Origin of the sequence: Paraburkholderia sp. MM6662-R1, from assembly GCF_050436245.1 — a bacterium.
Taxonomy (GTDB): domain Bacteria; phylum Pseudomonadota; class Gammaproteobacteria; order Burkholderiales; family Burkholderiaceae; genus Paraburkholderia; species Paraburkholderia tuberum.
In genome coordinates, this window is the sequence record NZ_JBNDLV010000001.1 from 1,429,575 (window position 1) to 1,484,811 (window position 55,237).

56 protein-coding genes, 1 tRNA gene and 3 pseudogenes (2 of these 60 only partly in view) are annotated in these 55,237 nt (G+C 63.6%); 38 read left to right on the forward strand and 22 right to left on the reverse strand.

What is annotated here, in order from left to right:
- Positions 1-810, reverse strand: partial view of a lactonase family protein gene (locus OKW39_RS06775; RefSeq protein ID WP_262419841.1) — the 5' portion only. The gene continues 582 nt to the left of window position 1, outside the view; 810 of the gene's 1,392 nt are visible here — the first part of the coding sequence; its start codon is at positions 808-810; the stop codon falls past the left edge of the window.
- Between the two features lie 267 nt (positions 811-1,077).
- On the opposite strand from OKW39_RS06775, the gene OKW39_RS06780 reads away from it, so the two are divergent.
- Positions 1,078-1,230 (forward strand): DUF3096 domain-containing protein, encoded by a 153-nt coding sequence (locus tag OKW39_RS06780; RefSeq protein ID WP_013088853.1) that lies wholly within the window; start codon positions 1,078-1,080, stop codon positions 1,228-1,230.
- Positions 1,231-1,547: 317 nt separating this feature from the next.
- Here the strand turns inward: OKW39_RS06780 and OKW39_RS06785 are convergent, their stop codons facing one another.
- Entirely contained in the window at positions 1,548-1,793 is a 246-nt protein-coding gene (locus tag OKW39_RS06785) for a hypothetical protein (RefSeq protein WP_090803648.1), read from the reverse strand.
- A gap of 244 nt (positions 1,794-2,037) precedes the next feature.
- On the opposite strand from OKW39_RS06785, the gene OKW39_RS06790 reads away from it, so the two are divergent.
- Positions 2,038-3,915, forward strand: a complete 1,878-nt coding sequence (locus tag OKW39_RS06790; protein ID WP_429562312.1) for a glycoside hydrolase family 15 protein — start codon at positions 2,038-2,040, stop codon at positions 3,913-3,915.
- 179 nt (positions 3,916-4,094) lie between these two features.
- Positions 4,095-5,372 carry a polyhydroxyalkanoate depolymerase gene (locus tag OKW39_RS06795; protein ID WP_090803645.1) on the forward strand — a complete coding sequence of 426 codons (1,278 nt, stop codon included), beginning with the start codon at positions 4,095-4,097 and terminating at the stop codon, positions 5,370-5,372.
- 123 nt (positions 5,373-5,495) lie between these two features.
- On the opposite strand, the gene OKW39_RS06800 is transcribed toward OKW39_RS06795, so the two are convergent.
- Positions 5,496-6,128: a TetR family transcriptional regulator gene (locus OKW39_RS06800; protein ID WP_013088849.1), complete on the reverse strand. Its 633-nt coding sequence runs from the start codon at positions 6,126-6,128 to the stop codon at positions 5,496-5,498.
- Positions 6,129-6,368: 240 nt separating this feature from the next.
- Between OKW39_RS06800 and rsxB the strand changes: the two genes are divergently transcribed.
- From rsxB to OKW39_RS06815, 3 genes are all read left to right on the forward strand, one after another.
- Positions 6,369-7,274 (forward strand): electron transport complex subunit RsxB, encoded by a 906-nt coding sequence (gene rsxB / locus OKW39_RS06805; protein WP_429562313.1) that lies wholly within the window; start codon positions 6,369-6,371, stop codon positions 7,272-7,274.
- Positions 7,275-7,317: 43 nt separating this feature from the next.
- Positions 7,318-7,962: an endonuclease III gene (gene nth / locus OKW39_RS06810; protein ID WP_187611024.1), complete on the forward strand. Its 645-nt coding sequence runs from the start codon at positions 7,318-7,320 to the stop codon at positions 7,960-7,962.
- 143 nt (positions 7,963-8,105) lie between these two features.
- Positions 8,106-8,540, forward strand: coding sequence for a DUF1841 family protein (locus tag OKW39_RS06815; RefSeq protein WP_429362008.1), 435 nt, complete (start codon positions 8,106-8,108; stop codon positions 8,538-8,540).
- A gap of 126 nt (positions 8,541-8,666) precedes the next feature.
- On the opposite strand, the gene OKW39_RS06820 is transcribed toward OKW39_RS06815, so the two are convergent.
- Together OKW39_RS06820 and OKW39_RS06825 are read right to left on the reverse strand one after the other, a co-directional pair.
- Entirely contained in the window at positions 8,667-9,047 is a 381-nt protein-coding gene (locus OKW39_RS06820; RefSeq protein ID WP_429335989.1) for a c-type cytochrome, read from the reverse strand.
- A gap of 46 nt (positions 9,048-9,093) precedes the next feature.
- Positions 9,094-9,462 carry a c-type cytochrome gene (locus tag OKW39_RS06825; RefSeq protein WP_090803639.1) on the reverse strand — a complete coding sequence of 123 codons (369 nt, stop codon included), beginning with the start codon at positions 9,460-9,462 and terminating at the stop codon, positions 9,094-9,096.
- Between the two features lie 316 nt (positions 9,463-9,778).
- Here OKW39_RS06825 and OKW39_RS06830 point away from each other — a divergent pair, with 316 nt between their 5' ends.
- The 5 genes from OKW39_RS06830 (at position 9,779) to OKW39_RS06850 (ending at position 14,964) form a co-directional block, all read left to right on the forward strand.
- On the forward strand, positions 9,779-10,621 hold the full coding sequence (locus tag OKW39_RS06830; RefSeq protein WP_090803635.1) for an AAA family ATPase: 843 nt from the start codon (positions 9,779-9,781) through the stop codon (positions 10,619-10,621).
- A 28-nt stretch (positions 10,622-10,649) separates the two neighbouring features.
- The gene (locus OKW39_RS06835) at positions 10,650-11,825 is read left to right on the forward strand and encodes a vWA domain-containing protein (RefSeq protein WP_429562314.1); all 1,176 of its coding nucleotides are present in this window, start codon (positions 10,650-10,652) and stop codon (positions 11,823-11,825) included.
- 76 nt (positions 11,826-11,901) lie between these two features.
- Positions 11,902-13,122: a benzoate/H(+) symporter BenE family transporter gene (locus OKW39_RS06840; RefSeq protein WP_429562315.1), complete on the forward strand. Its 1,221-nt coding sequence runs from the start codon at positions 11,902-11,904 to the stop codon at positions 13,120-13,122.
- Positions 13,123-13,336: 214 nt separating this feature from the next.
- Entirely contained in the window at positions 13,337-14,290 is a 954-nt protein-coding gene (tal, locus tag OKW39_RS06845; protein ID WP_429562316.1) for a transaldolase, read from the forward strand.
- A 254-nt stretch (positions 14,291-14,544) separates the two neighbouring features.
- Positions 14,545-14,964, forward strand: coding sequence for a VOC family protein (locus OKW39_RS06850; RefSeq protein ID WP_090805641.1), 420 nt, complete (start codon positions 14,545-14,547; stop codon positions 14,962-14,964).
- Positions 14,965-14,991: 27 nt separating this feature from the next.
- Here the strand turns inward: OKW39_RS06850 and OKW39_RS06855 are convergent, their stop codons facing one another.
- From OKW39_RS06855 to OKW39_RS06875, 5 genes are all read right to left on the reverse strand, one after another.
- The gene (locus OKW39_RS06855; protein ID WP_184059459.1) at positions 14,992-16,116 is read right to left on the reverse strand and encodes an FUSC family protein; all 1,125 of its coding nucleotides are present in this window, start codon (positions 16,114-16,116) and stop codon (positions 14,992-14,994) included.
- A gap of 128 nt (positions 16,117-16,244) precedes the next feature.
- On the reverse strand, positions 16,245-17,795 hold the full coding sequence (gene mctP / locus OKW39_RS06860) for a monocarboxylate uptake permease MctP (RefSeq protein WP_429335987.1): 1,551 nt from the start codon (positions 17,793-17,795) through the stop codon (positions 16,245-16,247).
- The gene (locus tag OKW39_RS06865; RefSeq protein ID WP_429335986.1) at positions 17,795-18,034 is read right to left on the reverse strand and encodes a DUF3311 domain-containing protein; all 240 of its coding nucleotides are present in this window, start codon (positions 18,032-18,034) and stop codon (positions 17,795-17,797) included. The genes mctP and OKW39_RS06865 overlap by 1 nt, the downstream gene beginning before the upstream one ends.
- A 297-nt stretch (positions 18,035-18,331) precedes the next feature.
- Positions 18,332-19,282, reverse strand: coding sequence for a spermidine synthase (locus OKW39_RS06870; protein WP_429362015.1), 951 nt, complete (start codon positions 19,280-19,282; stop codon positions 18,332-18,334).
- A 72-nt stretch (positions 19,283-19,354) separates the two neighbouring features.
- Complete coding sequence (locus OKW39_RS06875; protein WP_429335984.1) at positions 19,355-19,501, reverse strand: hypothetical protein; 147 nt, start codon at positions 19,499-19,501, stop codon at positions 19,355-19,357.
- Positions 19,502-19,626: 125 nt separating this feature from the next.
- Between OKW39_RS06875 and OKW39_RS06880 the strand changes: the two are divergent.
- Positions 19,627-19,920: pseudogene (locus tag OKW39_RS06880) on the forward strand (OmpA/MotB family protein); the annotation flags it as partial.
- A gap of 90 nt (positions 19,921-20,010) precedes the next feature.
- Here the strand turns inward: OKW39_RS06880 and OKW39_RS06885 are convergent.
- Positions 20,011-22,251, reverse strand: coding sequence for an NADP-dependent isocitrate dehydrogenase (locus OKW39_RS06885; protein WP_187611030.1), 2,241 nt, complete (start codon positions 22,249-22,251; stop codon positions 20,011-20,013).
- Positions 22,252-22,506: 255 nt separating this feature from the next.
- Between OKW39_RS06885 and OKW39_RS06890 the strand changes: the two are divergent.
- The 7 genes and pseudogenes from OKW39_RS06890 to OKW39_RS06920 form a co-directional block, all read left to right on the forward strand.
- Positions 22,507-22,938: pseudogene (locus OKW39_RS06890) on the forward strand (SIR2 family NAD-dependent protein deacylase); the annotation flags it as partial.
- 105 nt (positions 22,939-23,043) lie between these two features.
- Entirely contained in the window at positions 23,044-23,877 is an 834-nt protein-coding gene (locus OKW39_RS06895; protein ID WP_429562317.1) for an RNase A-like domain-containing protein, read from the forward strand.
- Positions 23,878-23,886: 9 nt separating this feature from the next.
- Positions 23,887-24,180 (forward strand): contact-dependent growth inhibition system immunity protein, encoded by a 294-nt coding sequence (locus OKW39_RS06900; protein WP_429356823.1) that lies wholly within the window; start codon positions 23,887-23,889, stop codon positions 24,178-24,180.
- A gap of 216 nt (positions 24,181-24,396) precedes the next feature.
- Positions 24,397-24,573: a contact-dependent growth inhibition system immunity protein gene (locus OKW39_RS06905; protein ID WP_429562318.1), complete on the forward strand. Its 177-nt coding sequence runs from the start codon at positions 24,397-24,399 to the stop codon at positions 24,571-24,573.
- 142 nt (positions 24,574-24,715) lie between these two features.
- Positions 24,716-25,543 (forward strand): AraC family transcriptional regulator, encoded by an 828-nt coding sequence (locus OKW39_RS06910; RefSeq protein ID WP_429562319.1) that lies wholly within the window; start codon positions 24,716-24,718, stop codon positions 25,541-25,543.
- Positions 25,544-25,624: 81 nt separating this feature from the next.
- Positions 25,625-26,026 carry a cupin domain-containing protein gene (locus OKW39_RS06915; RefSeq protein ID WP_184009588.1) on the forward strand — a complete coding sequence of 134 codons (402 nt, stop codon included), beginning with the start codon at positions 25,625-25,627 and terminating at the stop codon, positions 26,024-26,026.
- Complete coding sequence (locus OKW39_RS06920; protein ID WP_429562320.1) at positions 26,017-26,511, forward strand: GNAT family N-acetyltransferase; 495 nt, start codon at positions 26,017-26,019, stop codon at positions 26,509-26,511. The genes OKW39_RS06915 and OKW39_RS06920 overlap by 10 nt, the downstream gene beginning before the upstream one ends.
- A gap of 25 nt (positions 26,512-26,536) precedes the next feature.
- Here the strand turns inward: OKW39_RS06920 and OKW39_RS06925 are convergent, their stop codons facing one another.
- From OKW39_RS06925 to OKW39_RS06940, 4 genes are all read right to left on the reverse strand, one after another.
- The gene (locus OKW39_RS06925) at positions 26,537-27,028 is read right to left on the reverse strand and encodes a DNA-deoxyinosine glycosylase (protein WP_429562321.1); all 492 of its coding nucleotides are present in this window, start codon (positions 27,026-27,028) and stop codon (positions 26,537-26,539) included.
- Positions 27,028-27,744, reverse strand: a complete 717-nt coding sequence (locus OKW39_RS06930; protein ID WP_429562322.1) for a chorismate--pyruvate lyase family protein — start codon at positions 27,742-27,744, stop codon at positions 27,028-27,030. Before OKW39_RS06930 ends, OKW39_RS06925 begins: the two co-directional genes overlap by 1 nt.
- Before the next feature lie 188 nt (positions 27,745-27,932).
- A complete protein-coding gene (gene htpG, locus OKW39_RS06935; RefSeq protein WP_429562323.1) occupies positions 27,933-29,831 on the reverse strand; it encodes a molecular chaperone HtpG in 1,899 nt (632 codons plus the stop codon).
- A 135-nt stretch (positions 29,832-29,966) separates the two neighbouring features.
- Positions 29,967-31,424 (reverse strand): PLP-dependent aminotransferase family protein, encoded by a 1,458-nt coding sequence (locus tag OKW39_RS06940; RefSeq protein WP_184059480.1) that lies wholly within the window; start codon positions 31,422-31,424, stop codon positions 29,967-29,969.
- Between the two features lie 231 nt (positions 31,425-31,655).
- On the opposite strand from OKW39_RS06940, the gene OKW39_RS06945 reads away from it, so the two are divergent.
- The 6 genes from OKW39_RS06945 to OKW39_RS06970 all read left to right on the forward strand — a co-directional run bounded on the left by OKW39_RS06945 (position 31,656) and on the right by OKW39_RS06970 (position 39,403).
- The gene (locus tag OKW39_RS06945; RefSeq protein WP_429563466.1) at positions 31,656-32,348 is read left to right on the forward strand and encodes a VOC family protein; all 693 of its coding nucleotides are present in this window, start codon (positions 31,656-31,658) and stop codon (positions 32,346-32,348) included.
- A 115-nt stretch (positions 32,349-32,463) separates the two neighbouring features.
- Complete coding sequence (locus tag OKW39_RS06950) at positions 32,464-33,660, forward strand: PLP-dependent aminotransferase family protein (RefSeq protein ID WP_090803607.1); 1,197 nt, start codon at positions 32,464-32,466, stop codon at positions 33,658-33,660.
- Positions 33,661-33,763: 103 nt separating this feature from the next.
- Positions 33,764-34,228 carry a RidA family protein gene (locus tag OKW39_RS06955; RefSeq protein WP_090803605.1) on the forward strand — a complete coding sequence of 155 codons (465 nt, stop codon included), beginning with the start codon at positions 33,764-33,766 and terminating at the stop codon, positions 34,226-34,228.
- A 195-nt stretch (positions 34,229-34,423) separates the two neighbouring features.
- The gene (locus OKW39_RS06960) at positions 34,424-35,323 is read left to right on the forward strand and encodes a PhzF family phenazine biosynthesis protein (RefSeq protein WP_429562324.1); all 900 of its coding nucleotides are present in this window, start codon (positions 34,424-34,426) and stop codon (positions 35,321-35,323) included.
- Positions 35,324-35,795: 472 nt separating this feature from the next.
- The gene (locus tag OKW39_RS06965; RefSeq protein WP_090803602.1) at positions 35,796-38,156 is read left to right on the forward strand and encodes a bifunctional diguanylate cyclase/phosphodiesterase; all 2,361 of its coding nucleotides are present in this window, start codon (positions 35,796-35,798) and stop codon (positions 38,154-38,156) included.
- A 38-nt stretch (positions 38,157-38,194) separates the two neighbouring features.
- Positions 38,195-39,403, forward strand: coding sequence for a chromate transporter (locus OKW39_RS06970; RefSeq protein ID WP_429562325.1), 1,209 nt, complete (start codon positions 38,195-38,197; stop codon positions 39,401-39,403).
- A gap of 64 nt (positions 39,404-39,467) precedes the next feature.
- Here OKW39_RS06970 and OKW39_RS06975 read toward each other — a convergent pair whose 3' ends face one another.
- The 5 genes and pseudogenes from OKW39_RS06975 to OKW39_RS06995 all read right to left on the reverse strand — a co-directional run bounded on the left by OKW39_RS06975 (position 39,468) and on the right by OKW39_RS06995 (position 47,512).
- Positions 39,468-39,926, reverse strand: coding sequence for a CopD family protein (locus OKW39_RS06975; RefSeq protein ID WP_429562326.1), 459 nt, complete (start codon positions 39,924-39,926; stop codon positions 39,468-39,470).
- Between the two features lie 289 nt (positions 39,927-40,215).
- A pseudogene (gene parC / locus OKW39_RS06980) lies at positions 40,216-42,538 on the reverse strand (DNA topoisomerase IV subunit A).
- Between the two features lie 60 nt (positions 42,539-42,598).
- A complete protein-coding gene (locus OKW39_RS06985; RefSeq protein WP_090805631.1) occupies positions 42,599-44,584 on the reverse strand; it encodes a DNA topoisomerase IV subunit B in 1,986 nt (661 codons plus the stop codon).
- 435 nt (positions 44,585-45,019) lie between these two features.
- Positions 45,020-46,954 carry an ATP-binding cassette domain-containing protein gene (locus OKW39_RS06990; RefSeq protein WP_429336617.1) on the reverse strand — a complete coding sequence of 645 codons (1,935 nt, stop codon included), beginning with the start codon at positions 46,952-46,954 and terminating at the stop codon, positions 45,020-45,022.
- Positions 46,955-47,110: 156 nt separating this feature from the next.
- Positions 47,111-47,512 carry a DUF4399 domain-containing protein gene (locus tag OKW39_RS06995; RefSeq protein ID WP_187611043.1) on the reverse strand — a complete coding sequence of 134 codons (402 nt, stop codon included), beginning with the start codon at positions 47,510-47,512 and terminating at the stop codon, positions 47,111-47,113.
- A gap of 307 nt (positions 47,513-47,819) precedes the next feature.
- Here OKW39_RS06995 and OKW39_RS07000 point away from each other — a divergent pair, with 307 nt between their 5' ends.
- From OKW39_RS07000 to OKW39_RS07035, 8 genes are all read left to right on the forward strand, one after another.
- On the forward strand, positions 47,820-48,011 hold the full coding sequence (locus tag OKW39_RS07000) for a rubredoxin (RefSeq protein WP_090803595.1): 192 nt from the start codon (positions 47,820-47,822) through the stop codon (positions 48,009-48,011).
- Positions 48,012-48,215: 204 nt separating this feature from the next.
- A tRNA-Arg gene (locus tag OKW39_RS07005) sits at positions 48,216-48,290 on the forward strand.
- A 164-nt stretch (positions 48,291-48,454) separates the two neighbouring features.
- On the forward strand, positions 48,455-49,675 hold the full coding sequence (locus tag OKW39_RS07010; RefSeq protein ID WP_429335968.1) for a tyrosine-type recombinase/integrase: 1,221 nt from the start codon (positions 48,455-48,457) through the stop codon (positions 49,673-49,675).
- A 213-nt stretch (positions 49,676-49,888) separates the two neighbouring features.
- Complete coding sequence (locus OKW39_RS07015) at positions 49,889-50,914, forward strand: hypothetical protein (protein WP_429362031.1); 1,026 nt, start codon at positions 49,889-49,891, stop codon at positions 50,912-50,914.
- A 209-nt stretch (positions 50,915-51,123) separates the two neighbouring features.
- On the forward strand, positions 51,124-51,381 hold the full coding sequence (locus OKW39_RS07020) for a helix-turn-helix transcriptional regulator (RefSeq protein WP_429362032.1): 258 nt from the start codon (positions 51,124-51,126) through the stop codon (positions 51,379-51,381).
- Positions 51,382-51,383: 2 nt separating this feature from the next.
- Complete coding sequence (locus OKW39_RS07025) at positions 51,384-52,097, forward strand: KilA-N domain-containing protein (protein ID WP_429362033.1); 714 nt, start codon at positions 51,384-51,386, stop codon at positions 52,095-52,097.
- The gene (locus OKW39_RS07030) at positions 52,097-52,327 is read left to right on the forward strand and encodes a helix-turn-helix domain-containing protein (protein ID WP_429362034.1); all 231 of its coding nucleotides are present in this window, start codon (positions 52,097-52,099) and stop codon (positions 52,325-52,327) included. The genes OKW39_RS07025 and OKW39_RS07030 overlap by 1 nt, the downstream gene beginning before the upstream one ends.
- Before the next feature lie 140 nt (positions 52,328-52,467).
- Positions 52,468-52,767 (forward strand): XRE family transcriptional regulator, encoded by a 300-nt coding sequence (locus OKW39_RS07035; RefSeq protein WP_429362035.1) that lies wholly within the window; start codon positions 52,468-52,470, stop codon positions 52,765-52,767.
- A 343-nt stretch (positions 52,768-53,110) separates the two neighbouring features.
- On the opposite strand, the gene OKW39_RS07040 is transcribed toward OKW39_RS07035, so the two are convergent.
- Together OKW39_RS07040 and OKW39_RS07045 are read right to left on the reverse strand one after the other, a co-directional pair.
- Positions 53,111-53,335, reverse strand: coding sequence for a BrnA antitoxin family protein (locus tag OKW39_RS07040; RefSeq protein WP_429362036.1), 225 nt, complete (start codon positions 53,333-53,335; stop codon positions 53,111-53,113).
- 19 nt (positions 53,336-53,354) lie between these two features.
- Entirely contained in the window at positions 53,355-53,627 is a 273-nt protein-coding gene (locus OKW39_RS07045) for a BrnT family toxin (RefSeq protein ID WP_429362038.1), read from the reverse strand.
- Positions 53,628-53,966: 339 nt separating this feature from the next.
- On the opposite strand from OKW39_RS07045, the gene OKW39_RS07050 reads away from it, so the two are divergent.
- The 5 genes in view from OKW39_RS07050 to OKW39_RS07070 are tightly spaced (at most 28 nt apart) and all read left to right on the forward strand, a layout consistent with a single transcriptional unit that may run on beyond the window.
- The gene (locus OKW39_RS07050; RefSeq protein ID WP_429562327.1) at positions 53,967-54,200 is read left to right on the forward strand and encodes a hypothetical protein; all 234 of its coding nucleotides are present in this window, start codon (positions 53,967-53,969) and stop codon (positions 54,198-54,200) included.
- A complete protein-coding gene (locus OKW39_RS07055; RefSeq protein WP_429362039.1) occupies positions 54,193-54,414 on the forward strand; it encodes a hypothetical protein in 222 nt (73 codons plus the stop codon). The genes OKW39_RS07050 and OKW39_RS07055 overlap by 8 nt, the downstream gene beginning before the upstream one ends.
- Positions 54,415-54,442: 28 nt before the next feature.
- Positions 54,443-54,640 carry a hypothetical protein gene (locus OKW39_RS07060; protein ID WP_429562328.1) on the forward strand — a complete coding sequence of 66 codons (198 nt, stop codon included), beginning with the start codon at positions 54,443-54,445 and terminating at the stop codon, positions 54,638-54,640.
- Positions 54,633-54,896 (forward strand): hypothetical protein, encoded by a 264-nt coding sequence (locus tag OKW39_RS07065; RefSeq protein WP_429362042.1) that lies wholly within the window; start codon positions 54,633-54,635, stop codon positions 54,894-54,896. The genes OKW39_RS07060 and OKW39_RS07065 overlap by 8 nt, the downstream gene beginning before the upstream one ends.
- Positions 54,889-55,237: the 5' portion of a hypothetical protein gene (locus OKW39_RS07070; RefSeq protein ID WP_429562329.1), read on the forward strand. It continues 113 nt past the right edge of the window; 349 of the gene's 462 nt are visible here — the first part of the coding sequence; it begins with the start codon at positions 54,889-54,891; the stop codon falls past the right edge of the window. Before OKW39_RS07065 ends, OKW39_RS07070 begins: the two co-directional genes overlap by 8 nt.

The window sequence follows — 55,237 nt, forward strand, 5'->3', positions numbered from 1 at the left end:
GTCCTGCGCGAACAGATAGCGGCCGTCAGGCGAGAACACGGTCGAATGCACGTGCGAGTTGTCCTGCCGCCCTTTCACCGGACCGCCGCCCTCGTGATGCACGGTCTGCACCGAGGTGCCGACCTGGCCGTTCGCCTGCAGCGGAAACACCGCGAAACTGCCGCCCGGATCGGGCGCGACCGAATAGTTCGCGCCCAGCAGATACTTGCCGTCCGCCGAGATGCTCAGATAGCACGGATCATTGCCGTCCGACGACACCTTGTTCAGAAACGTCAGTTGCCCGCGCGCGGCATCGAAGCCGAACGCGCTGATCCCGCCGCGCTGCGTGGCCGGGCCGTTGTCACCGGGCAATTCGTTGACCGAATAGACGAAGCGGCGGTCGCGGCTCACGACCAGAAACGACGGATTGACCGTCTGCGCGACCGACACCTGGGTCGCCGCGCCGGTCTTCGTATCGAAGCGAAAGACGTAGATGCCCTCGCTCCTGCCGCTGGTGTAAGTACCGACCAGCATCGTATAAACGCCGTCCGCGGGGACCGGGCCAGAATCTTGCGCATACGCGTGCGAAGCAACAATCGAAACCATGAGCGCGAAACCTCTTATTATCGAACGGGCGGCCCGCAACGGCGTTGGCCGCGTTGCGCGCCGGGCGGTGCTTTCCGCCGTGCAATCCACGGCAGATGGAGCGGCGCGGTCAGCGCCACGCGGACGGGAACCCTGAAAGGCAACACTGGCAAGAACAGAAGTAAAAACGGAAGTCGGAACTGGGCGCACGGCAATACGCCCGACGGCACGGCGACTGTGAAGCATGAGACCTCCTCGACATCGGTTGTCTGGTACGGGCTCGCGTATGAGCCGGGGTACGAGCGGTTGTAACGGTGTCTGGTCTGCCGCGCCGCGAATCGAGCGTCGTTCCACGTTGTTGTTGTCGAAGTCAGTATAAGAGCGTCAGGTCGGATCATGCAGTGAATCCATCGCTGCGGCACGGTCTGCGCCAGCGGCTTGGGTCCCGCGCGGCGGGACGTTTTTCAATCGTTTCCTCAATCGCGCATCACGCGTCTCAACCACGGAGTCTCCATGAACGTCACTCTCAGCCTGGGCCCGCTCGTTTCGCTGATCGCCGGCATCCTGATCCTGATCATGCCGCGCCTGTTGAACTACATCGTCGCGCTTTACCTGATCATCATCGGCATCATCGGGATCTTCGGCGTGGGCTCGTCGCATCTGTGAGCGACAGGTGCCACGACGCCGGGCGCGAGATTTGCGTCCGGTATCGAGGTGGTTTCGCACGAAGGGAAGGTTCGCTGGGTGCCAGCGCCACTCGCCCGTGTGAGAGCGCGGCAAATGTCACGCCGTGACATATGCGGGAAGCGGGTATCGCGCGCAAGATTGACGCGCGCGATACCCGCGCCACGCGAACGATCGACCTGACGCGACGCGGCGTGAAGATACGGATAGGAAATGGGAAGGCGCGGTACGAAGGGATGCGGCGAATGGCCGGCGCGGATACGCCAGGAACCTGCGCTACGAACGCTCGGCCCTACCGCTCAACCGTTCGCCAGCTGTTCGAGCCGCAGGCGCCCCTGCAACGACAGCGCGCCGACCGCATAATGATCGGCATCCTGCTGATAGCGCCGGAAGCAGGCCCGCTCGACCAGGAAGGAGGCGGCAGCCAGCATGCCGTTGCGGCTCAGGCCGAGCCGGCCATGATCGAGTGGCAACATGGAGTCGCCGGCAAGCTGGCTGGCGGCCGAGAGAATTGTGATGCAATCGGATTTCGAAGGGTTCAGCATGGCTTTCGTCCTCGGAAACGGCGTCTGCAACCGCCATGAGCAAGGCCGATTCGCAGTCCGGCAGGTCGCCGAACATCGGCATGAAATTTAATTGTATGCATGGATTTGACAATTTTCCAACCCGCGTTTTGCCGCACTGTGCGGTGAACCAAACACTGCCGATCGTGGTCCGGTAATAACGCCCACTCGAAGCGCGGCTGCTGTGGCCGTCCGTAATAACGACTCGTTTTCCGACACGCTTCCCATGCCTGCACACATCGAAGACTACGCACTCATCGGCGATGGCCATACCGCCGCGCTCATCTCCCGCGAGGGTTCCGTCGACTGGCTCTGCTGGCCGCGCTTCGACTCGGGCGCCTGCTTCGCCGCGCTGCTCGGCTCGCCCGACAACGGCCGTTGGCTGATCGCCCCCGCCACCGAGGGCGAGCACGGCGCGCCGACCATCACGCGGCGCTATCGCGGCGAAACGCTGATCCTCGAAACCGACTTCGAAACGCCCGAGGGCGCCGTCACGCTGATCGATTTCATGCCGCCCGGCAACGGCTGGTCGGAGCTGATCCGCATCGTCGTCGGCAAACGCGGCACCGTGCGCATGAAGATGGAACTCGTGCTGCGCTTCGACTACGGCTTCTCGATTCCGTGGGTCGACAAGCTCAAGCACGACAGCGGCATCAAGGCGATCGTCGGCCCCGACAACGCGGTGCTGCGCACGCCGGTCGAACTGCACGGCGAAGACATGAAGACCATCGCGGAATTCACGGTAACCGAGGGCGAGCGCGTGCCGTTCTCGCTCGCGTACGCGGCGTCGCATCTGCGCATTCCGCCCGCGCGCGATCCGCACACGTCGCTCGCGCGCACCGAGAACCACTGGCTCGAATGGGCGGCGCGCGGCACCGTCGAAGGACGCTGGGCCGGGCCGATCCGCCGCTCGCTGATCACGCTGCGCGCGCTCGCCTACGAGCCGACCGGCGGCATCGTCGCGGCGCCCACCACGTCGCTGCCCGAGCGGCTCGGCGGCACGCGCAACTGGGACTACCGCTACTGCTGGCTGCGCGACGCGACCATCACGTTGCTTGCGATGATGCGCGGCGGCTACTACGACGAAGCGCGCGCCTGGCGCAGCTGGCTCGGCCGCGTGATGGCGGGCGCGCCGGACCAGTTGCAGATCATGTACGGCATCGGCGGCGAGCGGCGCCTGCCCGAATCCGAAATCGACTGGCTGCCCGGCTACGAGGGCGCGAAACCGGTGCGCATCGGCAACAATGCGGTCGGGCAGCGTCAGCTCGACGTCTACGGCGAGGTGATGAACGCGCTGCATCTGGCGCGCGTCGGCGGCCTGCAGGCGGACGTCACCGCGTGGAGCGTGCAGCGCGCGCTGCTCGAGCACCTGAGCACGATCTGGCGCGAACCCGACGAAGGCATCTGGGAGACGCGCGGCGGCCCCGAGCATTTCACGTTCTCGAAGGTGATGGCGTGGGTCGCGTTCGACCGCGCGATCCGCTCGGCCGAAATGTTCAAGCTCGACGGCCCCCTCGACGAATGGCGCGCGACGCGTGACACGATCCACGCCGAGGTCTGCGAGAAGGCGTGGAATCCGCAGCTCAACGCGTTCTCGCAGTACTACGGCAGCGATCAGCTCGACGCGAGCGTGCTGCTGATGCCGCTGGTCGCCTTCCTGCCGCCGCAGGATCCACGCATCAAGGGCACGGTCGAGGCGATCGAGCGGAACTTGATGCACGGCGGCTTCGTGCTGCGCTACCGCACCACGGAATACGACGACGGCTTGCCACCGGGAGAAGGCACCTTTCTTGCGTGTTCGTTCTGGATGGTGGATAACCTTGCGCTGCAGGGACGCGTGCAGGAAGCAACCGAGATGTACGAGCGGCTGCTCGCGCTGTGCAACGACGTCGGCCTGCTGTCCGAGGAGTACGACCCGGTCGATAAACGTCTCGTCGGCAATTTTCCGCAGGCGTTCTCCCACGTTGCGCTCGTGAACACCGGACTGAACCTGATGAAGCACGAGCAGGAGATGGCGCAGGCGACCGGCCATCCGGCGCGCGCGATGGAGCTTGAGGTTCAGGCAAGCCCTGATAGCGGCGGAGCAGCATCGCCATTAGCATGACGCAGTGACAATTTGCGTACACTGAATGCGAATATTGTTGCATTGCACAAATTTGCCTTATTCGATATTATCGATCAGACTGTCGGCCGACAATAATGTGCCTACAACCACAATGGCCCGCCGCAACGCCTCACGCGTGTTTGCGAAGCCCCATGCGAACCGCTTAAAACGGAGCAAACATGCTCTATCAATTTCATGAATTCCAGCGGGCGATGTTGAGCCCCCTCACCGCCTGGGCTCAGGCCGCATCGAAATCATTTGCGAATCCGGCCAGTCCGCTAGCCTATGTTCCGGGCGCCACGCGCCTTTCCGCCGGCTACGAACTGCTTTACCGGCTCGGCAAGGACTACGAAAAGCCCGAGTTCAACATTCACCAGATTGTCAAAGACGGCCATAACATTCCGATCGTCGAGCAGACGTTCATCGAAAAGCCGTTCTGCCGTCTGATGCGCTTCAAGCGCTTCGCGGACGACAGCGAAGCTGTCAGTCAATTGAAAGACGAACCGGTCGTGCTCGTCTGCGCACCGTTGTCAGGACACCACGCCACACTGCTACGCGATACCGTGCGCACGTTGCTGCAAGACCACAAGGTCTACATCACCGACTGGCTCGACGCGCGCATGGTGCCGCTAGAAGCCGGCTGGTTCGGTCTGAACGACTACATCGCGTATATCCAGGAATTCATTCGCCATATCGGCGCGAAGAATCTGCACGTGATCTCGGTGTGCCAGCCGACCGTGCCGGTGCTCGCCGCCATTTCGCTGATGGCGAGCCGCGGCGAGGACACGCCGCGCACGATGACGATGATGGGTGGCCCGATCGACGCACGAAAGAGCCCGACCTCGGTCAATTCGCTAGCCACGCAGCACTCGTACGAGTGGTTCGAGAACAACGTGATCTTCACGGTGCCGCCGAACTATCCCGGCGCGGGCCGCAAGGTCTATCCCGGCTTCCTGCAGCACACCGGTTTCGTCGCGATGAATCCGGAGCGTCACGCGGCGTCGCACTGGGATTTCTACCAGAGCCTGCTGCGCGGCGACGAGGACGACGCCGAAGCGCACCGCCGCTTCTACGACGAGTACAACGCGGTGCTCGACATGGATGCCGATTATTACCTCGACACGATCCGCGTCGTGTTCCAGGAGTTCCGTCTTGCCGAGGGCACGTGGGTCGTCAACGGCGAACCGGTGCGGCCGCAGGACATCACGACGACCGCGCTGTTTACGATCGAAGGTGAACTCGACGACATTTCCGGCGACGGCCAGACTTACGCGGCGCACGACTTGTGCAGCGGCATTCCGGCGAAGAACAAGCGTCACTTCACTGCGGAGAAATGCGGCCACTACGGCATTTTCTCGGGCCGCCGCTGGCGCACGATCATTTACCCGCAATTGCGCGACTTCATTCTCGAGCACAACAAGGCAGCAAAAACGGCGAAAGAAAAAGTCGAAGCCTGAGCATCAAACTTGCACTAGCATATAAAAAGCCAACGGTCCCGTTCGAGGCCGTTGGCTTTTTTATCGCGCTTTGTTCGTGATACTGATTTTTTGCCACGGCCACGATCACCGCGGCACTGCCCGTTACTTTCTCAACAGATACGCGAGCAGCAGTTCGGTATTCATCTGAATCACCTCGCTGCGTTCGGCGGCGCTGCTGAAATCGCGGCCGAGCGTCGCCTCGAGCGTGAAACGGTTCGACACGATGTAGTAGCCCATGCCCGAGAGCGTCACGTAAAAGCGCAGCGGGTCGATGTTCGTGCGAAACAGCCCCGCGCGCTGCCCACGTTCGAGAATGCCGCCGAGCGTGGCGACGATCGGCGAGATCATTTCGCGTATGCGCGTGGACTTCTGCATATAGCGTGCTTCATGCAGATTCTCGTTGTTGATGAGCCTCAACAACTCGGGATGATCGCGGTAGTAGTCCCACACGAAATGCGCGAGACGCGTAACCGCCTCGACCGGCGCGATTCCGTTGAGTTCGAGCGTGCGTTCCGCTTCGTTGAGCGCGCTGAACGCGTGCTCGAGTACCGCGGTGAATAGCTGCTCCTTGCTACCGAAGTAGTAATAGAGCATTCGTTCATTGGTTTCCGCGCGGCGAGCGATCTGATCGACCCGCGCGCCGAACAGCCCTCCATTTGCAAACTCTTCCGCCGCCGCGAGCAAGATGCGGCGCCTCGTGCCTTCAGGATCTCTTTTGATTTTCGGCTGATTCATGGTGGCATCGTCTTCGTGAGCCGCGTTCTCCGGATCGCGCCGCCGGCCTCTCCTCGAGCCTTTTTGTGGCGGCGTTTAGCGGGCGCGTCATGGTTGGGAAACACACCCTTTTCTGCGGTCTTTCGAATGAAGCGCTTCGATTATGGCACATGGATTGCGAATGGCAATCCGGGAAATCGGCGATAATGTGCTATTTAGTTCAGGTCGTGCGATCGCACGGCAAACCCCCGCGCCGCAACCGTGACAGACGTCAAAACACTCGCGGATCGCATCGAAGATCTGCTGCCCCAAACGCAATGCACGAAGTGCGGTTATCCCGCATGCCGTCCGTATGCCGAAGCCGTCGCCAATGGCGAGGCGAACTATAACCAGTGCCCGCCCGGCGGCGCCGAGGGCATCGCGCGCCTCGCCGCGCTGCTCGGCAAACCGGTGATTCCGCTCAATTCGGCCAATGGCGTCGAACGTCCGCGTCCGTTGGCGGTTATCGACGAACAGGTGTGCATCGGCTGCACGCTGTGCATGCAGGCGTGTCCGGTCGACGCGATAGTTGGCGCACCGAAACAGATGCACACCGTGGTCGCCGAGCTATGCACCGGCTGCGACCTGTGCGTGCCGCCCTGCCCGGTCGACTGCATCACGATGCTCCCCGTGACCGGCGAGGCCACCGGCTGGGATGCATGGAGCCAAAGCCACGCGGACGCGGCGCGGGCGCGTCATAGCCGCCACGAGACCCGTCTCGCGCGCGAGCGCGACGCCGCCGAAGCGCGCGCTGCGGCGCGGCGAGCTGCAAGCGCGCCGCCGGCTGCGCCGGACGCGGTTGCTGCAAGCGGCGCGACAGTGCCGTCCGAGGCTCCCGCCGCCCCGATTGCGGACGACGCGGAAGCGAAGAAACGCGCGATCATCCAGGCCGCGCTCGAACGCGCGCGCAAGAAGAAGGAAGACTTGGCCGCGAAAGGCGAGGGACCGCTGAACACCGAGAACGTCAGCGCCGACGTGCAGGCACAGATCGACGCCGCCGAAGCGCGCCGCCGCCGTCTCGGTCTTGCCAGCGGTGGCGACACGCCCGGCTCGGAACAGCAGTCCGACGAGTCAAAGGAGTCAAACGAGTCCAATCCACCGTCCAACTCACCGCCAACCGCGCGCTGACCACGCCGACGCAACCAGGCCCACTCACACGGACCCGCTCCGCATGAACGCGAACAAACGCCGCGCGATCTACGAAACGCTTCAGAGCCTCAATCCGCATCCGACCACCGAACTCGAGTACACGACGCCGTTCGAACTGCTGATCGCGGTGCTGTTGTCGGCGCAGGCGACCGACGTGTCGGTCAACAAGGCGATGCGCAGGATGTTTCCGGTCGCGAACACGCCGCAGAAGGTGTTCGACCTCGGCGAGGAAGGTGTCGCGAGCTATATCAAGACGATCGGTCTGTATCGCACGAAGGCGAAGAACGTGATCGCGACCTGCCGCATTCTGCTCGACCGGTATGGCGGCGAGGTGCCGGAGGATCGCGAGGCACTCGAAGGGCTGCCCGGTGTCGGCCGCAAAACGGCCAACGTGATCCTGAACACCGCATTCGGCCATCCGACCATCGCGGTCGACACGCACATTTTCCGCGTCGCCAACCGCACCGGCCTCGCGCCCGGCAAGGACGTGCGCGCGGTCGAAGCGGCACTCGAAAAATTCACGCCCGCCGAATTCAGGCAGGATGCGCACCACTGGCTGATCCTGCATGGACGCTACGTGTGCAAGGCGCGCCGCCCCGAATGCTGGCATTGCGCGATCGAGCCGCTGTGCGAGTTCCGGCCGAAGACCCCGCCACCCGATCTATAAGGCCGGCCCAGCTCGAAACCCGAGGCCGTGCAGCGCGCCTGCAGCCCACGCGGCCGCCGCGTAAAATAGTGCCTTACGCGCAGCGCGCACTGCGGACCCGCACCGTCGCGCTCCGCGCCCCACTCCCACGCACCGGTTCCACGATGTTCAATCCCAGCCGCGACGAAGTTCGCCTCTTTTTCACCGACACCTGGCGCAAACAGCGCCAGGGCGAGATTTTGACGCCGCTCGAGGCGATCGCCGCCGACTGGATCGTCGAGCATCCCGAATATCACGCCGATCTCGCCGATGGTCCCGCCGCCCAGGCGCAGGACTATTCGCCGGAGCGCGGCCTGACCAATCCGTTCCTGCACCTGTCGATGCACCTGGCGATCTCCGAGCAGTTGTCGATCGATCAGCCGCCCGGCATTCGAGCCGCGCATGAGCGGCTCGCCGCGCGCCTCGGCTCGACGCACGAGGCGCAGCACGCGATCATGGACTGCCTCGGCGAAACCATCTGGGAAGCGCAGCGCACCGGCACGCCGCCGGACACGGACGCGTATCTGCAGCGCATCGAACGGCGCGCGACGCGCGACTGAGGCGACTGGAAACGCCGGCGCGGCACGACGCCAGCATGTCGAGGTACGACGCCCTCAAAGCAAAACACCCCGCCAAGGCGGGGTGTTTTCCTTTTGAAGCTTCGGCGCGAAACCGGCGCCCGACGCTTACTTTTTCTGCACGAGGTCGCCTTTTAGCGATTCGATGTAAGCGGCGATGTCCTTCATGTCACTTAGCGAGAGGCTCTGCACCTGTGCCTGCATGATCGCGTTGTTGCGGCCGAGGTGTGGATTGGCAGTACCCATCTGGTACTGACGCAGCGCCCAGAAGACATAGTCGGCGTACTGACCGGCCAGCTTCGGATACTCCGGGCTCACCGGCTTGTTCAGGTTGGGACCGTGGCAGGCCGCGCAGTTGTGGCTGGCGGCGAGCACCTTACCGTTGCCGGCGTCGGCAGCGTGTGCTGCGTTCGCTGCGGCCAGACCGATGACCGCCGCCGCGCCGACCGCCTTGAATACCGTGTGGAGTGCCTGTTGGGGCTTGATCATGAAATCTCCTATCCCGCGAATTGGATGTGCTGGTGACCGACGCCGATCACTTGTCGGGATTGTTTTTCGAAGCGGCAGTTTGCGCTGCGTAGTACGCGGCGACATCGGCAATGTCCTGATCCGACAGCGTCACCGCGATCGCATGCATCGTGGCGAAATGGCGGTCGCCCTTCTTGTAGGCGCGCAGCGCGTTTTCGAGGTACGCCTGATTCTGGCCACCAAGCTTCGGCACGCGGAAAACCTCTGGATAAGCCGTGCGGTATTCGGGGATGCCGTGGCAGCCGCTACACATCGCGACCTTGTCCTGGCCCGCCTTGGCATTGCCTACGACATCCGCTGCCTGCGCATTGGCCGCATACCCCGCGAGCACCGACAGCGCTGCGATCACGACGTGTTTGCCGACGAATTTATTCATAGATGTAACCTGGCTTGAGGGGAAACGGGTGCCCACAAAGGCAGCGGTCCGCGCCGTTCTTCTTGTAGGGTAGCCACGCAGGCCAAAAAAATCGGGCTCATTGTACCGCGCCGCCGCGCCGAACGTCCACCAGACACGGGGGCCGCGCAACGCCCGCCGGGACGCGCGCCACGCCATGACCGCGGCGGCTTCGCAACGACGCCACAGCGGCACCGCCGCCGCGTCACTGCGCGGCTGACACCATACGTGAGCCGGTTTCAGGCCAACAGGCCTTCTGACTTATACTGGGTTTTTTCCCGCACAAGAGCATCTCGTCATGCGTTTCGAAGGCTCATCGCAGTACGTCGCCACCGACGACCTCAAGCTCGCGGTCAACGCCGCGATGACGCTCAAGCGTCCGCTGCTGATCAAGGGCGAACCCGGCACCGGCAAGACCATGCTCGCCGAGGAAGTCGCCGCCGCGCTCGGCATGCCGCTCTTGCAATGGCACATCAAGTCGACCACCAAGGCACAGCAGGGGCTGTACGAATACGACGCGGTGTCGCGTCTGCGCGATTCGCAGCTCGGCGACGAGCGCGTGAAGGACATCCGCAACTACATCGTCAAGGGCGTGCTGTGGCAGGCGTTCGAATCGGACGAGCAGAGCGTGCTGCTGATCGACGAGATCGACAAGGCCGACATCGAATTCCCGAACGACCTGCTGCGCGAACTCGACCGCATGGAGTTCTACGTGTACGAGACGCGCGAGCTGGTGCGCGCCAGACATCGCCCGCTCGTGATCATTACGTCGAACAACGAGAAGGAGTTGCCCGACGCGTTCCTGCGCCGCTGCTTCTTCCACTACATCAGGTTTCCGGATGCGACGACGATGCAGCAGATCGTCGACGTGCATTACCCCGGCATCAAGAAGGATCTGCTCGCCGCGGCGCTGCAGAGCTTCTTCGAGCTGCGCAACGTCGCGGGGCTGAAGAAGAAGCCGTCCACCTCCGAACTGCTCGACTGGCTCAAGCTGCTGCTCGCCGAAGACATTCCGCCCGAAGCACTGCGCTCGGCCGATCAGAAGCAGATCGTGCCGCCCCTGCACGGCGCGCTGCTGAAGAACGAACAGGACGTGAGCCTGTTCGAGCGGCTGCTGTTCATGAACCGCAACAACCGTTGAGCGGGCGCCGCGCCGCAGGACATCCAGCATGCTGATCGACTTTTTCTACTCGCTGCGCGCCGCCCGCCTGCCGGTCTCGGTGAAGGAATACCTGACGCTGCTCGAAGCGCTGAAGGCCAACGTGATCGCGCCGTCGCTCGACGAGTTCTACTACCTCTCGCGCATCACGCTCGTGAAGGACGAGCAGTACTTCGACAAGTTCGACCAGGCGTTCGGCGCCTTTTTCAACGGTGTCGCGGCGACCTCGGAGCTCGCGTTCGAGATTCCGCCCGACTGGCTGAAGAAGAAGCTGCAACGCGATCTATCGCCCGAGGAAAAGGCGCAGATCGAGGCGATGGGCGGCATCGACAAGCTGATGGAGCGCCTGAAGGAACTGTTCGACGAGCAGAAAGAGCGCCACGAGGGCGGCAACAAGTGGATCGGGACGGGCGGCACGTCGCCGTTCGGTCACGGCGGCTATAACCCCGAAGGCGTGCGCATCGGCGGCGACGCGGCCGGCAATCGCACGGCCGTCAAGATATGGGAAGCGCGCGCGTATCGCGACTACGACGACCAGGTCGAAATCGGCACGCGCAACATCAAGGTCGCGCTGCGACGGTTGCGCCGGTTCGCCCGCGAAGGCGCCGCGGAAGAACTCGACCTGCCCGACACGATCCGCAGCACCGCCGCGAACGCCGGCTGGCTCGATCTGAAGATGGTGCCCGAGCGGCACAACAACGTGAAGGTGCTGATGCTGCTCGACGTCGGCGGCTCGATGGACGATCACGTGAAGCGCACCGAGGAGCTGTTCTCCGCCGCGAAGGCCGAGTTCAAGCACCTCGAGTTCTACTACTTCCACAACTGCGTGTACGACTTCCTGTGGAAGCACAACCGCCGCCGCCACGCCGAGCGCACACCGACGTGGGACGTGCTGCACAAGTTCACGCCCGACTACAAGCTGATCTTCGTCGGCGACGCGACGATGAGCCCGTACGAAGTGTTGCAGCCCGGCGGCTCGGTCGAGTACAACAACGCCGAGGCCGGCGCGGTGTGGTTGCGCCGGCTCGCCGATCACTTCCCGCACTTCGCGTGGCTGAACCCGGAGCCGGAAGCGCTGTGGCCGTACCGGCAGTCGGTCAGCGCGATCCGCGAAGTGCTGGGCCACCGCATGTATCCGCTGACGCTCGCGGGCCTCGAGACGGCCATGCGGGTGCTGAGCAAGTAACGCCCGCCCAAGTAACGCCCGCCATTCCAGAATCCACGTCCCGACGCTTCAACTTCCACAACAAGAAAGCCTTCGCATGAGTTCGTCCCCGTCGCCCCAACTGTCCCCCGCCGCCACGTTGCCCAGGCGCTTCAATCCGCTCGCCGATACGTCGCTGTCGACGATCGTCGCGGGCTTCGTCGCGGCGATGACCGGTTACACGAGCTCGCTCGTGCTGATGTTTCAGGCGGGCCAGGCCGCGCATCTGAGCGACGCGCAGATTTCGTCGTGGATCTGGGCGCTGTCGATCGGCATGGGCCTGTGCACGATCGGCCTGTCGCTGCGCTTTCGTGCGCCGATCGTGATCGCGTGGTCGACGCCGGGCGCGGCGCTGCTGGTGTCGTCGCTGCCGCATGTCGAGTATGCGCAGGCGATCGGCGCATTCATCTTCTGCGCGGCGCTGCTGACGCTGGTCGGCGTCACCGGCTGGTTCGACGCGCTGATGAAGCGGATTCCGTCCGGCCTTGCGGCAGCGCTGCTCGCGGGCATCCTGTTCGAGATCGGCATCGAGATTTTCCGTGCCGCGCAGTACCAGACCGCGCTCGTGCTGACGATGTTCTTTACCTACCTGATCGTCAAACGGTTCGTGCCGCGTTATGCGATTCCGACCACGCTCGTGGCAGGCACCGCAGCCGCCGGCGGCCTCGGGCTGCTCGACTTCAGCCACTTTCACGTCGCGCTCGCGCACCCGGCGCTGACGATCCCGTCGTTTTCGGTGGCGGCTTGCGTGAGCATCGGCATTCCGCTGTTCGTGGTCGCGGTGGCCTCGCAGAACGTGCCGGGCATCGCGGTGCTGCGCGCCGACGGCTATACCACCCCGTCCGCGCCGCTGATCGCGACGACCGGCGTCGCGTCGCTGCTACTCGCGCCGTTCGGTTCTCACGGCATCAATCTTGCCGCGATCACGGCGGCGATCTGCACCGGCCCCGAAGCGCACGAAAACTCCGCCAGGCGCTACACAGCGGCCGTATGGGGCGGCATTTTCTATCTGCTCGCGGGCGTGTTCGGCGCGACGATCGCCGCGCTGTTCGCGGCGTTCCCGAAGGAGTTGGTCGTGTCGGTCGCGGCCCTCGCGCTGTTCGGCTCGATCATGAGCGGGCTCGCCAACGCGATGCAGGATACGAGGCAGCGCGAGGCGGCGCTCGTCACGTTCATGGTGACCGCCTCGGGACTCACGCTGCTGTCGATCGGCTCGGCGTTCTGGGGGCTCGTCGCGGGCGTGGTGACGCAAGTCGTGCTGAACGCGCGCCGCGTGTGAACGGATCGCCACGCCCGGCTGTCCATACGCGGTGTTCATACCGTCCTCGGCGATCCGCCATAGAATAGATGTATCCGGCAGCGTTTCCCAAGCCATCGTGGGACGCGCTGCGGCTTGACCCGCGGCCGCCGGCGCCGGCTGATTCCTCCTGCCGGCGCGGCGGCGTCCTCATTTCTCCTGAACCATGGCGCACACGCGCCCTGAAGGCCCGAACATGACAACCGCACTCGACCAACTCAAGCAATACACCACCGTGGTGGCCGACACCGGCGACTTCCAGCAGCTCGCGCAGTACAAGCCGCGCGATGCGACCACCAATCCGTCGCTGATTCTGAAGGCCGTGCAGAAAGACGACTACCGGCCGCTGCTCGAAAAGACCGTGAAGGCGCATGCGTCGAAGCCGCCCGGCGCGATCATCGACCAGTTGCTGATCGCCTTCGGCACCGAAATCCTGAAGATCATCCCGGGGCGGGTGTCGACCGAAGTCGACGCGCGCCTGTCGTTCGACGTCGAAGGCTCGATCGCGAAAGGCCGCGAGCTGATCGCGCTGTACAAGGAACACGGCATCGAGCGCGACCGCGTGCTGATCAAGCTCGCGTCGACGTGGGAAGGCGTGCGCGCGGCCGAGGTGCTGCAGAAGGAAGGCATCCACTGCAACATGACGCTGCTGTTCTCGCTCGTGCAGGCCGCCGCCGCCGCGGAAGCTGGCGCGCAGCTGATCTCGCCGTTCGTCGGCCGCATCTACGACTGGTACAAGAAGAACGCCGGCAGCGCGTGGAACGAAGCGAAAGACGGCGGCGCCAACGATCCGGGCGTCAAGTCGGTGCGCCACATCTACGCGTACTACAAGAAGTTCGGCTACAAGACCGAGGTGATGGGCGCGAGCTTTCGCGCGACCTCGCAGATTCTGGAACTGGCCGGCTGCGATCTGTTGACGATCAGCCCCGACCTGCTGCAGAAACTGCACGAGAGCACCGACAAGGTCGAACGCAAGCTGTCGCCGGAGACATCGCACGACGCGGACATCGAGCGCGTGCCGGTCGACGAGAAGTCGTTCCGCTTCCTCCTCAACGACGAAGCGATGGCGACCGAGAAGCTCTCCGAAGGCATCCGCACGTTCGCCGCGGACGCGGTGAAGCTGGAAAAGCTGATCGACACGATGCGCTGAGGCGCCGGAGGCGGCGGGCGTGGCTGGCTGAGTGGCGCTCACGCTCGCCGCGCGGCTCCGCGCGAGTCCCATCCATGACAGGCGGCGCTGGACCTCACGGTTCAGCGCCGCTTCTCGTTTACGCTGCGTCGCCACCGGCGACATAGCGTCACGATCGACGCGCCGCCACCGACTACAATCGACTCCACGCCCCTCCCCGCCGCCGCTGGCGAGGAACGACGGCGCCCGCCCAACGCCTGACCATGGAGACGATCATGTACGTTCAGCCCTATGTGTTCTTCAACGGCCGTTGCCAGGAAGCGCTCGATTACTACACCGACAAGCTCGGCGCCCAGGTGACCTTCAAGATGCTGTTCAAGGAAGCGCCGCCGGACGCGCACAATCCGCCACGCCCCGAACTCGCCGACAAGATCATGCACGCGAGCGTGCAGTTGGGCTCGAGCACGTGGATGGCTTCCGACGGCAACTGCGATCCGGCGGCCGGCCCGTTCAATGGCTTCAGTCTGTCGCTGACCGTCGATGACGGCGCGTCGGCGGAAAAATGCTTCAACGCGCTCGCCGATGGCGGCCAGGTCGTGATGCCGTTCCAGCAAACGTTCTGGAGCAAGGGCTTCGGAATGGTGGTGGACCGCTTCGGCATGATGTGGATGGTCACGCTGCCGCCGCAGGTTTGAGGCTTAGGGGCAGGCCAGCGCTAGCACCTACCTGCCACGCGTCGCCCGCTCGTGCCGCTCGATGTTCCAGTTCGGCTCGGTCTCCAGCAATAGCGCGCGCAACCGGTCTACCTGCTCCGCGAGCCGCTGACCGAGCCAGTACGGCCCTTGCCAGTCGGGCGGCAACGCGGTGGCCACGTCGCCGTGCCCCTTCGCGAGCGGCGCCGCGGCCGGAATGCCAAAGCGCGACGGACGGCCAAAACGCAGCCCGCGCGCGGTGGACAACAGGATCGCCCGCACGGCGCGCACCTCGGCGCCGCAATGCGCTGCGTAGGCGGTGCGCGCGGCGGCATCGGCGTTCATCAGCGGCCCCGTGGCAAGCAGTTCCAGCGAGCTGAGCACCGAGCGATGCAGCCGCTGGATCTCCTCGAGCCTCGACTGCGGCACGTCGATTTCCTTCGCGACCGACGGCATCAGCGAGCGCAGTTGCACGAGCCGCTTGTTGATCCGCAGGAAGCGCTTGATCTGCTCCTCCTCGGTGATCGTTTCGCCGTCGAGCAGCCGCGCGTAGATGCCCGCGCATTCGCGCAGATTGGCGGCGAGGCCGTAGCGCCACGAATACGTCGCGTGCAGCGGAAACGCGAACGAAAACGCCAGCGCGATGACGATACCGATCAGCACGTTCAGCGTGCGCCACAGGCCGACGTCGATCAGATTGTCGCCGTGGCCCGCGACGATGCACATCGTGATGGCGGTCAGGAGCCCGATATAGCCGGACGAGCCAATCGCGAACCACGCGCAGATCGACGCGATGATCGCCTCCAGCACATAGGTGAGCGGCAGCGAACCGATGAAGTGCTGTTGCACGATCAACAGGAGCCCGATCGATGCCCCGAGCAGCGTGCCGGCCGCGCGTTCGGCCGCTTTCTTGCGGATATTGCCGTGATGCTGCAAGCCGCCGATCACGACCAGCAGCGTTACCGACGACCAGATGCCGTGCGGAATATCGATGCCGGTCGTCGCGAGAATCGACACCAGCATCGCGAGGCCGACGCGCAGGCTATGCAGCACCTTGGCGTGCCGGTAGCGGTAGTACGGCGACGTGACCGCGCGCACCATCCGGCTGAGCGCCGCGCGGCGGGAAATCAAAGTGGGAGTATCGGCAGCAGCCATGGCGGCGCGCGGCGAACGCGTGAAAGGACGGTTCCGCTATCCTGCCCTGGAGTGCCCCGCAAACACAAACGCCCGCCAACTTCCGTCGGCGGGCGTTGCGTGTTTCAGAACGTGATTTGCAGCTGGAATCAGCCTTCGACGATGTCCAGGTAGTCCTCCGGACGCGTACGGTCCTCGGCGCGCTGCATGCCCACCGCGCGCACGACCAGGCTCACGACGACCGACACCACGAGGTTCACGACCAGCGACCACACGGCCGCATAGCCCGGAATCGCCATGCCGAACAGATGGATCGTGAAGATCGAGCTCGCGAGGTTCAACGAAATCGCCATCCACGTGCCGGTCGCGATACCTGCCGCCCAGCCGAGCAACAGACCCCGGTAGTCGAGCACGCGCGTGTAGAGACCCAGCACGATCGCCGGCAGCGTCTGGATGATCCAGATCCCGCCGAGCAGTTGCAACTGGATCGCGTACGTGAGCGGCAGACCGAGAATGAACGCCACCGCGCCGACCTTGACGATCAGCGACACCAGCTTCGCGACGTTGGTCTCCTGCTCGTGCGTCATGTTGCGGTTGACGAACTCCTTGTGCACGTTGCGCGTGTACAGATTCGCCGCCGCGATCGACATGATCGCCGCCGGCACCAGCGCGCCGATACCGATCGCCGCGAACGCGACGCCGACGAACCACGACGGGAAGAAGTGCAGGAACAGCGCCGGCACCGCGAAGTTCGGGCCGAAGGCCTTGAAGTACGGCGCGAACTCCGGCATGTCCTTCACGCCGGCCGCGAGCGCCATGAAGCCGAGCAGCGCGAGCAGGCCGAGCACCAGCGAATACGCCGGCAGCAACGCCATGTTGCGGCGGATCGTGTTGCCCGACTTCGACGACAGCACCGCGGTGATCGAGTGCGGATACAGGAACAGCGCGAGCGCCGAACCCACCGCGAGCGTCGCGTACGCGCTATAGCCGTTCAGGCTCGACACGTCCGGCGACTTCAGCAGCAGCTTGGCCGGCGGGACCGCGCCGAAGATATGGCCGAAGCCGCCCAGCTGCGGCGGAATCACGATGATCGCGGCGAAGATCGTCACGTAGATCAGGATGTCCTTGACGACCGCGATCATGGCCGGCGCGCGCAGGCCCGACGTGTACGTGTAGGCCGCGAGGATCGCGAATGCGATGATCAGCGGCAGATCGCCGACGAAGCCGGTCGTGTCGAAACCGAGCGCGCCGATCACCACTTCGATACCGACCAGTTGCAGCGCGATGTACGGCATCGTCGCGACGATGCCGGTCACCGCGACGGCGAGCGCGAGCATGCGGCTGCCGTAGCGGGCCGACACGAAGTCCGCCGAGGTCACGTAGCCGTGCCGCTTCGCGACGCTCCACAGCTTCGGGAACACGACGAACGCGAACGGATAGATCAGGATCGTGTACGGCAGCGCGAAGAAGCCCGTTGCGCCCGCACCGAACACGAGCGCCGGCACCGCGATGAACGTGTAGGCGGTGTACAGGTCGCCGCCAAGCAGGAACCACGTGACGATCGTGCCGAAGCGCCGGCCGCCCAGACCCCACTCTTCGATATGCGCGAGATCGCCGCGCCGCCAGTGGGCCGCGACGAAGCCGAGAATCGTGACGCCGATGAAAAACAGAACGAAGACGAAAGTTGCAATGGGGTTCATTATTGCGCGCCCCCGTTCGTGCGACCCGTATAGCGGGACCTGGTCTTCGAATAGACGAACGCGGTGATGACCGCGCTGATCAGCACCCACAGCAGCTGATACCAGTAGAAGAACGGGAAATCGAACAGCTGCGGCTCGATCCGGTTGTAGGACGGCACCCAGATCATCGCGATCCACGGTAGCAGCAATAGCCAGAGCCAGTGCTTGCTGGCTTTCTTCACGTCGGGGTCGTGAGCCATGACGTCTCCTGTTTCCTATTTAGAATTTATCTGCCCGCGGTCGACGGGAGGTGGGACTCTGCGGGTGGTCGTCCCGCGCTCAGCCACGGGCTCCCCGAAAGCTTCGAAAGAGTATAGGAGTGGCGAACTCCCGGTCAAGCAGGGACGACCCGAGGCGCGTCGGCGTCCAACAACGCGACGAAGCGCCAACGATGCAGTCTGGATGACGTTGCGGCGTAGACGTGAAAAAAATACCGGAAGCAAAGCGGCCGTGCCGACCGCTACGCCGGTACGGCCGCTTCATTCTCCGTGCGCTGATCAGATCGCAAACGATGCGCCCGTCTGCCCCGTCGATTCGCGCAGGCCCTTGATCCATTTGCGCGCCGGCAAGCCGAGCTCGGCTTCGATCAGCTTCGCGCGCGCCTCTAGCGCGGTGAACGGCACGTCGAGCGCGGGGCCCGAGAAGGCGATCGCGATACGGTTGCCGTCGTGCACTTCGGGCAGCGCGACGACGCGACCGTCGAAGGCTTCGTTCAGACGCTTCATGTTGCGCACGAAGCTCGGATGATCGCCGAACAGATTCACCGTGACGATGCCCGCGTCGGTCAGACACGCACGTGCCGCACGGTAAAAGCCGACGCTGTCGAGTACTGGGCCGCGCGCGGTCGCGTCGTAGACGTCGATCTGCAGCGCGCCGATGGTGCCGTGGTTCGCGCTCTCGTTGACGAAGTCCCACGCGTCGCTTTCATGCACGCTCAGACGCGCGTCGTCGGGCGGCAGTTCGAACATCGTGCGCGCGGCCACGACGACCGCCGGATTCAGTTCGACGGCCTCGACCTTCGCGCTCTTCAGGAAGCGGTGCGCGAACTTGGTCAGCGACGCGGCGCCGAGCCCGAGCTGCACGATGCGCTTCGGCGTTTCGAGGAATAGCAGCCAGGCCATCATCTGCTGCGCGTATTCGAGTTCGATGTGATCGGGCTTGCGCAGACGCATCGCGCCTTGCACCCATTCCGTGCCGAAATGCAGGTAGCGCACGCCGCCCTCTTCGGAGAACGTCACCGGTGCGAAGCGCGGCTTGCGCGGCGCTTCGATTTGCGGCGCTTCGATTTGCGGCGCGTCGTGTGCGTCGTGCTCGACGGTGCCGCCCGCGTTGCGCGTGGATTTGGGCGCCTTTTTGTGGGCCATTTGCTGTTTACCGCCGATGGCTTGGGCGTCGCGGTTACGGAAAGCGCGCGCCTCGGCCGAAGCGCGCTTGATCAGATTCGTCATGTAGGGATGTCGCGCGACAGGCGCAATATTTTTGGTCGAACGAGAGCATAGCATTCGCTGCGGTTCGCTCATTCAAATCAACCGCTCACAAACGGCTTTCAACGAACTCACTTTTGCGGCCGCTGGGTCGCGACCAACCTGCGCCATTACGCCACGCGCAAACGATTCACGTGGCGCTTTATCGCCGTTTTCCGTCACCAGCCGCAGCTTGCAGCGCATTTCCTCCTGGTGCAGCGCCCGGCGAGATCATCTATTCCGAGGGCTACTCGGGTGAGCCCGTGGTCTTTCTGATCACGGAAGGCAAGGTCGAACTTTCCACTCGCTGCGACGACATGAAGGTCGTCGATTCGTTCGATGTACTCAACCCGATCGCGCAGGGACTGCAAAAGGATGCGACGGGGAATGTGCTCGTCGAGGGGCATACCGACAGTGTGCCGATTTCGACCGCGAAGTATGCGTCCAACTGGGAGCTGTCGTCGGCTCGCGCGGGCGCCGTGGTCAGGTATCTGGTCGAGCGCGGGATCGAGCCGCATCGGCTGGCCGCGATCGGACGGGCGGACAATTTTCCGCTGGTCGCCGGCAATGACGCGGCGGCAAGAGCGGCCAACCGGCGGGTCGCGATCGTCGTGCAGTATTGAACGCGTTCGCCGGTAGCATTGGCCGCCCTTCCCTGCTACGAGCCGCCCGCCGGCGGCTCGTCTTCACATCACCTCACTTCACGCATCACGTCATTCGACGCGTACCGCCCCGAGCGCCTCGTTCAGCGTGCGGCTCGGCCGCATCACCTCTTCGAGCTTGTTGAAGTCCGGCTTGTAATAGCCGCCGATGTCCGCCGGCGCGCCCTGCACCGACGCGAGCTCCGCCACGATCACCTGCTCGTTGGCGGTCAGCTGCGTCGCGAGCGGCGCGAACTGCGCGGCGAGCGCGGCGTCGTCCGTTTGCGCGGCCAGCTCCTGCGCCCAGTACATCGCCAGATAGAACTGGCTGCCGCGATTGTCGAGCTCGCCCGTCTTCGGGCTCGGGCTGCGATTGTTGTCGAGCAGCTTGCCGGTTGCGGTGTCGAGCGTCTTCGCGAGGATCTTCGCCCGGTTGTTGCCGGTCTTGATGCCCAGTTCTTCGAGCGACGCCGCGAGCGCGAGGAACTCGCCGAGCGAGTCCCAACGCAGATGGTTCTCTTCGACGAGCTGCTTCACATGCTTCGGCGCCGAACCACCCGCGCCGGTCTCGTACATGCCGCCGCCCGCCATCAACGGCACGATCGACAGCATCTTCGCGCTCGTGCCCAGCTCCATGATCGGGAACAGGTCGGTCAGATAATCGCGCAGGATGTTGCCGGTGACCGAGATCGTATCGAGCCCGCGCACGACGCGCTCGAGCGTGTAACGCATCGCGCGCACCTGCGACATGATCTGGATGTCGAGGCCGGTGGTGTCGTAATCCTTCAGGTAGGCCTCGACCTTCCTGATCAGCTCCGCTTCGTGCGGGCGATACGGGTCGAGCCAGAACACCGCGGGCATGCCGGAATTGCGCACGCGCGTGACCGCGAGCTTGACCCAATCGCGGATCGCCGCGTCCTTCACCTCGCACATGCGCCAGATGTCGCCCTGCTCGACGTTCTGCGTGAGCAGCACCTCGCCGCTGGCTAGATCGACGATGCGCGCCTCGCCGTCTTCCGGCACTTCGAAGGTCTTGTCGTGCGAGCCGTATTCTTCCGCCTTCTGCGCCATCAGGCCGACGTTGGGCACGGTGCCCATCGTGACCGGATCGAACGCGCCGTTGGTCTTGCAGAAGTTGATGATCTCCTGGTAGATGCGCGCGAACGTGCTCTCCGGGATCACCGCCTTGGTGTCTTTCGGACGGCCGTCGGCGCCCCACATCTTGCCGCCGAGGCGAATCATCGCCGGCATCGACGCATCGACGATCACGTCGTTCGGCGCGTGCAGGTTCGAGATGCCCTTCGCCGAATCGACCATCGCCAGTTCCGGACGATGTTCGTGGCATGCGTGCAGGTCGCGGATCACCTCCTCGCGCTGCGATTCCGGCAGCGTCTCGAGCTTCTCGTACAGATTGACGAGGCCGTTGTTGACGTTCACGCCAAGTTCCTCGAACAGCTTGCCGTGCTTCGCGAACGCGTCCTTGTAGAACACCTTCACCGCGTGGCCGAAGACGATCGGGTGCGAGATCTTCATCATCGTCGCCTTCACGTGCAGCGACAGCATCATGCCGGTCTTGCGCGCATCTTCCATCTGGTCTTCATAGAACGCTAGCAGCGCCTTCCTGCTCATGAACATGCTGTCGATGATCTCGCCGTCCTGCAGCGCGACCTTCGGCTTCAGCACGATCGTCTTGCCGTTTTTCGTGACGAGTTCCATCTTCACGTCGCGCGCGCGATCGAGCGTCATCGATTTTTCGCCGTGATAGAAGTCGCCGTGCCGCATGTGCGCGACGTGCGTGCGCGACGCCATGCTCCATTCGGCCATGCTGTGCGGATGCTTGCGGGCGTAGTTCTTCACCGCGGCCGGCGCGCGACGGTCCGAGTTGCCCTCGCGCAGCACCGGGTTCACCGCGCTGCCGAGACACTTCGAGTAGCGCTGACGGATCGCCTTCTGTTCGTCGGTCTTCGGATCTTCCGGATAGTCGGGCACCTTGTAGCCCTTCGCCTGCAGTTCCCTGATCGCGCTCGTCAGTTGCGGCACCGATGCGCTGATGTTGGGCAGCTTGATGATGTTGGTGTCGGGTAACGAGGTCAGGCGACCGAGTTCCGCGAGGTTGTCGGGCACCCGCTGCGCTTCGGTCAGAAACTCGGGAAACTCACCGAGGATGCGGCCCGCGACCGAGATGTCGCTGGTCTCGACCTCGATGCCGGCCGGCCTGGTGAAGGTCCGGATGATCGGCAGGAACGCGGCCGTCGCAAGCAGCGGCGCCTCGTCGGTGAGGGTGTAGATGATGGTCGGTTGCTGGGTCGTCATTGCTAGGCTCTGGGCGGGCGGTTGAGAGGCATCTCGCACGTGATACGGGCAGGATGCGCAAACGTCGATCAGGAAAACGACAACGCTAGGACACAAACGCTGTGCGTGGCGGATGGCGACGCGGGGCCCTGGAACGCCAAAGCGGAACGATTAAGCGAACACGGCGGACTGCGTCGCGCAGCGGGTCGCACGGTTGGATTCTGCCTCATTTTTGGGCTGCCAGGAGAATTCGGAATGTGAACAACGGGAGCACGCATGGACACGGCAGAGCAAATGATGATCGCGGCTGACTGGATACGCGAAGCCGACGGCATTCTGATCACGGCAGGCGCAGGCATGGGCGTCGATTCCGGACTACCCGACTTTCGAGGCGATCACGGATTCTGGGCGGCTTATCCGGCGTTGAAGACCGGCGGAATCAATTTCCATGATATTGCCAATGGAACAGCCTTCCTGCGTGATCCGGTCCGCGCATGGGGTTTCTACGGCCATCGGCTCAACCTGGACCGGCGCGCCGTCCCGCACGCGGGTTTCGAGAGCTTGCGCCGCTGGGCATCGGCGAAAAGAAGCGGCGGGTTCGTATTCACCAGCAATGTCGATGGCCAGTTCCAGAAGGCCGGCTTCGCCGACGATCGCCTGTTCGAATGCCACGGATCGATCCATTTCCTGCAATGCGGACAGTCCTGCAGTACGCCTGAATAAATCAGAACCCGAATTTTCATCCGTCGCCCATTCCTCTCCCTGTTGTCGCCTGCTAGCGTGGCAGTCCCGACAGCTACGGAGAAGTTCGGAATGTCGTATCAACAGGATGCGGACGGCGTGCGCGTGGTGCTCAGCGCGCCGCAAATGGCGGCGGTACTGGCAAGGCAGTCAATCACCCAGACCGAAATGCTTTCCAACCGGCTATGGGGCGGGTTGCAAATCGTCGGTGGCGTGCTGGAAATGGTCGGCGCAAGTGCGTTGTGTGTGATCCCGGAACCGACCATGCTCACCAAGGCAGGGTGTGTCGTGTTCGGCGTACATGGTTCTGGTACGGCGGCGGCTGGTTTGCGTCAGGTCTGGACGGGCCAGGATACGGCCACATTGACCCAGCAGGGCACGACGAAGCTGGCCGAGGCAATGAAGGCAAGTGCTGACATAGCCAACAATATCGGCCTGTCACTTGACATGGTCGTGCCGTTCAGCTTTGCCGGGTCAATCAAGGCGGTGCGGGCTGCGCGTATCACGATGGGCGAGATCAACCTGAACATGCATGAAGCGAAGACGCTTCGCGGGGTTGGCGGGCATACACTTTTCAAGCATGTGGGAAAAGATGAGGCCTGGTTGCGACAAAGACTGAAAGATGAGCCGCGGATAAAAGCGGCGACATCATTTAAAGACCAGAAGACTGCCGAGAAAGCCATTTCGGAAGTGATGATGGGCGAAACTACCCGCATCAGATCCTGGTCTCAGTCTACGACGAGTGCTCCGTTGCGTTTAACAAGGCACATATCTGGGGACGTGGGTTACGGGGTTGTCAGGAAGACAGGACAATTTGCGAAAGGAAACAAGGTTTTGGTGGTACTTAAGCGGGAGATATACAATGGAATGCCCTATTACGTCCTGACGGCGTTCATCGACTTATGAGACGCAGTTATGAATGAAAATCCGCTGTACCCCGAACTAAACCAGCTCTTTGGTGTGTACCTTAACGAGGATTTTTCGTACTGGGGTAACACCATCAAAGTGATCATAGGTTGCTACAGAAGAGATAGTTCACAAGAGAGTTTAAGGAACATACTTGTTGAAATTGAAAACTTCGAGAGAGAGAACTTTAGCAATCTGGACGATGCATTCGAAGAGGCGTATGGCTCCCAGTTCGGCCCGGAGTTGTGGGGTTACACCACTGCTTCCTTCCTTGACGAATTGAAGCGGCTACTGAATGAGTAGGCAATTGCTCGGGACAGACTATAAAGAAGGCCCGCCATTGTCGCGGGCATTTTCACGCACGCGCCCCCCAACACGCAGACAGGGAGTGAAGGCTTATCGTATGGTTGACGGTGAGGAATATGGCAATCTGACGGGGTTGATTCGCTCTCGTTTCCACGAAGATTTTGACCTTTCGGAAACTCAGTAGAAGAACTCGTTTCTTCCTATACCGCGAAAATGTCAACGACTGACATTGACGCGCTTATGTCTGACATAGATTCATTCAAAGCCGACTATCCAGAGACGTTGGACTCAGAGTTCAAGGAGCGGTTTGGCCGCCAGTTCGATCCTGTTTTGTGGGGCTACACGACGGCTTCCTTCCTTGATGAAGTAAAACGATTACTGAGTGAGTAGGCAATTGCTCAGGACCGGACCCGCGACGAGAGACTGACGTCAGTCGCGCCATCGTGCATGCCAAGCGTGCGAACATTCGCACCGGTACAATCCTCCGATATCGTTGTTCCCGCAGATCTGCCAAACCAAGCCGGAGCGTGTGATGGACGGCGATACCCGGAAAGCCCAATCCGACTGGATTTCCCGTTCGGAATCCACCCACGGAGTCGAACGCATCGAAGCGTTTTTCCACGGCAACGCGTACTCCATGCATCGGCACGACACCTACGCGATCGGCCTGACCCTCGCCGGCGTCCAATGCTTCCACTACAGGCGCGGTTTGCGCACCAGCCTACCTGGACAGACGATGGTCCTGCATCCCGACGAAGTGCACGACGGTCAGGCCGGCACGAACGAGGGATTTCGTTATCAGATGATTTACGTGCAACCCGCTGCAATCCAGGAAGTCCTCGGCGGCCGCCCCCTGCCGTTCGTCGAAGGCGGCGTCACGACCGATCCGCGCCTGTTCGAAGCCACGCAGACAGCGCTGCGCCAGATGCGTGGCGACGCGGAGCCGCTCGAACGTGACGACGCGCTCGCCGGTCTCGCGCTCGCGCTGGATAACGCCTCGGGCGCGCGGCAGACGCGCAAGTCCGCGGATTTCGCGGCAGCGCAGCGAGCACGCGAATATCTGCACGCATCGTGCACGCACACCGTCACGCTCGATGAACTTGCCGTCGTCAGCGGGCAGGACCGCTGGAGCCTGTCGCGCGATTTCCGAACTTTTTATGGCACCAGCCCCTATCACTACCTGGTCATGCGCCGGCTCGAAGCCGCGCGCGCGATGATGCTGCGCGGCGTTTCCCTCGTGGACGCGGCGGCCGCAGCCGGCTTCGCCGACCAGAGCCACATGACCCGATATTTTCGCCACGCATACGGAATCCCGCCCGCACGTTGGCTCGCGATGACGAGCGATCGGCGCGCCGGCTAACGCAAGCTTGCACGATCGTTCAAGACACTCGCCGGCGGCGGGACTATGCTCTGTTCCAGGTATCACCCGAATGGAGCCACCATGCACAGCGATTCCCAGCCGACACCCGAGCAACGCGGCCAATACAAGACCATCAACCTGCTCGACAAGATCAGTCAGATCGACGACCACTGGCAGCCGCGCGTCGTGGCTGAAATGAATGACTATCAGTTCAAGGTCGTAAAGATAGCCGGCGATTTCGTCTGGCATCGGCATGCCGATACCGACGAGACGTTCATCGTCCTCGCAGGCCGGTTGCGCATCGACTTCCGCGACCGCTCGATCGAACTGTTTCCCGGAGAAATGGCGGTGGTACCAAAGGGAGTCGAGCACAAGCCGTATGCCGAGTCCGAGGTGAAGCTGCTGCTCATCGAACCGCGCGGCGTCGTCAATACCGGCGATACGACCAACGAAAGAACGGCCGAAAACGACGTATGGATCTGAGAGCCGCCATGCAAACGCCGCGGCCGATCGTTCGCGAAGCCGTTTTCCCCGCCGACACGCACAACCTCGTCGCCGTGATCCGCGAGTATGTCCGCTGGCTGGATATGGATCTGTCGTACCGTGGATTCGATGCAGAAATGGAGGAGTTCGAACACGTTTATACGCTGCCATCCGGCAAGTTCTTCGTCGCCGACGCCGGCGGCGAGCTCGCCGGTTGCGCGGGGCTGCTGCGCCATACGGCAGAGACTGCGGAAATCAAACGGCTCTATGTTCGTGAAGCATTCAGAGGGTTGTCGCTTGGCGAAACGCTGGTCACATCGGTGATCGGGAAAGCGAAGACATTGGGATTCTCGACGCTGGTTCTCGACACGGTTCCGCAAACCCGTTTTGCACAGCGCATCTACGAGCGGTTAGGGTTCGTCGAAACCGCGCCCTACTACGAGAATCCAGTCGAAGGCACACGGTTTCTTGCGCTCGATCTATGACCGCGAATGGCATCCTGTCGGTCGATCAGACCCAGGTTAGCCGTCGCCATATGTCCAGCTTTTGAGCGTATGAAACCGAGGCATGGGCGGGACTGCTCGATGGCAAACGGACAAGCCGATATTGCACTCCCCGCTCGCCCAACGCTTTCAGCCCGATTTTGGCCGCCGTCCCCCCGTTGAAGGCGATGGTAGCCAGTTTCGGCAGCGTATCGATCAGAGCAATCAGATCGTTGCTGGCATGGTCGCGAATCCGGCTATCCAGGCTTCCTGCTCGACGAGCCTCGGCAACGACATCCCATAGTCCGATATGGTGTTCGAGCAACGTCTCAAGACGTGTCGAATAGGCCATACCAACCAGATCCCGTTCTATCGCTTCACCGACCAGTAACCAGAATTTGTTCTGCGGGTGTGCGTAGTATTGGCCGTGAGCCAACGACACCTCGCCCGGCAAGCTACCGAGGATCAAGACCCGCGTATCGGCGTCGACGACAGGCGCAAAGCAACGCTTGAACGACATCAGCGGCTCCGCTCGTCGGCGCTACGCGGCACGCTGTGCGCACGCGACGCGGTGTGATCGAGCGGACGACCGTGCTCGCGCACCCGCGCGTGCCCGATATGCGCCGCGCCGGTGCCCGACGCGGCAGCGTGCGCGCGAGCGGCCGCGTCCAACGCACGCAAATGCTCCCACAGTGCCGGCAACATGCATTCGGTCACCATCAAAGGCGCGCCATGCCGCTCGAACACCGAGCGACGCGCCACCAGCGCATGCGGCGCATGCCGATCGCCGCCGTCGATTTCATGCGCGGCCAACCGATACAACGGATGCCGCTGCCCCACCCTGCGGCTCACCAGCGACGAACGCGCGACGCTGCTATCGCTATACAGCAACTCCGCGAGCGGCCGGGTGCGCAGCCGGCGCGTCGCCTGCCAGACGCCGACGCTCGCGGCACGCGGCGTCACGCTATGCGCGGCGACGAACGGCACGCCATCGACCGACAGCACCACTTCGCGCACCCACACCGGTGCGCGCGGCGCGAGTCCGAGCGCGGCGGCTTCGTCGGGCCACGGCAGCGCGACGGCTTCGCGAGTCACGCGCACCGCGACCGCGCCGAGCGCGCGCAGGTGCGCGGTCAGTGAACCGCCGCGGGTCAGCCAGTCTTTCTGGGCGGCGCTGAAAGTGGCCAAAGGCGCGACGCGCCAATGGGCATCGGCGGGATCGAAACGGATAGGCATGGTGTCGGATTATAGCGGCGTGCTCCGACGGTAATTTTTCGCGGCGACGACCGCGGCGATCGTGCGCGCTCCTTCAGGCAGGGGAGCCGACGCAAACCAGAAGGCAAAAAAAATGCGCTGCCGAAGCAGCGCATTTCTCAACTACCGGGCGTCAATCCAGCAACGACATCAACGCTTTCGGCTCACGCTCAACCCGCGCGCGACAGCAGCAACGCATTGGTCCGCTTCACGAAGCTCGCCGGATCTTCCAGCGCGCCGCCTTCGGCGAGCAGTGCCTGATCGAACAGCAGATGGCACCAGTCATCGAAATTCGCGCTATCGGCATGCAGACCCTTCACGAGGGCGTGCTCCGGATTCACTTCGAGAATTGGATGGAACTCTGGCGCCTGCTGGCCCGCGGCCTTCAGCATGCGCTGCAGGTAGCCGCTCATTTCGCCGTCGTCGGCAACGAGGCACGACGGCGAGTCGGTCAGGCGGAACGTCAGACGCACGTCCTTCGCCTTGTCCTTCAACGCTTCCTTCATCTTCTCGACGAGCGGCTTGAACGCTTCGCCGATCTTCTCCTGCGCCACTTTTTCCTCGTCGTTCAGCGCGCCGAGATCGAGGTCGCCGCGCGCGACGCTTTGCAGCGGCTTGCCGTCGAATTCGTTGAGGAACGACAGCATCCATTCATCGACGCGATCGGTCAGCAACAGCACTTCGACGCCCTTCTTGCGGAACACTTCGAGATGCGGGCTGTTCGACGCGGCCTGCCACGTGTCGGCGGTCACGTAGTAGATCTTCGTCTGCTCGGGCTTCATGCGAGCGACGTAGTCGGCCAGCGACACGGTCTGCTCGGCCGTGCCCGTATGCGTCGTCGCAAAGCGCACGAGCTTCGCGACGCGCTCGCGATTGGCGAAGTCCTCGCCGATGCCTTCCTTCAGCACCTGGCCGAACTCCTTCCAGAAGCCGGCGTACTTTTCCTTATCGGCGTCGTTGTCCGCGTTGGCCAGTTCTTCCAGCATCGACAGCGCGCGCTTGGTCACGCCTTCGCGGATCGCCTTCACGTCGCGGCTTTCCTGCAGGATTTCGCGCGACACGTTGAGCGGCAGATCGGCCGAATCGACCACACCCTTCACGAAGCGCAGGTACGTGGGCAGCAGTTGCTCGGCGTCGTCCATGATGAACACGCGCTTCACGTACAGCTTCAGTCCGCCGCGCTGCTCGCGGTTCCACAGATCGAACGGCGCGTGCGCCGGCACGTACAGCAGTTGCGTGTACTCGCTGCGGCCTTCGACGCGGTTATGCGTCCACGTCAGCGGATCTTGATGATCGTGCGAGATGTGCTGGTAGAACTGCTTGTATTGCTCGTCGGTGATGTCGTTCTTCGAACGGGTCCACAGCGCGCTCGCCTGGTTGACGGTCTCGTCCTCGTCCTTCGTGACCATCTCGCTCTTTTCCGCGTCCCACTCTTCCTTCTTCATCAGGATCGGCAGCGCGACGTGGTCCGAGTACTTCTGGATGATCGACTTCAGCCGATACGACGACAGCAGTTCGTCCTCATCGGCACGCAGATGCAGCGTGATGGTCGTGCCGCGCGCGGCGCGCTCGATCGTCTCGACCGCGAAATCGCCTTCGCCCGCGCTTTCCCAGCGCACGCCTTCCGAGGCCGGCAAACCGGCGCGGCGCGTCTCGACGGTGATCTTGTCCGCGACGATGAAGCCCGAGTAGAAGCCCACGCCAAACTGGCCGATCAGCGCCGCGTCCTTCTGCTGGTCGCCCGACAGCTTGCCGAAGAATTCCCTAGTGCCCGAACGCGCGATCGTGCCGAGGTGCGCGATCGTCTCGTCGCGGCTCATGCCGATGCCGTTGTCGTCGATCGTGATGGTGCGCGCGGCCTTGTCGAACGACACCCGAATCTGCAGGTTCGGATCGTTCTCGTACAGCGCGCTGTTTTCGATCGCCTCGAAGCGCAGCTTGTCGGCCGCGTCGGACGCGTTCGAAATCAGCTCGCGCAGAAAGATTTCCTTGTTGCTGTACAGCGAATGGATCATCAGTTGCAGAAGTTGCTTCACTTCTGCCTGAAAGCTCATGGTTTCTTGTGCCATGGTCGGACTTCCTCTCTGTTGCGAATTGGGGGATGAGCGGCGGCCGAAGCGGATTCCAACCGCGGTTCGGGCTCGCCGTGCCGGAGCGCCGGACCGCCGGATCGTCCGCGCAAATGGGGACGCTCCGGCGCGGTTTCAAGAGGCCCGGCGCGCGACGCCGTCGAGATAACGGCTTAGGAACGCCGGTAATTCAGGATCGCCGCAATTGGCGATGTTGAAGCGCATCCACGTGCTCGGCGACTGCTGCGGCGAAAACAGCCCGCCCGGCGTCAGCAGATAGCCGGCTTCGTGCCCGGCCGCGGCGAGCGCGCCTGCGTCGACGCCGGTGTCGGCCCACAGGAACATCCCGGCCGTCGGCGTCAGAAACAGCTTCATGCCGGTCTTCTCGATCATCCGCACGGCCTTCTCGCGCACGCCGTCGAGCCGTGCGCGAATGCGCTCGACGTGCCGCCGGTAGTGGCCCTCGGTCAGGATCTTGTAGATCACGCGCTCGTTCAACTCCGGGCTCGTCATGCCGACCAGCATCTTCTGATTGGCGACCACCATCGCGACCTCTGCCGCGCATGCGATGAAACCGACGCGCAGATTCGGCGCAAGCGTCTTCGAGAAACTGCCGAGGTAGATCACGCGCTTTAGCTGATCGAGGCTCGCGAGCCGCGTACCCGCGTAGCTGGGCGGGCACAGGTCGCCGTAGATGTCGTCCTCCACGACGATGAAGTCGTACGCCTCGGCAAGCCGCAGGATGCGGAACGCCTGCGCGGCGCTCAGCGAGGTGCCGGTCGGGTTCTGCAGCACCGAGTTGATCACCAGCATTTTGGGCCGCCATTCCTGGACCAGCGCTTCGAGCGCGTCGAGATCGGGGCCGTCCGGTGTGTACGGCATGCCGACGAGCCGCGCGCCCTGCGACGCGAAGCAGCCGAACATCTGGAACCACGCCGGATCGCCGACGATCACCGCATCACCCGGCTTCACGTAGATGCGCGAAATGAGGTCGATCGCCTGGGTGACGCCCGACACCATCACGATCTGCTCGGGCGACGCGCCGATCTCCAACTCCTCGAGCCGCGTCTGCAACTGCTGACGCAGCGGCAGGAAACCTTGCGCGGTGCCGATGCCGAGCATCTGCATGCCGCTTTGCCGGCCGAGCGTGCGCAGCGCGTTGGTGATCAGGTCGCCGTCGAGCCAGCGGGCCGGCAGATAGCCGAGGCCCGGGCTGCGCTCGGGCCGCGCGCCGGTGTGCAGCATGTTGCGCAGCAGCCAGACGACGTCGATATTGGCCGGCGCCGGCAGCGTCTCGGCGCGCGGGTGCAGCTCGGAGACCGTCGCCGCGCCGCCCTGGCGCTCGCGCACATAGAAGCCGGAGCCGCGCCGCGACTCCAGAAAACCCTGCGCGACGAGCCGCTCGTACGCTTCGACCACCGTGAAGCGCGACACGCCCTTGTCGAGCGCGAGCTTGCGGATCGACGGCATGCGCATGCCGGGGCGGAACACGCGCTCCTCGATGCGGCGCCGCGCCCATTGGACGAGCTGTTCGACCAGCGTCAACGACGCGGTGTCGTGCGGGGCGGGAATCTGGGTAAGCGGGACGGACATGACGGACTCCAACTGTACCGAACAGTATCGCGCCGATTGTACCGTTACTGTGCAGGTCACGGCCGTTACATTTGAATCCAGCGCGGCTGGTGACACCATGTAAATCCATACGTATGGCCCGCCGATCCGGCAAACGGTTATGCTTACGGCCCCGGCAGCGCTGCCCACAAGCGTGGCGCGCAACTGGCCCTTGCACAGAACAGCGTTTTCCGTCGATCCGCCATGACCACCCTGACAGCCCAATCGCTCAGTCTCGATCACCTCGTCGTCTCCGCGCGCACCTTGGACGAAGGCGTCCAGTACGTCGCCGATACGCTCGGCGTCGCGCCGGCCGGCGGCGGCGCGCATCCGCTGATGCGGACCCACAATCGCCTGCTCGGCCTGTGGGGCGGGGTCTACCTGGAAGTGATCGCCATCGATCCGCACGCCGCGGCCGAGGCAACCGATGGCACCGCGCCGCGCCCGCGCCTGTTCGCGCTCGACGACCCGGCGACGCAGGCGCGACTTGAAAACGGGCCGTATCTGTCGCATTGGGTCGCGCGCGTCGAACGGCCGAAGCATCTGGCGACGTGGCAAGCGCAGTATCCGCACCGCATCGCGCCGGTCGTGCCGATGACGCGGGGCGATTTCACGTGGGGCCTGACGGTGCCCGACGACGGGTCGTTCCCCGCGTGGCAAGGCGCCGGCGACGGCGTGCTGCCCTCGCTGATCCAGTGGGACTCGACGCGGCATCCGTCGCAGTCGCTGGCGCCGACGAACCTCGCGCTGAAAGCGTTGAAAGCCGTGCATCCGCGGCCAGAGCTGATTGGCGAGCAACTGCGCTGGCTCGGCGCCGCGCACCTGCTCGACGTACAGCCGACCGACGGCGCGGCGGCGCTCGTCGCCGAATTCGAAACACCCGAGGGTTCTCGAACCCTCGGATAAACAGCGCGTGATTGGGCAACCCCCGTGGCAACCCCGGTGGCACCCCAGCGGCAATGGTTGGCCAGTCGCGCGATAATTGAAATTTTGACCGGTTCCAGAAATACCAGAGGAGATCATGGACCAAAGCGACCTGAAAGCCCCGACGTGGCAATTGTCCGAACGCGCGCGCAAGCTCACGAGCTCCGCGATCCGCGAGATCCTGAAGGTCACGGAACGGCCCGAAGTCATCTCCTTCGCCGGCGGCCTGCCCTCGCCTGCCACCTTCCCGGCCGAGCGCATGCGCGAGGCGTCCGACCGCATCCTGCGCGACACGCCCGCCGCGGCGCTGCAGTACAGCGCGACCGAAGGTTATCTGCCGCTGCGCGAATGGGTCGCGCAGCGCTACTCGATCAACGGCGCGCAGATCCGTGCGTCGCAGGTGCTGATCACGACCGGCTCGCAACAGGCGCTCGACCTGCTCGGCAAGGTGCTGATCTGCGTCGATAGCCCCGTGCTGGTCGAAACGCCGACCTACCTCGGCGCGCTGCAATCGTTCTCGATGTACGAGCCGCACTACGTGCAGGTGCCAACCGACGAGCAGGGCCTGATCCCCGAGGGCCTGAAGCCGGAACTGACCAATGGCGCGCGTCTGCTGTACGCGCAGCCGAATTTCCAGAATCCGACGGGCCGCCGTCTGCCGGTCGAACGCCGCCGCGCGCTCGCCGAGTTCGCGAAGACCGCGCCGTTCCCGGTGATCGAGGACGATCCCTACGGCGCGCTCGACTACGCGGGCGAACCGCTGCCGACGATGTTGTCGATGGCGCCCGATCACATCGTCTATCTCGGCTCGTTCTCGAAGGTGCTCGCGCCGGGTCTGCGCGTCGGTTTCATCATCGCGCCCGAGGAGCTGATCTTCAAACTCGTGCAGGCCAAGCAGGCCACCGACCTGCACACGCCGAGCTTCACGCAGCGCATCGTGCACGAGGTGGTCAAGGACGGCTTTCTCGACACGCACGTGCCGACGATCCGCGAGCTGTATCGCAACCAGTGCGACGCGATGCTCACCGCGCTCGAACGCTATATGCCCGAAGGCGTCAGCTGGAACCGTCCGGAAGGCGGCATGTTCATCTGGGTCAATCTGCCGGCGGGCATCGACACGATGAAGCTGCTCGAGGAAGCGGTCGCGCAGAACGTCGCGTTCGTGCCGGGCGCTCCGTTCTTCGCGAGCGAGGCGCAGCACAACACGCTGCGTCTGTCGTTCGTCACGGTGCCACCGGCTAAAATCGACGAAGGCGTGGCGCGTCTCGCCGCACTCGTGCGCGCGAAAATCTGAACGGCGTTAGCCGCACTGCCATCGGGGTGAAGCTTGCACGCGCGTTGCGTGCGGACTTCGCCCCGCCTGCATTCATGCAATCTCACCGAAACGAGGAAACGACATGGCTCAATCGAATGTGTACGACAAGCTCAAGGAACTCGGCATCGAATTGCCGGCGGCGGGTGCGCCGGCAGCGGCCTATGTGATGAGCGCGCAAAGCGGCAACACGGTGTACCTGTCGGGCCACATCGCCAAGAAGGACGGCAAGGTGTGGGTCGGCAAGCTCGGCGCGACGCTCTCCACCGAGGAAGGCAAGGCCGCCGCGCGCTCGATCGCGATCGATCTGCTCGCCACCTTGCATGCGCACGTCGGCGACCTGAACCGCGTCACGCGCGTCGTCAAGCTGATGAGCCTCGTCAACTCGACGCTCGAGTTCACCGAGCAGCATCTGGTCACCAACGGTGCGTCCGAACTGATCGCCGACGTGTTCGGCGAACGCGGCAAGCACGCGCGCTCGGCGTTCGGCGTCGCGCAGATTCCGCTCGGCGCGTGCGTGGAGATCGAGCTGATCGCCGAGGTCCAATAGCATCGACGCGATGTGACAATGCGTGCGGTGTCGCGCGAGATCGGCACCTGATTCACGCCGCATTGCGATTGAAACGCGCCGACCGGTGTCACGCACCGGCGGCGCGTTTCTGTTTTATGGCGACGGTGGATCGCCGCCGCGCAGGCGGATAGAATCCGCGAACTCCCTCAATGTCCATTGCACCGGGGCCTGTCGATGTCCGCTCACACCGTTCGTTTCAAACAGGTCGACGTGTTTACGTCGACACCGTTCAAGGGCAATCCGCTTGCCGTCGTGTTCGATGCCGACGCGCTCGATACCGCGCAAATGCAGGCCATTGCGCGCTGGACCAATCTGTCCGAAACCACGTTTCTGCTAAAGCCGACCGACGCGGCCGCCGACTATCGCGTGCGCATCTTCACGCCGGGGGGCGAGTTGCCGTTCGCGGGTCATCCGACCTTGGGCACCGCGCATGCTTTACGCGAAAGCGGCTACCAGCCGAAGCAGGCCGGCAAGCTGATCCAGCAATGCGGCGTGGGTCTCGTCGAACTCGAAGCGCTCGACGGCGGCGACAACATGCACGGCGCATGGGCGTTCGCCGCGCCGCCCGCGCGCGTGACACCGCTCGCCGAGCATCGTTACGAAGCGCTGTCTACGGCTTTACGTAGTCAGGCGATCGACTTCAGCGCGCCGCCATGCGCGGTCGACAACGGTGCGCCGTGGCTCGTGGTGCGGGTCGATTCGGCACGCGCCTGCCTCGCGCTCGAACCCGACGCGGCGGCGCTCGCCGAGCTCGCGCATTCGGTCGACACGCACGGCGTCGCCGTGTATGGACCACACGACGCCGACGGCCCCGCGACGTTCGAGGTCCGTTGCCTGATGGCGGGCGGCGGCTTCGGTGTCGGCGAAGACCCGGTGACGGGCAGCGCCAATGCCGCGCTCGCGGGTCTGCTGAACCTGCAGCACCGTCGTCCCCCTGCACGCTACACGGCGCGTCAGGGCACCGCGCTCGGGCGCGCGGGCCACGTGTCGGTCCACTACGACGATGCGCGCGGCAAGATCTGGATCGGCGGGCCTTCGGTGACGATCGTCGACGGCACGTGCCGGCTCGCGTAAGCGAGCTGCGGCTTCGCGCGCACGCCACGGCGACACGCCACATGCCGCCGCTTCACACCACAAAAAGCCGCAGCGCGATGGCGTCGCCATACCTGGTTCTCCGAATTCATCGTGGCCGGATTGCAAAAGCCCTGCCAGAAACTGCCGAGTGGCAGGCACCGTTGCCGACGAAGTCTTCGACAAATCCCGGACCGGTCGCGTCATAAGACCGGCGATGCAGGCCAGGTGAACAGCCGCATCCAGGCGCTCGCCGCGCGAGCGTATACCCCATGCCCGGAAGCTTCCTTAATCCAGTGGCATTCAGTAATATCGAACCGTATCCGATGACCTGCGGACGGTCCGGCGCGGCGCCACGCCCTCTCATCCTGCGCAGCAGCTTTGGCATCTTGGTCACCATGCAGCCATCCATCTATTTCGCGCAGTCGATGCCCATGCGTTTGCAAGCGGCCCGCACCCAGCCAAGGCCCGCGCGATGACTCAGTCCCGCTTCTCGGAGCCGCGCGAAGCCAGGCCGCGACGCGATCCATTGGTCACGCGCCGGCGCGCATTGCTCGTCATTCCCGCCCTCGGGGTACTCGTACTGATCCTGCTGTGGACCGTGATCTTCGCGCGGCTGTCGGTAGAAAGGGACGCGACGTACCGCGAAGCGATGGCGTCTTCCGCAATACTTTCCGCGGCGCTCGAGCAGCACACCATCAAGGCGATTCACCAGGTCGATCAGATCACGCGCTTCGTCAAGTACGAGTTCGAAAAGACGCCCAATCATTTCGATCTCGCGAGCACGGTCGAAAAAGGCGTCGTGCAAAGCGAAACGCTCGTGCAGGTGTCGATAATCGACGAGCACGGCAGACTGATCGCCAATACGGCCGAACTCAACCCCGCTCACATCGACTTGTCGGACCGCGAGCACTTCAAGGTCCACGAGCACGAAAACGACGACCAGCTGTACATCAGCAAGCCCGTGCTCGGCCGCGTGTCGGGTCACTGGACGCTGCAGATGACGCGGCGTCTCAATCATCCGGACGGCTCGTTCGCGGGCGTCATCGTGGTCTCCGAAGACCCGAGCTACTTTACGTCGGACTTCTACAACAACGCGGCGATCGGCCGCGAAGGCGTGATCGCGGTGATCTCGGACAGCGGCACCGTGCTCGCGCGCCGCACCGGCAACGCCAGCAGGACGAGCAGCACGTTCACCGCGAGCGGCACGTATCCGACCTCGGAGCATGTGTCGGGCACCTACGTCGATTCGATCGACAACGTCACGCGCATCGTGTCGTACCGGCACATCGACGGCTATCCGCTCGGCGTGCTCGTCGGTCTTTCGCAGGGCGAAGAATTCGCCGATTACAACCACACGCGCAACGTCTATCTGTTGATGGCGGGCTTCATCTCGCTCGCGATGCTCAGCTTCTTCGCGGTCGCGACCGGCCTGATAGGCAAACTGCTAGGCCGCGAGCGCGAGATGACGCAACTCGTCGAATACGATCTGTTGACCGGCCTGCGCAATCGCTACGCGACGCTGCAGGCGCTGCGCCATGACGTCGCGCAGCCGTTCAACCTGGGTCGCCTCGCGATTCTTTTTATCGACCTCGACAACTTCAAGACCGTCAACGACACGCTCGGCCACAACGCCGGCGACATCGTGCTGCAGATGACAGCCTCGCGCCTCGCCACCGCGGTCGGCGACGACGGCGCGCTGAGCCGCATCGGCGGGGACGAGTTCGTCGTCGTGATCAAGGGCGACGATGTCGAAAAGCGCGCGGTCGCGCTCGCCGAAGCCGCCGGCGAAGCGTTCTCGAAACCGTTCGAGGTGCGCGGCAGCGCGTTCGTGCTACATGCGAGCATCGGCATCGCGCTGTACTCGGTCGCCAACGAAAGCGAGATCGACCTGCTGAAGAAAGCCGACCTCGCGATGTACAGCGCGAAGGACGCCGGCAAGAACTGCTACCAGTTCTATTCGCCGCATCTGTCGCACCGCGCCGACCATCTGATGAAGTGGGAGCAGCAGTTGCGCGTCGCGCTGGCCGAGGGGCAACTGTTCCTCGCCTATCAGCCGAAGATCGATCTGAAGCGCCGCTGCATCACCGGCTTCGAAGCGCTCGTGCGCTGGAACCATCCGCAGCACGGACTGATCCCGGCCAACGAGTTCATCCCCGTGGCCGAGTCGACCGGCCTGATCGTGCCGATCGGCGACTTCGTGATCGAGACCGCATGCCGTCAGCTCGCGCAATGGCAGCAGCAGGGCTACGACACGCTATCGCTCGCGGTGAACATTTCGGCGGTGCAGTTCTGGCGCGGCGACCTGTTCGAAACGGTCTCGCGCGCGATCGAGGAAACCGGCATCTCCGCCCGTCGCCTCGAACTCGAAATCACCGAAACGACGATGATGGAATTTCCGGAAGTGGTCTCCGAAAAAATCTTCGCGCTGAAGCGTCTCGGCGTACGCATCGCGCTCGACGATTTCGGCACCGGCTACTCTTCGCTGTCCTATCTCAACCGCTTTGCCGTCGATACGCTGAAGGTGGACCGCTCGTTCGTCCAGGCGATTCCGGGCGACCGCAGCGTCTGCGTAATGGTCACCGCGATCGTCAACCTCGCGCGCTCGCTCGGGCTCACGGTGGTGGTCGAAGGCACGGAGACCGAAGAGCAGATTGCGTGGCTGGCCGCGCTCGGCCATATCGAGGCACAGGGCTTCCTGTTCTCGCGGCCAGTGCCAGTGGAGGCGATCCCGGCACTGCTCGAGCGCTTCGGGGTATGCGGCATGAACAGCGTCGGCGGCCGCCGCGTCGCGCACGAAGCCCACAGCGCAAGCAGCCTATCCAGCAACAATTAAAGGACGGGCACCCGCACGGCGGGGCCCGCGCAGCGCCGATGCAGACCATCACGAGCGATGAGGCTGCCCGCCGCGGGCAACGGGAACCGCTATGGACGCTGTTCCGGGTCGTGTGCGGCCTGTCGGCGCTGTCCTGGGGCGGTCTCGCGTTGATGGCGCAGCTCGAGCATCATTACGTGGAACGCGAGGGGCGGCTCTCGCGCGTGGCGTTCTCGGACCTGATCGCGCTCGCGTGGATGGTGCCGGGACCCGTCGGCTGCAACGTCGCCGTGCAGCTCGGGCACGCGCTGCGCGGACGCGCGGGCGCATGGGTCGCCGGGGTGGCGAGCGTACTGCCCTTCTTCACGCTGATGACGCTGTTCGCGATCTTCTATCGCACGCCCATCATGCACACGATCACGTCGCAAACCCTGCTGCATCACTTCAGCGTCGTGCTCGCGACGCTGATCGCGCTCACCTGGTACAAGCAAACCCGCGCGCTCGTGCGGGGCAAGCTCGAATGGACGGCGGCGCTGCTCGGCAGCATCGCGCTGCTCTATGCGCACGGCGCCGCGGCGTATGTGGTGATGCTCGGCGCGGCCTTCGGCGCCGGCTGGTTCGCGAGTCGGGAGCGCGACTCGCGACTCGCCGTGTCGCTCCAGCGCGGCGACTATCGGCTACTGGCCGCGCTCGGCGTGCTGCTCGTGCTGTTTGCGCTGCCGCTGCCGCATCGCTATGACCTCGCGCTGCTGTGGCCGCGCCTCGCTGGCGCCGGCATGACGCTGTTCGGCGGTGGCTTCTCGGCGTTGCCGGTGCTGAAGACGCTGTTCGTCACGCCGGCGGTCGGCGTGTCCGATAACGACTTCACGCTCGCGTTTACGCTGTCGCCGTTGTCCCCGGGACCCCTGCTGAACGTGGTTCCGTTCTTCGGTTATCTCGTCGATGGCTGGCTCGGCGCGCTGATCGCGACGCTCGCGCTATTCGTGCCGTCAGGCTGCCTCGTCGTGCTCGCGCAGCGGCATCTGCATCAGTTGAAGGTGAACCCGCGCTTCGAGCACGGCATGAGGATTCTGCGCGCGGTCACGACCGCGTTTCTCGCGGTCGCGGTACTGCGCATTGCCGTGCACGTACCGCTGGAGCCGATCTATCTGCTGACCTCGACGTTCTCCGCGATGTGCTTCGCGAAGCTGAAGGTGCCGGTGTATGCCGTGTATGGAACGGTGGCGGTGGCGTGCGGTTTGTGGCTCGCGTACGGCGCCACGACGTGATGCGTCGCGGGCCGCACGAAGCCTGCTGCGCCGTTGGCGATCCGGCGGTCCGGCGGTCCGGCGATCAGAACCCGCGCGACAGCACAGCGAAGCCGATCGTCACGACGCCCAGCACGAGATTGATCAGCACGAGACGGCGGACCGTGCCGACCGCCAGCGCGCCATCGGGCCACTTCTGCGCCTGCACCGCGCGGCGAATGCGCGGATATACGGCGAAGCGGATATGCCCGAAGATCAGCATCATCACGATGCCGAGACCGGTCATCGCATGCAGCGGCCAGCTAGCATGAGCGCCGCCGAATTGCATCAGCAGGAAGCCGCCGCTGATCAGGATCACGAGCACCGACACCCCGACCCAGTTGAAGAAGCGCCCAAATACCGACTCCCACAGCGGCAGGCGCAGTTGCGGCGACAGATCGCCGAGCGCAGGGCGCAGGCAGAAATGCGCGAACACCATACCGCCGACCCACACCGCCACCCCGAGCAGATGCAGAAAAAGCGCGACTTCGATAGCCTTGTTCATGTAGTTTTCCTCTCCCGACGACGCCACACCGTTTAGGACACGCAATCCCGCTCAGCACCAACTGAGCGCGTTCGACCATACGTGATGCAGGCAGTTCCGGGTATCGACGTCTATTGCGTCGTGTTTTGTCGTTGTGATCGCGGCCCGTTCATCTGGCCGCGACGCCGCCGCGCCCCGTTTGCTTCCACGCCCTTCGCGCGACGGACTTTGCTGCGACAGACCGCGAGCGCCCCGCATGCTAGCAGGCGCTCACGGTTTTAGAGCGTCAAACTTCGTTAAATCGACTCCATTAAGCCGGCAGCACCGGACGCATGCCGTCGAGCTTCAGCTTGCTGGCGGGCGCGCGTCCCTTGCGCGCACGCTTGCCGACATGCGCCGCAAGCTCGGCGCCGGCCAGCTTCTCCTCGTCGACGCGGCCGCCACGACGCGTGCCGATCAGCATCACGCCTGCTTGATTGATCGCGAGCGCCTGCACGAGCGTTTCGTTGTCGTCGAGCGCCATCAGCGTGACGCCACGGCCGCCGCCCGACAGCGTCTTCATCTCGTCGAGGCCGAACACGAGCAGACGTCCGCCCGACGACAGACACGCGACCTGCGCCGCGTCCGGCAGCATCGGCATCGGCGCGAGCGGCGCGGCGCCGGCGTCGATCGTCATGAACGACTTGCCGGCCTTCACGCGGCTCACCATATCGCCGAGCTTCGCGATGAAGCCGAAGCCGTTGCTCGACGCGAGCATCAGCGCCTGTTCCGCCGACGCCGCGTAGTAGTGCATCAAATGACTGCCCGATTCGAGCTCGATCAGCGACGTGACCGGCACGCCGTCGCCGCGTCCGCCCGGCAGTTGAGCCACCGCGACCGAATAGACGCGCCCGTTGCTACCCCACGCGATCAGCGTATCGGGCGTGCGGCATTGGAACGCCGCGTAGAGGCCGTCGCCGGCCTTGAAGCTGAAGCCGGCCGTATCGAGCCCGTGGCCCTTCAGCGCGCGCACCCAGCCCTTTTGCGACACCACGACGGTGACCGGCTCGTCGACCACGCGCGCTTCGAACGTCGCGCGCTTTTCCTGCTGGATCAGCGTGCGGCGCTCGTCGCCATACTGTTTCGCGTCGGCTTCGATTTCCTTGATCAGCAGGCGCTTCATCGCCGGTTCGCTGCCGAGCAGCTCTTCGAGCCTGGCCTTCTCGTCGCGCAGCTCGGCCAGTTCCTTCTCGATCTTGATCTTCTCGAGGCGCGCCAACTGACGCAGCCGGATTTCGAGGATGTCCTCGGCCTGGCGATCCGTGAGACCGAACGCGGCCATCAGCGCGACCTTCGGCTCGTCCGATTCGCGAATGATGCGGATGACTTCGTCGATATTCAGGAAGACGATCATCCGGCCTTCGAGAATATGGATGCGGTCGTCGACCTTCGACAGACGATGCCGCGTGCGGCGCGTCACCGTCGCGAAACGGAATGCGATCCACTCGTGCAGGATTTCGCTCAAGCCCTTCTGACGCGGCCGGCCATCGCCGCCGACCCATCACCATGTTCAGCGGCGCGTTCGATTCGAGGCTCGTATGCGCGAGCAGCGTGTTGACGAAGTCGGTCTGATCGATGCGGCTCGACTTCGGCTCGAACACGAGACGCACCGGCGCGTCCTTGCCCGATTCGTCGCGCACCGCGTCGACGAGCCCGAGCAGCGTCTGCCGCGTCTGCAACTGCTCGGGCGTCAGCGTCTTCTTGCCAAGCTTGATTTTCGGGTTGGTCTGTTCTTCGATTTCTTCGAGCACCTTCTGCGCGGCCGTATTCGGCGGCAGTTCGGTGATCACGAGTTGCCACTGGCCACGCGCGAGATCCTCGATCTTCCAGCGCGCGCGCACCTTCAGGCTGCCGCGGCCGGTTTCGTACGCGGTGGCGATTTCCGCCTCGCTCGAAATGATCTGGCCGCCGCCGGGGAAGTCCGGACCGGGCACATGCTGCATCAGCTCCGCATGCGAGAGCTTCGGATTGCGGATCAGCGCGACCGCCGCTCCTGCGACTTCGCGCAGGTTGTGCGACGGAATTTCCGTCGCGAGGCCGACAGCGATGCCCGATGCGCCATTGAGCAGCACGAACGGCAGACGCGCTGGCAGCACCTTCGGCTCTTCGAACGAGCCGTCGTAGTTCGGCATGAAGTCGACCGTGCCCTGATCGATTTCGGCGAGCAGCAGCTTTGCGATCGGCGTCAGGCGCGCTTCGGTGTAACGCATCGCCGCCGCGCCATCGCCGTCGCGCGAGCCGAAGTTGCCCTGGCCGTCGATCAGCGGATAGCGCATCGAAAAGTCTTGCGCCAGACGCACGAGTGCGTCGTACGCGGACTGGTCGCCGTGCGGGTGATACTTACCGAGCACGTCGCCGACCACCCGCGCCGATTTGACCGGCTTCGCGTTGTCGCCGAGGCCCATCTCGTTCATCGCGAACAGGATGCGGCGCTGCACCGGCTTTTGCCCATCGCAAACATCGGGCAGCGCGCGGCCCTTGACCACGCTGACCGCATACTCGAGGTACGCGCGCTCCGCGTAGTTGCCGAGCGTCAGCACGTCGCTGTCCGACGGCGGCTCGTTGAAAAGGTCGAGAGTGTTATCGTCGTCCATCTAGATTCCGTGTCCGTGTTTGGCTTGAAGTGTCGTATGCCGCATTGAGGCGCAATGCGCTCAGATGTCCGCTTCCACTTCGTTGCCCTTCTCTTCGAGCCAGCTGCGGCGCGACGCCGCTTCGCCCTTGCCCATCAGCATCGTCATGCGCGCGACGGTCGCATCGTAGTCGAGTTCGCCGAGCGCGACCGGCTGCAGGCGGCGCGTGTCGGGATTCATCGTCGTGTCCCACAGCTGCTCGGCGCTCATTTCACCGAGACCCTTGAAGCGGCTGATCGACCACTGGTTGTCGCGCACGCCGTCCTTGCGCAGCTTGTCGAGAATCGCCTCGAGCTCGCCTTCGTCGAGCGCATAGAGCTTCTGCGCGGGCTTCTTGCCGCGCGCGGGCGCATCGACGCGAAACAACGGCGGACGCGCGACGCACACATGACCGCGCTCGATCAGTTGCGGGAAATGCTTGAAGAACAGCGTGAGCAGCAGCACCTGGATATGCGAGCCGTCGACGTCCGCATCCGACAAAATGCAGATCTTGCCGTAGCGCAGATTCGACAGATCGACCTTGTCGTCCGGATTATGCGGATCGACGCCGATCGCCACTGAAATGTCGTGCACCTCGTTGTTCGCGAACAGGCGATCACGTTCGGTTTCCCATGTGTTCAGCACCTTGCCGCGCAGCGGCAGGATCGCCTGGTATTCCTTGTCGCGGCCCATCTTCGCGGAGCCGCCCGCCGAGTCGCCCTCGACGAGGAACAGCTCGTTGCGGCCGATTTCCGTCGATTCGCAATCGGTCAGCTTGCCGGGCAGCACGGCAACGCCCGAGCTCTTGCGCTTCTCGACCTTCTGCCCCGCGCGCGTGCGCGCCTGCGCCTGCTTGATCACGAGGTCCGCGAGTTTCTTGCCATGCTCGACGTGCTGGTTCAACCACAGTTCGAGCGCCGGCCGAGCGAACGACGACACGAGCTTGACCGCATCGCGGCTATTCAGGCGCTCCTTGATCTGCCCTTGAAACTGCGGATCGAGCACCTTCGCCGACAGCACGAACGACACCCGCGCGAACACGTCTTCGGCGAGCAGTTTCACGCCCTTCGGCTGCAGGTTGTGCAACTCGACGAAGCTCTTGACCGCCTGATAAAGACCGTCGCGCAAGCCCGACTCGTGCGTGCCGCCCGCGGGCGTAGGAATCAGGTTCACGTACGACTCGCGCGTGAGCGGCCCTTCCTCGCTCCACGCGACGACCCACGCCGCGCCCTCGCCTTCGGCGAACGTCTCTTCGCTCGAACGCGAGCTTTCCGCGTAGCGCTCGCCCTCGAACAGCGGAATCAGCAGATCGCTGCCGTTCATGCCTTCGAGCAGATAGCCGCGCAGGCCGTCTTCGTATTTCCAGCTTTGCCGCTCGCCGGTTTTCTCGTTGACGAGCGTGACCTCGACGCCCGGCAGCAGCACCGCTTTTGAGCGCAACAGACGCTGCAATTCACCGAGCGGCAGGTTCGGCGAATCGAAGTACTTCGGATCGGCCCACGCGGTCACGCGCGTGCCGGATTTCTTGTCGGCCTTGGTGGCGGCACGCACTTCGAGCGGCTTCGCGACGTCGCCGTGCGCGAAGCTCAGTTCGGCGACCTTGCCGTCGCGCCACACGGTGACGTCGAGCCGCGTGGACAGCGCGTTGGTGACCGACACGCCGACGCCGTGCAGACCGCCCGAGAACGTATAGGCGCCGCCGGCGGCCTTGTCGAACTTGCCACCCGCGTGCAAGCGCGTGAAAACGATTTCGACGACCGGTACGCCTTCGTCGGGGTGCAGGCCGAACGGAATGCCGCGGCCGTCGTCGTCGACCGAGACCGAATGGTCCGCGTGCAGCGTGACCGTGATTTGCCGGCCGTAACCGCCGAGGGCTTCGTCCGATGCGTTGTCGATGACTTCCTGAATGATGTGCAGCGGATTCTCGGTGCGGGTGTACATGCCGGGTCGTTGCTTGACCGGCTCCAGACCCTTCAACACCTTGATCGACGCTTCGCTATACGCGGCGTTTGGCTTTTTCGTAGACATGATTGACTCGGTGCGTCGGTTCATCGTTGTCCACAGGTCCTGTGGACAGGGCCGTGGACAATGCGTTGAGTATTCAAAAAAAGCGAAACGAAACAACGGGGTTAGGTGGAGCGCCCGCGATGCGGGCAAGCTGTTTTGTCGCGCGGCTTCCGTTGGCGCGCTCGAATGCCGGAGATGGACGCACAGCCCGCCGGGGAAGCCTGTTCGCGGGGTATTGTACTGATTTCGATCACCGCGGCAATTGACCCCGCGCTGAATTGGCCGACTGGATAAGGCGCGGCGGGCGTTGGGGGACATGCAATGGAGGATGGACGGCTCGCAGGACGGCGGCGCGATCGGTATCGGCGGAAAATGCACGGGGCGCGCGCCGGCTGAATTTCGGTGCCGTGCGCGGCGGCGCTTTCTGTTGTTTTTGTGCCGGCCGCGCACGCCGCGTTACTTGACGCGGTTTTCCAGCTCGTCCCAACGTTCGAGCGCGAGCATCAACTCCTCGTCGATCTCGGCATAGCGCTCGGTCAGACGCGCGCCTTCGCGTGCATCTTTCGCGAACACCGAGCCGTCTTCGAGCTGCGCGCCGATTGCCTTCTGTTCGGCCTCGAGGTCGGCAATCATTTTCGGTAGCGCCTCCAGTTCGCGCTGCTCCTTGAACGACAGCTTCGCGCTGCGCTGCGCATTGCGGCCCGACGCGCTGTCCTTCGGCGCCGCTTCTTTCGGCGCTTCCTTGCTCGATTCTTTCTGCGCTTCGAGCGCGAGTTGCTCCGAGCGATCGCGCTGCGTCTGCCAGTCCGTGAAGCCGCCGACGTATTCGCGCCACTTGCCGCCGCCTTCCGAGGCGATCACCGACGTCACGACGTTATCGAGAAACGCGCGGTCGTGGCTGACGAGCAGCACCGTGCCGTCGTAGTCGATCAGCAGTTCTTCGAGCAGTTCGAGCGTCGGAATGTCGAGGTCGTTGGTCGGTTCATCGAGCACCAGCACGTTGGCCGGGCGCGCGAACAGGCGCGCGAGCAACAGCCGGTTGCGCTCGCCGCCCGACAGCGACTTGACCGGCGAACGCGCGCGCTCCGGTGCGAACAGGAAGTCGCCGAGATAGCTCATCACGTGCTTCTTCTGGGCGTTGATTTCGACCCACTCGCTGCCGGGGCTGATCGTGTCCGCGAGACTCTTTTCCAGATCGAGCGCCGCGCGCATCTGATCGAAATACGCGACCTGCGGATTCGTGCCGACGCGCACGTTGCCCTCGTCGGGCGCGAGATCACCGAGGATCAGCTTCAGCAGCGTGGTCTTGCCCGCGCCGTTCGGACCGACGAAGCCGATCTTGTCGCCGCGCATCACCGTGGCCGTGAAGCGGTCCACCACCGCGCGCTCGCCATAGCGCTTCGTCACGTCCGTCAGTTCCGCCACGATCTTGCCGGACTTCTCGCCCTGACCGACGTCGAGCTTCACGTTGCCCTGCACGTTGCGGCGCTCGGCGCGCTCGTTGCGCATCTGCACGAGGCGCGCGATGCGGCCGACGCTGCGCGTGCGGCGTGCCTCGACGCCCTTGCGAATCCACACTTCTTCCTGCGCGAGCAGTTTGTCGAACTTCTCGTTCTCGATGCGCTCGACTTCCAGCTGCTGCGCCTTGCGCGTCTGGTACGCGGAGAAATTGCCCGGATACGACAGCAGCCGCCCGCGATCGAGCTCGACGATGCGCGTCGCGACGCGGTCGAGAAACGCGCGATCGTGTGTGATGAACAGCAGCCCAGCGCGCAGCGACACCAGCAGATCTTCGAGCCAGCGGATGCCGTCGAAGTCGAGATGGTTGGTCGGCTCGTCGAGCAGCAGCACGTCGGGCTGCACGACGAGCGCGCGCGCGAGCGCGGCGCGCTTCTGCATGCCGCCCGACAGCGAGCCGATACGGGCTTCGCCGTTCAGGCCGATCTGCTGCAGCGTGGTCGCGACGCGCGTGCTCCAATTCCATGCGTCCGCGGCGTCCAACGACGATTGCAGCGTGTTCATGCGCGCGAGCAGCGCGTCGTGTTCGGCGCCCTCGGGCGTGTCGGCGAGCTGATGCGCGACCGCGTCGTATTCGTCGAGCAGCGCGCGCGCCTCGGTGAGTCCGGCGGCGACCGCGTCGAACACGGTGTCGTCGGCGTTGAACTCGGGCTCCTGCGGCACGTAGACCGTGCTCAGATGCTGCTGACGCGTGACGAGGCCGTCGTCGGGTTTGGCCAGATCGGCGACGATTTTCAACAGCGACGACTTGCCCGCGCCGTTGCGCCCGATCAGCCCGACGTGCTCGCCCGCTTCGAGCGAGAAATCCGCGTGGTCGAGCAGCGCGACGTGACCGAACGCGAGCTGCGCTCCGGTAATGGTGTAAAGCGACATGGGAATGGGAGAAGACAGCGATGAGTCGGAACTGCTCATTGTACCGGGCGTAGGGCCGGCCGCAGGTATGCCGGGCGGGAACATCCGTGCGATGAAGCGCGCGACACAGTGTGCAACGCTATCGGCGCGGGCCGGGCCGGCCTTTCAAGCAGTTGCTTACTTGACGTGCACCGTGATCGTCTTGCTCATCTCCGGCCCATACGAGCGATGCGCGCCGTCGCCGAATTGCAGCGTCAGCGTATGGTCGCCCGGCGGCAGCGTCAGATCGGTTTCAGTCTGGCCTTTGCCGAAGTGCAGCGACTTGTCGGTCGCGGGGACGACCTCGCCCTTCGGCAGCGGCTTGCCGTCGATCAGCAGGTGATGATGCCCGGTGCCGTCCGTCAGCGTGCCGGCGGGCGCGATCTTCATGCCGTCAAGGCCAAACACGACGTGCACCGGATTGGTGACGGTCGCGCCGTCCGCCGGTTGCACGAAGGTCACGCCCTCCGCCTGCGCCACACCTGACCCGGCGAGTAGCCCAGCCGCCGCGACGCCGACCAACCATCGGTTTATAAACATCGCTTTCTCCTTTGGAAACGAAACCCGGCGATGCGGCGCCGCCAGCGGCCTCTCCGAGACCGATCGTCTCAATACGTGCGAAGCGAGCGCCACATCTGTCCAATCGAATGGCTTGCAGGTCAAAGCGTACACGGCTTGTGTGACGAGGCCCGTCGCGCGAACCCGGGCTCGCCGCAGAGGCGTTGGGGCGGCGCCGCTTCGGTCGTCTGCGGCTGATTTGACAAATTCCGGTAATATTGCGGGTCGCCGCGCCGCCCCATAAAGGGGCAGAGCAAGCCGGCCATTGCATTGAACGAGAGAGCGTGTCGTGAGCGAAGTAATCGAAGTGACGGAATTCAAGAGCTGGGTCTGCCTGATTTGCGGTTGGATCTACAACGAGGAAGACGGTCTGCCCGAAGAAGGCATCGGACCGGGCACGCGTTTCGCCGACATTCCGGAAGACTGGCGCTGCCCGCTGTGCGACGTGGGCAAGGCGGAGTTCGCGGTGGTGGAGTTTTGACAGTGAGATGAGCTTGGGGCGATAGGCGCGGTTGCGTGCGCTTCGTCAGATGCTCAGGTGGTTTTCGCGGCCCGGCAGGCGATGTCTTCGGGGGTTTGTTTTTGCGGGATTTGTGCGAGGCGCGGGCGGCTGCTGGCTTGGCTCTCCTCTTGCCCGCGCCGGTTTGATATACTCTGCGCTCGCCGATCTGTCCGGCTCGGTCCTCTCCCTGTAGTTCAATGGATAGAACAAGTGCCTCCTAAGCGCTAGATACAGGTTCGATTCCTGTCAGGGGGACCAACTAAGCTCCAAACGTTCGCCACGTTTCACCACAAAACCCCGCCCAGCCCAGCCTAGCGGGGTTTTTTGTTGCCAACGTCGTCAAGGTTTCACCATTGACAGCGGGGGTATTGCGGGGGTACTTATCGGGGTATCAATCGACCCCCTCTTTCAGATACCCCCAAATGGCACTGACCGACACCGCGATCAAGAACACAAAGCCCGCCGAGAAGCCGCTCAAGCTGTTCGACGGCGGCGGCCTGTTCCTTCTCATAACACCGGCGGGCCAGAAGTACTGGCGGCTCAAATATCGGGTTGCCGGAAAAGAAAAGCTGTTAGCGATCGGCGTCTATCCCGATGTTGGTCTGGCGGCGGCAAGAAAGAAGCGCGACGAGGCGCGTGAGCTACTGGTGGATGGAATTGATCCGGGCGAGGCAAAAAAGGATGACAAGCGCTTGCGCGCCCTGAGCGCCGCGAATTCATTTGAGGCGGTGGCGCGGGAGTGGTTTGAGGGGCAACGAGGCGGATGGACGGCGGGCTACGCCGAAAAGGTTATTGCCTCGCTGGAGGGGGACGTGTTCCCCACCCTTGGCAGCAAGCCTCTCGCTGATATAGAGGCTCCCCACCTGGTCGAACTGCTGCGAACCATAGAGTCCCGAGGCGTCCGCGAGACAGCGAAGCGGATATTGCAGCGCAGCCGCGCCGTGTTCCAGTATGCAATCATGACCGGGCGATGCTCCCGCAACCCGGCAAGCGACGTTGACGCCGCTGTCATCCTGAAGAAAGGGCCGGGAGTACAACACATGGCCCGCGTAAAGGCGCTGGAACTGCCGGAACTGATGCGGGACATTGCCGGATATAGCGGCGACCTTATAACCCGGCTGGCGCTCGAACTGATGGCTATCACGTTCGTCCGGACTGGCGAACTGATCGGCGCGAAATGGGGAGAGTTCGACACTACCGCGGCGGAGTGGCGCATCCCTGCTGAGCGTATGAAGATGCGCACCCCGCATATCGTGCCGTTGAGTCGCCAAGCACTCGCCGTTATCGAGCAACTACGCGAGATGAACGGCAACCGGGATCACGTGTTCCATAGCCCTCAAAGCCGTGGCCCCATCTCGAATAACACCATGCTCTACGCGCTGTACCGGATGGGCTACAAATCCCGGATGACCGGGCACGGGTTCCGGGGGCTGGCCGCAACGACGCTGCGGGAAATGGGCTACTCGCGTGACCTCGTAGACCGCCAGCTAGCGCACGCCGAACGCAATCAGGTCACGGCGGCATACGTCCACGCCGAATATCTGCCCGAGCGACGCCAGATGATGCAGCACTGGTCCGACTTTATCGAAGCTTCGCGGGCTGGCGGGAAAGTGGTTACTGGAAAGTTCGGTTCGGCGGCGTGAAGCCCTCTGTGGTCTGCCCCCACATCGCATTTGCACGCAAACCCTGACGCCGCATTGCGTTAATGGTGGGGCAAACAAAAGTACAATCATCCACAATCGTTGCCACGTACCGGCAACCGGCAAGTCACACCGCGCCTAGCTCGACGGGGCGAAAACCGGGCTCCCTTACCCGGCTGGTGCGGTTCCTCATAAGGCTTTGCGTGCAGGGACGCAATGAGCGAATTATCTCAAGCTGTACTAGGTGGCGATCTGAAGAGAGTCATCGATGCGTGGGCCGAAGTTGAGACGATCTTGGCAATAGATCGGCAGGGAGCCGCCAACGTGGTTCAGCGAATCTCAGCCGATCTTGATCTAAAGCTATATCTCGACTCGGAGGATTTTCCGGGGCTATGGTTTCCACTCAGCAAAGCTGAAAACCGAGATCAAATGATGGCGTCACTCGTCATGTCGGGCTACGCGTCCAACATGGAGTGTGACCCGGGAGGTTGGACTAACTGGCGAATCTTGCCATCCGACTACGGCCGGATCATTGAACAGGTGCAGCGAATAGCGTCGGGAGGCAAAACGGCGATTCCTGATTGGATGCTACGTTACAAGGGGCGTCACGACATATCGCTGCACGATGCAGCCCATATTCTTGCCGGAATTCCACCTTTGACGGATTGGAATGAGCTTCCGAGAGAGATTTACGGCTGCATCATTGAATGGCGCGGAGCGTTGATCGATGCGATTAACCATGTGGAAATCAATGCGTCCAGCTGGTCGGCCCATCAGGACTCGGAACAGATGCTCCCTCACGCCGACATTCGCGCATGGTGCGACCGGCGGCAACACACTTGGCCGATTCCCGATCCGAGCCCGCAACCGAGGAACGACGCTGAACGCCTAATGGAGCGGATGCGCTCCGCCGAAGCGGAGCGCGATGACCTTGCGCGCCAGCTACAGACCGCACATGCAGAGATCGCGCGCCTTAAATCACTGGAAGAAATGCAAGGCTATCGAGACATGACACATGATCGCTTTGCACCCAAACTTGCAGCTGCCATCGATGCGTGGGAGGCTGTAACTGACCCTCAAGGGAAACACCCCAAACAGGCGCTCACGCAATGGCTTACCACGAACGCGGCGGCACTCGGACTTTGGGACAAGAACGGCCCGAACAAGACAGCAATTGAAGAGGCCGCGAAAGTTGCAAACTGGAAAGAGCGCGGCGGCGCGCCCAAAACTCCTGGGAAATAATCCCCCCACCCATTCTGATCCTTGCTGGCATTGGATTTTCTGCGATTCCCTCGAAATCGCAGAGCAAATCCCCCCACCCATTACGCTCAAATTCACCTACCTATTAGCCTTAATGGGTGGGTGAGTTTTTTGAATCCGCCCACCTATTCTGCGACACAGCGCGCCCCCTACGCTGCGAGCCATGTTCAACGAACCACAAAGGTTCTCACATGGTCGCAAATCATCGCAGCGCACCGCCGACCGGTAGTGCTCAATCCGAATCGCAGGCGCTGCCGCTCGACGGCTACACGCGCTGGGACGATCTGAAACGCATCATTCCCATGAGTCACGAGACGGTCCGCCAGCGCGAACTCAAAGGGCGTTTCCCGAAACGCGTGCAGCTCGGCTCGGCGCGATGTGTCGCCTGGAAAAACCGGGAGCTGCACCGATGGCTTGCTGACCCGGCGAACTACCGTGCGGAGGCCTGAGCATGGCGACGACCAAAAATGAAAAGGGCCGCACTCCCGCGAAGAGTGCAGCCCTGACGACCCGCGCCAATGATACCGCGCTGCGCATCGAGTACGACGGCGAGCTCGTGGAGTTCACGAAAGATGGCTGGATCAACGCTACGCAGGTCGCCGCCCGTTTCGGTAAGCGTCTGGATAGCTGGCTGAGAAGCCCAGAGACACAGGAATACATAGCCGCATTGGCAGCCGCCATAAATTCCCACGATTCGGGGGATTTAATCCGCACCCAGCGCGGCCGTATCGGCGGGACGCGCCTGCATCCGAAGCTAGGCGTCCTGCTGGCCCGCTGGTGCAGCGCCCGCTTCGCCGTCTGGTGCGATCTGCAAATCGATCACATCCTGCGGGGCGGCTTGAGCCTGCTGGAAAAGGATTCCCGCTCGCGCAGCACGACGCCGGACCGCGAACCGTTGTTGACCGTCGCCGCCGCCATCGTCGCCCGTCATCGTCTCCCGTTCGGCGCAGTGTACGAAGCGCTAGACCTGTTCGCAGGCGTGACCCACGCGCGCGAAATGACGTGTGCACAGGTCGCGGACACTACCGCTTTCGGCGACCGCCTGCTCTCGGGCACCGCAACACCCGCCGACTTTGCGCGCATCGAAGCCCATCGCACGCAGCTCGGCGGCGAGCGTGCGCAACTGCCGTTAGTCGTCGGCGGCTTGCTGGCGGGAGACCTCTGATGAGCGACCGCAACTCCGCCGCCAGCCAGCGCGATCGTCTGCTCCGCGCCCTCAAGCGCGGCCCGATCGACACGCAGCACGCGAGCCGCCAGCTCGACATCATCCACCCGCCGCGCCGCGTGTTCGAGCTGCGCAAGCTCGGCCACCGCATCACGACCTCGTGGGTGTGGCGCACCACCGAGGCCGGCGAGCGTCACCGCGTGGGCTTGTACGCGTTGGAGGGCCGATAGCATGGCTCATTGCTTGACACCTAGGCGGAATCCGCCTGCATTTGTCCGTATGGGCAGCGCATCCGCGCGGCCGCTATCCGAAAGGAACCATACTATGCAACCCTACGTTTGCGCCGCCGTGCGCACTGGATTGACACGCCATGCTCTACGAACCGCCATCCGTGGCGCAACTGAAACAATGGAAGGAGAAGCTCGGCTTTTCCGGCGCGCAGATGGCCAACATTCTCGGCCTGAAGAGCGCACGTCGCTGGCGCGAGTATGCGGAGGAAGCGAAACAACAGGGGATTCCACCAGCGAACCTGTTTATGGCCTGCGCGTTGGTAGCGCTCTCTCCTGCGCAGGTCGATCACGTGCTGACGCTGATGCGCGAAGTGGGCGCAACGATCGACCTGGACGCGAATTCGGAGTCGTCAGCGGACAAGGCCCGCGAACCGAAGTAGCCGCATTGGGCAGGCAAAAAAACGGCCGCCCGTTGAAAGGCGGCCTGTCGAGAATGGCTATTGCCCGCTGTCCGGCGGACAAAGCGAAGCCCAGCGCTGGTTTGCAACGCGCGCGTGTCAGCGGCCGCAATCAGTGCCGCGATGGCCTCACGCCAAAGCGCGGCACGTCCGATTGCGGCTCTCTCTCCGTCGATTGGGAGGGGCCGTATCGAGCCGCGGCCTCGCGATCGAGCCGCCGACTATCCATCGTCGTGCGCCCCCGCTTCACGAGCGCGCGGTGCAGTCTGGATCTGAACATCGCTGGACCCTCCTTGCGGTTTGCCGCCGGCGGCGCGGCGGCGCGTTACACCTCAATCTCTTCCAGCTTGTGCGTTTTGAGCCAGTCACGCACAAGCGCATTGAGCCGCGATTGCCAACGCGGGCCGCTCGCCTTCAAGGTTTCAAGTACATCGTCATCGAATCGCACGGTTGTCGCCGTTTTGGTCGTACCGCGCGGGCGACCCCTGCCGCGCTTCACGAGCCGGTTGCCTTCGTACTGGTCGGCTTGCTCGAAAAATTCGTCGGTCAATTCCGGCGCGTCGTCCGGGTCAACCCATTCGGTGCGCGTAGCGCGCTTGCTCACGTTCATTTGCTTTCCTCATGCTGATGATGCGGCGAGCCTCGCCGCGAGGCGTCCAGACCATGACGACCATGCGCCCGTCCAGCGTGCCTACGGTAATGAAGCGGGGCTCGTTGTAGCCCTCGCGCAAGTCTTCGGCTGTGTAATGCGTGCCCGCGAAAACCTCGACGGCGCGCGCGAAATCCAGCCCCCTTTCCATCAGTGCCCGGTCGCGTTTGTTGGCGTCGAATTCGATTTGCATGGCATTTATTGTACTAACGTTTATTTGTCATGCCAAGCTTTATTTGTAATCACAAAAATTCGCTTGACGCCGGGCGGCGCGTGGCGCTATTCTGGCCCCGTCGCTGAAACAGCAGCGACCGGGTTTGACAGCCTGAATAGTCGGAGGCGGACAGCCGCCTCAGCGCGGTTTTTTTACGTCCGTCTGCTTTGTGCCGCCTTCAATGGTCGGGCCTTGGTGGGGGTGCGTTCGCGCACGCCGGTTTCCTCTGACGCCGGTCTGTCAACCCTGCCTTGCGCCCGGCCACCCCGTTTGACAGCGGGCGACCGGGTCTTTAACCCAGTCAGAGGAGGCCGCACTATGCGCCACGCCCCCGCTCGTCCTGAGCAACCGTCTTTCCCGCAAAACCTCACCTATATCGTCAATGAAGCGCTGCGCGCCGCCGCGCTCGCGCCGACCTATCAGGATGCACTCGACATTACCGGCGACGCGCTGCGCTTGCTGGCGGAGATGTCCGCAAACAATCCCGGCGCAATTCGGCGTGCGCACAGCGCTGAGTACTCCTACACGGTAAGCGGAGGCCGCCATGCGTAAGAACACGACAGCAACAGTCGAGTCCATGAACGCGGAAATCGACCGCATCGGCTACGCACTGGCAAAGCAGGTTCCAGACATGGAACGAGGCTTCACGATTCAGACGAGCTACGGCGAACTGCGGATCGACGCCGAGGATGCCCCGCGCTTTGTCGCGCTCGCCCGCAACCTCCTGCAAAAGCAACTCAAGCGCGCGGAGGTGAGCCATGTCTAACCTCGCACGCACACAGCAAGAAAGCAGCATGACCGAGCAGGACGCCGCCGTTATCCGCGTCGATCAATTGCAGGCGCTCGCCAGTCTGCTGAGCCTCGAAGAAGTAGCAGAACAGTTCGCCGGCATGTCGACCACCGCGCAGGTCGCGCTGTTCGGCCTGTTCGAAGATCGCCTGGGCGACATTCGCGCTGCGCTGGCCAGCGAGATGGAGGTGGCACATGGCTAACACCATCACCACAATGGACACCGCGCTCGAAGCGGGCATTGAAGCGACCGACACGGCACGAGCTGCCTTCGACACCGCGACCATGCGACTGGGCGAGCTGGTTGCGCTGACCGCGCTACTCGCTGACGACGATACGATCATCGCCGTTGGCAACCTCAACCCGATCGAGCGGACGACGCTTTTTTCCCTTGTTGAACGCCTCGCCCGCGATACGCGCACAAGCCTTCTCCAATCGCCGGAGGCCTCCCATGTCTGAGAACACAAAGAATCCCGTGCGCCAACGTGTGACGGCCGCCACCCTCATCGACTTCCTCCGGGATCGCACCGATATGTCCGCCCTTGCGGCCGCTGACCTTGAATGGCTCGGCGGTGCAGCCGACGCGGCGCAGACAATGGCCGGCACGTTGAGTGACACGCTCGCAGGCCTTGCAAATCTGATTTGCGACAGCAAGGGGGGCGCCCCCCATCTCGGCGAAGGCTGCATCGAACAGGTTTTGTGGGGCGCGGCGGACACGCTCACGATCATTGGGTCGCTGTCGCTCGTCGCGAGCGAGGCGGACTTCGTATTGCGTGAGCGTCTGTCGGGCGAACTGGAAG

Bases quoted from the DNA above. Each gene is read 5' to 3' on its own strand.
- OKW39_RS06920 (WP_429562320.1), top strand. From the start codon at position 26,017: ATGGATCTGAGAGCCGCCATGCAAACGCCGCGGCCGATCGTTCGCGAA.
- OKW39_RS06795 (WP_090803645.1), top strand. From the start codon at position 4,095: ATGCTCTATCAATTTCATGAATTCCAGCGGGCGATGTTGAGCCCCCTC.
- OKW39_RS06835 (WP_429562314.1), top strand. From the start codon at position 10,650: ATGCTGATCGACTTTTTCTACTCGCTGCGCGCCGCCCGCCTGCCGGTC.
- OKW39_RS07015 (WP_429362031.1), top strand. From the start codon at position 49,889: ATGAGCGAATTATCTCAAGCTGTACTAGGTGGCGATCTGAAGAGAGTC.
- OKW39_RS06850 (WP_090805641.1), top strand. From the start codon at position 14,545: ATGTACGTTCAGCCCTATGTGTTCTTCAACGGCCGTTGCCAGGAAGCG.
- OKW39_RS06840 (WP_429562315.1), top strand. From the start codon at position 11,902: ATGAGTTCGTCCCCGTCGCCCCAACTGTCCCCCGCCGCCACGTTGCCC.
- OKW39_RS06950 (WP_090803607.1), top strand. From the start codon at position 32,464: ATGGACCAAAGCGACCTGAAAGCCCCGACGTGGCAATTGTCCGAACGC.
- OKW39_RS06895 (WP_429562317.1), top strand. From the start codon at position 23,044: ATGTCGTATCAACAGGATGCGGACGGCGTGCGCGTGGTGCTCAGCGCG.
- OKW39_RS07065 (WP_429362042.1), top strand. From the start codon at position 54,633: ATGGCTAACACCATCACCACAATGGACACCGCGCTCGAAGCGGGCATT.
- OKW39_RS06875 (WP_429335984.1), bottom strand. From the start codon at position 19,501: ATGCGCTGCAAGCTGCGGCTGGTGACGGAAAACGGCGATAAAGCGCCA.
- OKW39_RS06865 (WP_429335986.1), bottom strand. From the start codon at position 18,034: ATGGCTCACGACCCCGACGTGAAGAAAGCCAGCAAGCACTGGCTCTGG.
- OKW39_RS06830 (WP_090803635.1), top strand. From the start codon at position 9,779: ATGCGTTTCGAAGGCTCATCGCAGTACGTCGCCACCGACGACCTCAAG.
- OKW39_RS06915 (WP_184009588.1), top strand. From the start codon at position 25,625: ATGCACAGCGATTCCCAGCCGACACCCGAGCAACGCGGCCAATACAAG.
- tal (WP_429562316.1), top strand. From the start codon at position 13,337: ATGACAACCGCACTCGACCAACTCAAGCAATACACCACCGTGGTGGCC.
- OKW39_RS06825 (WP_090803639.1), bottom strand. From the start codon at position 9,462: ATGAATAAATTCGTCGGCAAACACGTCGTGATCGCAGCGCTGTCGGTG.
- OKW39_RS06995 (WP_187611043.1), bottom strand. From the start codon at position 47,512: ATGTTTATAAACCGATGGTTGGTCGGCGTCGCGGCGGCTGGGCTACTC.
- OKW39_RS06780 (WP_013088853.1), top strand. From the start codon at position 1,078: ATGAACGTCACTCTCAGCCTGGGCCCGCTCGTTTCGCTGATCGCCGGC.
- OKW39_RS07030 (WP_429362034.1), top strand. From the start codon at position 52,097: ATGAGCGACCGCAACTCCGCCGCCAGCCAGCGCGATCGTCTGCTCCGC.
- OKW39_RS06910 (WP_429562319.1), top strand. From the start codon at position 24,716: ATGGACGGCGATACCCGGAAAGCCCAATCCGACTGGATTTCCCGTTCG.
- OKW39_RS07050 (WP_429562327.1), top strand. From the start codon at position 53,967: ATGCGCCACGCCCCCGCTCGTCCTGAGCAACCGTCTTTCCCGCAAAAC.
- OKW39_RS07055 (WP_429362039.1), top strand. From the start codon at position 54,193: ATGCGTAAGAACACGACAGCAACAGTCGAGTCCATGAACGCGGAAATC.
- OKW39_RS07045 (WP_429362038.1), bottom strand. From the start codon at position 53,627: ATGCAAATCGAATTCGACGCCAACAAACGCGACCGGGCACTGATGGAA.
- OKW39_RS06905 (WP_429562318.1), top strand. From the start codon at position 24,397: ATGTCAACGACTGACATTGACGCGCTTATGTCTGACATAGATTCATTC.
- OKW39_RS06955 (WP_090803605.1), top strand. From the start codon at position 33,764: ATGGCTCAATCGAATGTGTACGACAAGCTCAAGGAACTCGGCATCGAA.
- OKW39_RS07060 (WP_429562328.1), top strand. From the start codon at position 54,443: ATGACCGAGCAGGACGCCGCCGTTATCCGCGTCGATCAATTGCAGGCG.
- mctP (WP_429335987.1), bottom strand. From the start codon at position 17,795: ATGAACCCCATTGCAACTTTCGTCTTCGTTCTGTTTTTCATCGGCGTC.
- OKW39_RS06790 (WP_429562312.1), top strand. From the start codon at position 2,038: ATGCCTGCACACATCGAAGACTACGCACTCATCGGCGATGGCCATACC.
- OKW39_RS07010 (WP_429335968.1), top strand. From the start codon at position 48,455: ATGGCACTGACCGACACCGCGATCAAGAACACAAAGCCCGCCGAGAAG.
- htpG (WP_429562323.1), bottom strand. From the start codon at position 29,831: ATGGCACAAGAAACCATGAGCTTTCAGGCAGAAGTGAAGCAACTTCTG.
- OKW39_RS06820 (WP_429335989.1), bottom strand. From the start codon at position 9,047: ATGATCAAGCCCCAACAGGCACTCCACACGGTATTCAAGGCGGTCGGC.
- nth (WP_187611024.1), top strand. From the start codon at position 7,318: ATGAACGCGAACAAACGCCGCGCGATCTACGAAACGCTTCAGAGCCTC.
- OKW39_RS06990 (WP_429336617.1), bottom strand. From the start codon at position 46,954: ATGTCGCTTTACACCATTACCGGAGCGCAGCTCGCGTTCGGTCACGTC.
- OKW39_RS06785 (WP_090803648.1), bottom strand. From the start codon at position 1,793: ATGCTGAACCCTTCGAAATCCGATTGCATCACAATTCTCTCGGCCGCC.
- OKW39_RS06970 (WP_429562325.1), top strand. From the start codon at position 38,195: ATGCAGACCATCACGAGCGATGAGGCTGCCCGCCGCGGGCAACGGGAA.
- OKW39_RS06815 (WP_429362008.1), top strand. From the start codon at position 8,106: ATGTTCAATCCCAGCCGCGACGAAGTTCGCCTCTTTTTCACCGACACC.
- OKW39_RS06965 (WP_090803602.1), top strand. From the start codon at position 35,796: ATGACTCAGTCCCGCTTCTCGGAGCCGCGCGAAGCCAGGCCGCGACGC.
- OKW39_RS06925 (WP_429562321.1), bottom strand. From the start codon at position 27,028: ATGTCGTTCAAGCGTTGCTTTGCGCCTGTCGTCGACGCCGATACGCGG.
- OKW39_RS06960 (WP_429562324.1), top strand. From the start codon at position 34,424: ATGTCCGCTCACACCGTTCGTTTCAAACAGGTCGACGTGTTTACGTCG.
- OKW39_RS07020 (WP_429362032.1), top strand. From the start codon at position 51,124: ATGGTCGCAAATCATCGCAGCGCACCGCCGACCGGTAGTGCTCAATCC.
- OKW39_RS06885 (WP_187611030.1), bottom strand. From the start codon at position 22,251: ATGACGACCCAGCAACCGACCATCATCTACACCCTCACCGACGAGGCG.
- OKW39_RS07025 (WP_429362033.1), top strand. From the start codon at position 51,384: ATGGCGACGACCAAAAATGAAAAGGGCCGCACTCCCGCGAAGAGTGCA.
- OKW39_RS07035 (WP_429362035.1), top strand. From the start codon at position 52,468: ATGCTCTACGAACCGCCATCCGTGGCGCAACTGAAACAATGGAAGGAG.
- OKW39_RS06930 (WP_429562322.1), bottom strand. From the start codon at position 27,744: ATGCCTATCCGTTTCGATCCCGCCGATGCCCATTGGCGCGTCGCGCCT.
- OKW39_RS06900 (WP_429356823.1), top strand. From the start codon at position 23,887: ATGAATGAAAATCCGCTGTACCCCGAACTAAACCAGCTCTTTGGTGTG.
- OKW39_RS06855 (WP_184059459.1), bottom strand. From the start codon at position 16,116: ATGGCTGCTGCCGATACTCCCACTTTGATTTCCCGCCGCGCGGCGCTC.
- OKW39_RS06975 (WP_429562326.1), bottom strand. From the start codon at position 39,926: ATGAACAAGGCTATCGAAGTCGCGCTTTTTCTGCATCTGCTCGGGGTG.
- OKW39_RS06940 (WP_184059480.1), bottom strand. From the start codon at position 31,424: ATGTCCGTCCCGCTTACCCAGATTCCCGCCCCGCACGACACCGCGTCG.
- OKW39_RS06985 (WP_090805631.1), bottom strand. From the start codon at position 44,584: ATGTCTACGAAAAAGCCAAACGCCGCGTATAGCGAAGCGTCGATCAAG.
- OKW39_RS06870 (WP_429362015.1), bottom strand. From the start codon at position 19,282: ATGACGAATCTGATCAAGCGCGCTTCGGCCGAGGCGCGCGCTTTCCGT.
- OKW39_RS06800 (WP_013088849.1), bottom strand. From the start codon at position 6,128: ATGAATCAGCCGAAAATCAAAAGAGATCCTGAAGGCACGAGGCGCCGC.